Source organism: Candidatus Pelagibacter sp., from assembly GCF_052049935.1.
Taxonomy (GTDB): domain Bacteria; phylum Pseudomonadota; class Alphaproteobacteria; order Pelagibacterales; family Pelagibacteraceae; genus Pelagibacter.
Map to the genome: position 1 here is coordinate 1 of NZ_JBNGZA010000020.1, position 56,993 is coordinate 56,993.

At 28.4% G+C, this 56,993-nt stretch carries 54 protein-coding genes, 4 pseudogenes and 1 riboswitch; of the genes and pseudogenes, 42 read left to right on the plus strand and 16 right to left on the minus strand.

The window, feature by feature from the left end; genetic code table 11:
* From ACTT90_RS06980 to ligA, 4 genes and pseudogenes are all read left to right on the plus strand, one after another.
* Nucleotides 1-306: hypothetical protein (locus ACTT90_RS06980; protein ID WP_440937509.1), on the plus strand; the 306-nt coding region annotated here is incomplete at its 5' end.
* Nucleotides 307-370: 64 nt separating this feature from the next.
* On the plus strand, nucleotides 371-1,291 hold the full coding sequence (lpxC, locus tag ACTT90_RS06985; RefSeq protein WP_440937510.1) for a UDP-3-O-acyl-N-acetylglucosamine deacetylase: 921 nt from the start codon (nucleotides 371-373) through the stop codon (nucleotides 1,289-1,291).
* A 27-nt stretch (nucleotides 1,292-1,318) separates the two neighbouring features.
* Nucleotides 1,319-2,158 (plus strand): outer membrane protein assembly factor BamD, encoded by an 840-nt coding sequence (locus ACTT90_RS06990; RefSeq protein ID WP_440937511.1) that lies wholly within the window; start codon nucleotides 1,319-1,321, stop codon nucleotides 2,156-2,158.
* Nucleotide 2,159: 1 nt separating this feature from the next.
* Nucleotides 2,160-4,181 (plus strand): annotated as a pseudogene (ligA, locus tag ACTT90_RS06995) (NAD-dependent DNA ligase LigA).
* Here ligA and ACTT90_RS07000 read toward each other — a convergent pair.
* Together ACTT90_RS07000 and ACTT90_RS07005 are read right to left on the minus strand one after the other, a co-directional pair.
* Nucleotides 4,173-5,867 (minus strand): M24 family metallopeptidase, encoded by a 1,695-nt coding sequence (locus ACTT90_RS07000; RefSeq protein WP_440937513.1) that lies wholly within the window; start codon nucleotides 5,865-5,867, stop codon nucleotides 4,173-4,175. The pseudogene ligA and the gene ACTT90_RS07000 sit on opposite strands and share 9 nt — an antisense overlap.
* Entirely contained in the window at nucleotides 5,864-7,900 is a 2,037-nt protein-coding gene (locus tag ACTT90_RS07005) for an ATP-dependent helicase (protein WP_440938065.1), read from the minus strand. Before ACTT90_RS07005 ends, ACTT90_RS07000 begins: the two co-directional genes overlap by 4 nt.
* A gap of 33 nt (nucleotides 7,901-7,933) precedes the next feature.
* Here ACTT90_RS07005 and ACTT90_RS07010 point away from each other — a divergent pair, with 33 nt between their 5' ends.
* Nucleotides 7,934-9,430, plus strand: coding sequence for a hypothetical protein (locus ACTT90_RS07010; protein WP_440938051.1), 1,497 nt, complete (start codon nucleotides 7,934-7,936; stop codon nucleotides 9,428-9,430).
* Here ACTT90_RS07010 and fumC read toward each other — a convergent pair.
* Nucleotides 9,425-10,813 carry a class II fumarate hydratase gene (gene fumC, locus ACTT90_RS07015; protein WP_440937515.1) on the minus strand — a complete coding sequence of 463 codons (1,389 nt, stop codon included), beginning with the start codon at nucleotides 10,811-10,813 and terminating at the stop codon, nucleotides 9,425-9,427. The two genes, ACTT90_RS07010 and fumC, sit on opposite strands and share 6 nt — an antisense overlap.
* 56 nt (nucleotides 10,814-10,869) lie before the next feature.
* Between fumC and ACTT90_RS07020 the strand changes: the two genes are divergently transcribed.
* Nucleotides 10,870-11,244: a phosphoribosyl-ATP diphosphatase gene (locus ACTT90_RS07020; protein ID WP_440937516.1), complete on the plus strand. Its 375-nt coding sequence runs from the start codon at nucleotides 10,870-10,872 to the stop codon at nucleotides 11,242-11,244.
* Here ACTT90_RS07020 and ygfZ read toward each other — a convergent pair.
* Complete coding sequence (ygfZ, locus tag ACTT90_RS07025) at nucleotides 11,234-12,121, minus strand: CAF17-like 4Fe-4S cluster assembly/insertion protein YgfZ (protein WP_440937517.1); 888 nt, start codon at nucleotides 12,119-12,121, stop codon at nucleotides 11,234-11,236. The two genes, ACTT90_RS07020 and ygfZ, sit on opposite strands and share 11 nt — an antisense overlap.
* A 43-nt stretch (nucleotides 12,122-12,164) precedes the next feature.
* On the opposite strand from ygfZ, the gene ACTT90_RS07030 reads away from it, so the two are divergent.
* Complete coding sequence (locus ACTT90_RS07030; RefSeq protein WP_440938052.1) at nucleotides 12,165-13,472, plus strand: dihydroorotase; 1,308 nt, start codon at nucleotides 12,165-12,167, stop codon at nucleotides 13,470-13,472.
* Here ACTT90_RS07030 and ACTT90_RS07035 read toward each other — a convergent pair.
* Both ACTT90_RS07035 and ACTT90_RS07040 read right to left on the minus strand, forming a co-directional pair.
* A complete protein-coding gene (locus ACTT90_RS07035) occupies nucleotides 13,465-13,797 on the minus strand; it encodes a DMT family transporter (protein WP_440937519.1) in 333 nt (110 codons plus the stop codon). The genes ACTT90_RS07030 and ACTT90_RS07035 overlap by 8 nt on opposite strands.
* The gene (locus ACTT90_RS07040; RefSeq protein WP_440937520.1) at nucleotides 13,790-15,691 is read right to left on the minus strand and encodes a propionyl-CoA synthetase; all 1,902 of its coding nucleotides are present in this window, start codon (nucleotides 15,689-15,691) and stop codon (nucleotides 13,790-13,792) included. The genes ACTT90_RS07035 and ACTT90_RS07040 overlap by 8 nt, the downstream gene beginning before the upstream one ends.
* A gap of 213 nt (nucleotides 15,692-15,904) precedes the next feature.
* Between ACTT90_RS07040 and ACTT90_RS07045 the strand changes: the two genes are divergently transcribed.
* From ACTT90_RS07045 to ACTT90_RS07060, 4 genes are all read left to right on the plus strand, one after another.
* Nucleotides 15,905-16,672, plus strand: a complete 768-nt coding sequence (locus ACTT90_RS07045; RefSeq protein ID WP_014952819.1) for a bacteriorhodopsin-like — start codon at nucleotides 15,905-15,907, stop codon at nucleotides 16,670-16,672.
* A gap of 86 nt (nucleotides 16,673-16,758) precedes the next feature.
* A complete protein-coding gene (locus ACTT90_RS07050) occupies nucleotides 16,759-17,079 on the plus strand; it encodes a 2Fe-2S iron-sulfur cluster-binding protein (RefSeq protein WP_440937521.1) in 321 nt (106 codons plus the stop codon).
* Nucleotides 17,079-18,095, plus strand: coding sequence for an NAD(P)/FAD-dependent oxidoreductase (locus ACTT90_RS07055; protein WP_440937522.1), 1,017 nt, complete (start codon nucleotides 17,079-17,081; stop codon nucleotides 18,093-18,095). The genes ACTT90_RS07050 and ACTT90_RS07055 overlap by 1 nt, the downstream gene beginning before the upstream one ends.
* Entirely contained in the window at nucleotides 18,092-18,718 is a 627-nt protein-coding gene (locus tag ACTT90_RS07060; protein WP_440937523.1) for a glutathione S-transferase family protein, read from the plus strand. The genes ACTT90_RS07055 and ACTT90_RS07060 overlap by 4 nt, the downstream gene beginning before the upstream one ends.
* A 2-nt stretch (nucleotides 18,719-18,720) precedes the next feature.
* Here the strand turns inward: ACTT90_RS07060 and ACTT90_RS07065 are convergent, their stop codons facing one another.
* On the minus strand, nucleotides 18,721-19,272 hold the full coding sequence (locus ACTT90_RS07065) for a TraR/DksA family transcriptional regulator (RefSeq protein ID WP_440937524.1): 552 nt from the start codon (nucleotides 19,270-19,272) through the stop codon (nucleotides 18,721-18,723).
* 82 nt (nucleotides 19,273-19,354) lie between these two features.
* Here ACTT90_RS07065 and ACTT90_RS07070 point away from each other — a divergent pair, with 82 nt between their 5' ends.
* The 3 genes from ACTT90_RS07070 to ACTT90_RS07080 are packed head-to-tail and all read left to right on the plus strand — an operon-like array spanning nucleotide 19,355 to nucleotide 22,447.
* Nucleotides 19,355-20,743, plus strand: coding sequence for a glycosyltransferase family 39 protein (locus tag ACTT90_RS07070; RefSeq protein WP_440937525.1), 1,389 nt, complete (start codon nucleotides 19,355-19,357; stop codon nucleotides 20,741-20,743).
* Entirely contained in the window at nucleotides 20,744-21,613 is an 870-nt protein-coding gene (locus ACTT90_RS07075; RefSeq protein ID WP_440938053.1) for a glycosyltransferase, read from the plus strand. It abuts the gene before it with no gap.
* A 6-nt stretch (nucleotides 21,614-21,619) separates the two neighbouring features.
* Nucleotides 21,620-22,447: a heparin lyase I family protein gene (locus tag ACTT90_RS07080; RefSeq protein WP_440937527.1), complete on the plus strand. Its 828-nt coding sequence runs from the start codon at nucleotides 21,620-21,622 to the stop codon at nucleotides 22,445-22,447.
* A gap of 4 nt (nucleotides 22,448-22,451) precedes the next feature.
* On the opposite strand, the gene ACTT90_RS07085 is transcribed toward ACTT90_RS07080, so the two are convergent.
* On the minus strand, nucleotides 22,452-23,729 hold the full coding sequence (locus ACTT90_RS07085) for a Y-family DNA polymerase (protein WP_440937528.1): 1,278 nt from the start codon (nucleotides 23,727-23,729) through the stop codon (nucleotides 22,452-22,454).
* Nucleotides 23,707-24,102, minus strand: coding sequence for a LexA family protein (locus tag ACTT90_RS07090; protein WP_014952829.1), 396 nt, complete (start codon nucleotides 24,100-24,102; stop codon nucleotides 23,707-23,709). The genes ACTT90_RS07085 and ACTT90_RS07090 overlap by 23 nt, the downstream gene beginning before the upstream one ends.
* Before the next feature lie 172 nt (nucleotides 24,103-24,274).
* Between ACTT90_RS07090 and ACTT90_RS07095 the strand changes: the two genes are divergently transcribed.
* From ACTT90_RS07095 to alaS, 6 genes and pseudogenes are all read left to right on the plus strand, one after another.
* Nucleotides 24,275-24,472, plus strand: a complete 198-nt coding sequence (locus ACTT90_RS07095; protein ID WP_440937529.1) for a hypothetical protein — start codon at nucleotides 24,275-24,277, stop codon at nucleotides 24,470-24,472.
* A gap of 10 nt (nucleotides 24,473-24,482) precedes the next feature.
* A complete protein-coding gene (locus ACTT90_RS07100) occupies nucleotides 24,483-24,848 on the plus strand; it encodes a GFA family protein (RefSeq protein ID WP_440937530.1) in 366 nt (121 codons plus the stop codon).
* Nucleotides 24,849-24,851: 3 nt separating this feature from the next.
* Nucleotides 24,852-25,781 carry a uridine kinase gene (locus tag ACTT90_RS07105; RefSeq protein WP_440937531.1) on the plus strand — a complete coding sequence of 310 codons (930 nt, stop codon included), beginning with the start codon at nucleotides 24,852-24,854 and terminating at the stop codon, nucleotides 25,779-25,781.
* A pseudogene (locus tag ACTT90_RS07110) lies at nucleotides 25,778-27,073 on the plus strand (TolC family protein). The gene ACTT90_RS07105 and the pseudogene ACTT90_RS07110 overlap by 4 nt, the downstream one beginning before the upstream one ends.
* Nucleotides 27,074-27,180: 107 nt before the next feature.
* Nucleotides 27,181-28,338: a recombinase RecA gene (gene recA / locus ACTT90_RS07115; protein ID WP_440937533.1), complete on the plus strand. Its 1,158-nt coding sequence runs from the start codon at nucleotides 27,181-27,183 to the stop codon at nucleotides 28,336-28,338.
* Between the two features lie 101 nt (nucleotides 28,339-28,439).
* Entirely contained in the window at nucleotides 28,440-31,106 is a 2,667-nt protein-coding gene (gene alaS / locus ACTT90_RS07120; RefSeq protein ID WP_440937534.1) for an alanine--tRNA ligase, read from the plus strand.
* On the opposite strand, the gene ACTT90_RS07125 is transcribed toward alaS, so the two are convergent.
* Nucleotides 31,098-32,312 (minus strand): NADP-dependent isocitrate dehydrogenase, encoded by a 1,215-nt coding sequence (locus ACTT90_RS07125; RefSeq protein WP_440937535.1) that lies wholly within the window; start codon nucleotides 32,310-32,312, stop codon nucleotides 31,098-31,100. The two genes, alaS and ACTT90_RS07125, sit on opposite strands and share 9 nt — an antisense overlap.
* 73 nt (nucleotides 32,313-32,385) lie before the next feature.
* On the opposite strand from ACTT90_RS07125, the gene ACTT90_RS07130 reads away from it, so the two are divergent.
* The 10 genes from ACTT90_RS07130 to panB are packed head-to-tail and all read left to right on the plus strand — an operon-like array spanning nucleotide 32,386 to nucleotide 40,106.
* Nucleotides 32,386-33,033 carry a phosphatidylserine decarboxylase gene (locus ACTT90_RS07130; protein ID WP_440937536.1) on the plus strand — a complete coding sequence of 216 codons (648 nt, stop codon included), beginning with the start codon at nucleotides 32,386-32,388 and terminating at the stop codon, nucleotides 33,031-33,033.
* 3 nt (nucleotides 33,034-33,036) lie between these two features.
* The gene (pssA, locus tag ACTT90_RS07135) at nucleotides 33,037-33,846 is read left to right on the plus strand and encodes a CDP-diacylglycerol--serine O-phosphatidyltransferase (protein ID WP_440938054.1); all 810 of its coding nucleotides are present in this window, start codon (nucleotides 33,037-33,039) and stop codon (nucleotides 33,844-33,846) included.
* Nucleotides 33,847-34,758, plus strand: coding sequence for a glycosyltransferase (locus ACTT90_RS07140; RefSeq protein ID WP_440937538.1), 912 nt, complete (start codon nucleotides 33,847-33,849; stop codon nucleotides 34,756-34,758).
* Entirely contained in the window at nucleotides 34,759-35,370 is a 612-nt protein-coding gene (locus tag ACTT90_RS07145) for an RlmE family RNA methyltransferase (protein WP_440937539.1), read from the plus strand.
* A gap of 37 nt (nucleotides 35,371-35,407) precedes the next feature.
* Nucleotides 35,408-36,481: an IMP dehydrogenase gene (gene guaB / locus ACTT90_RS07150; RefSeq protein ID WP_440938055.1), complete on the plus strand. Its 1,074-nt coding sequence runs from the start codon at nucleotides 35,408-35,410 to the stop codon at nucleotides 36,479-36,481.
* A complete protein-coding gene (locus ACTT90_RS07155; RefSeq protein ID WP_440937541.1) occupies nucleotides 36,481-36,918 on the plus strand; it encodes a tetratricopeptide repeat protein in 438 nt (145 codons plus the stop codon). The genes guaB and ACTT90_RS07155 overlap by 1 nt, the downstream gene beginning before the upstream one ends.
* The gene (guaA, locus tag ACTT90_RS07160; protein WP_440937542.1) at nucleotides 36,908-38,470 is read left to right on the plus strand and encodes a glutamine-hydrolyzing GMP synthase; all 1,563 of its coding nucleotides are present in this window, start codon (nucleotides 36,908-36,910) and stop codon (nucleotides 38,468-38,470) included. The genes ACTT90_RS07155 and guaA overlap by 11 nt, the downstream gene beginning before the upstream one ends.
* Before the next feature lie 22 nt (nucleotides 38,471-38,492).
* Nucleotides 38,493-38,912, plus strand: a complete 420-nt coding sequence (locus tag ACTT90_RS07165) for a VOC family protein (protein WP_440937543.1) — start codon at nucleotides 38,493-38,495, stop codon at nucleotides 38,910-38,912.
* 26 nt (nucleotides 38,913-38,938) lie between these two features.
* Nucleotides 38,939-39,343, plus strand: a complete 405-nt coding sequence (locus ACTT90_RS07170) for a hypothetical protein (RefSeq protein ID WP_440937544.1) — start codon at nucleotides 38,939-38,941, stop codon at nucleotides 39,341-39,343.
* Nucleotides 39,330-40,106, plus strand: a complete 777-nt coding sequence (panB, locus tag ACTT90_RS07175) for a 3-methyl-2-oxobutanoate hydroxymethyltransferase (protein WP_440938056.1) — start codon at nucleotides 39,330-39,332, stop codon at nucleotides 40,104-40,106. The genes ACTT90_RS07170 and panB overlap by 14 nt, the downstream gene beginning before the upstream one ends.
* Here the strand turns inward: panB and ACTT90_RS07180 are convergent.
* The 3 genes from ACTT90_RS07180 to ACTT90_RS07190 form a co-directional block, all read right to left on the minus strand.
* Nucleotides 40,103-40,684 carry a YjbE family putative metal transport protein gene (locus ACTT90_RS07180; RefSeq protein WP_440937546.1) on the minus strand — a complete coding sequence of 194 codons (582 nt, stop codon included), beginning with the start codon at nucleotides 40,682-40,684 and terminating at the stop codon, nucleotides 40,103-40,105. The genes panB and ACTT90_RS07180 overlap by 4 nt on opposite strands.
* Nucleotides 40,685-40,753: 69 nt before the next feature.
* The gene (locus ACTT90_RS07185; RefSeq protein WP_440937547.1) at nucleotides 40,754-41,239 is read right to left on the minus strand and encodes a tetratricopeptide repeat protein; all 486 of its coding nucleotides are present in this window, start codon (nucleotides 41,237-41,239) and stop codon (nucleotides 40,754-40,756) included.
* Entirely contained in the window at nucleotides 41,239-42,012 is a 774-nt protein-coding gene (locus tag ACTT90_RS07190; protein WP_440937548.1) for a 5-oxoprolinase subunit PxpA, read from the minus strand. Before ACTT90_RS07190 ends, ACTT90_RS07185 begins: the two co-directional genes overlap by 1 nt.
* A gap of 24 nt (nucleotides 42,013-42,036) precedes the next feature.
* Here ACTT90_RS07190 and ACTT90_RS07195 point away from each other — a divergent pair, with 24 nt between their 5' ends.
* The 12 genes and pseudogenes from ACTT90_RS07195 to ACTT90_RS07250 all read left to right on the plus strand — a co-directional run bounded on the left by ACTT90_RS07195 (nucleotide 42,037) and on the right by ACTT90_RS07250 (nucleotide 55,075).
* The gene (locus ACTT90_RS07195; protein ID WP_440937549.1) at nucleotides 42,037-42,708 is read left to right on the plus strand and encodes a 5-oxoprolinase subunit B family protein; all 672 of its coding nucleotides are present in this window, start codon (nucleotides 42,037-42,039) and stop codon (nucleotides 42,706-42,708) included.
* Entirely contained in the window at nucleotides 42,705-43,655 is a 951-nt protein-coding gene (locus tag ACTT90_RS07200; protein ID WP_440937550.1) for a biotin-dependent carboxyltransferase family protein, read from the plus strand. Before ACTT90_RS07195 ends, ACTT90_RS07200 begins: the two co-directional genes overlap by 4 nt.
* Nucleotides 43,642-44,523, plus strand: a complete 882-nt coding sequence (locus tag ACTT90_RS07205; protein WP_440937551.1) for a DMT family transporter — start codon at nucleotides 43,642-43,644, stop codon at nucleotides 44,521-44,523. The genes ACTT90_RS07200 and ACTT90_RS07205 overlap by 14 nt, the downstream gene beginning before the upstream one ends.
* Nucleotides 44,524-44,545: 22 nt before the next feature.
* Nucleotides 44,546-44,634: riboswitch (glycine riboswitch) on the plus strand.
* A 76-nt stretch (nucleotides 44,635-44,710) separates the two neighbouring features.
* On the plus strand, nucleotides 44,711-45,814 hold the full coding sequence (gene gcvT, locus ACTT90_RS07210) for a glycine cleavage system aminomethyltransferase GcvT (protein WP_440937552.1): 1,104 nt from the start codon (nucleotides 44,711-44,713) through the stop codon (nucleotides 45,812-45,814).
* Nucleotides 45,814-46,191 carry a glycine cleavage system protein GcvH gene (gcvH, locus tag ACTT90_RS07215; protein ID WP_440937553.1) on the plus strand — a complete coding sequence of 126 codons (378 nt, stop codon included), beginning with the start codon at nucleotides 45,814-45,816 and terminating at the stop codon, nucleotides 46,189-46,191. Before gcvT ends, gcvH begins: the two co-directional genes overlap by 1 nt.
* 2 nt (nucleotides 46,192-46,193) lie before the next feature.
* Nucleotides 46,194-48,818 (plus strand): annotated as a pseudogene (gcvP, locus tag ACTT90_RS07220) (aminomethyl-transferring glycine dehydrogenase); the annotation flags it as partial.
* Between the two features lie 132 nt (nucleotides 48,819-48,950).
* A complete protein-coding gene (gene rfbG / locus ACTT90_RS07225) occupies nucleotides 48,951-49,994 on the plus strand; it encodes a CDP-glucose 4,6-dehydratase (RefSeq protein ID WP_440938057.1) in 1,044 nt (347 codons plus the stop codon).
* On the plus strand, nucleotides 49,994-50,755 hold the full coding sequence (locus ACTT90_RS07230) for a phytanoyl-CoA dioxygenase family protein (protein WP_440938058.1): 762 nt from the start codon (nucleotides 49,994-49,996) through the stop codon (nucleotides 50,753-50,755). The genes rfbG and ACTT90_RS07230 overlap by 1 nt, the downstream gene beginning before the upstream one ends.
* A 48-nt stretch (nucleotides 50,756-50,803) precedes the next feature.
* On the plus strand, nucleotides 50,804-52,105 hold the full coding sequence (aepX, locus tag ACTT90_RS07235) for a phosphoenolpyruvate mutase (RefSeq protein ID WP_440938059.1): 1,302 nt from the start codon (nucleotides 50,804-50,806) through the stop codon (nucleotides 52,103-52,105).
* Nucleotides 52,098-53,195: a phosphonopyruvate decarboxylase gene (gene aepY / locus ACTT90_RS07240; RefSeq protein WP_440938060.1), complete on the plus strand. Its 1,098-nt coding sequence runs from the start codon at nucleotides 52,098-52,100 to the stop codon at nucleotides 53,193-53,195. Before aepX ends, aepY begins: the two co-directional genes overlap by 8 nt.
* Nucleotides 53,188-54,291: an iron-containing alcohol dehydrogenase gene (locus ACTT90_RS07245; RefSeq protein WP_440938061.1), complete on the plus strand. Its 1,104-nt coding sequence runs from the start codon at nucleotides 53,188-53,190 to the stop codon at nucleotides 54,289-54,291. Before aepY ends, ACTT90_RS07245 begins: the two co-directional genes overlap by 8 nt.
* Before the next feature lie 7 nt (nucleotides 54,292-54,298).
* Complete coding sequence (locus ACTT90_RS07250; RefSeq protein WP_440938062.1) at nucleotides 54,299-55,075, plus strand: sugar phosphate nucleotidyltransferase; 777 nt, start codon at nucleotides 54,299-54,301, stop codon at nucleotides 55,073-55,075.
* Here ACTT90_RS07250 and ACTT90_RS07255 read toward each other — a convergent pair whose 3' ends face one another.
* From ACTT90_RS07255 to ACTT90_RS07265, 3 genes and pseudogenes are all read right to left on the minus strand, one after another.
* Nucleotides 55,076-55,726: a CDP-alcohol phosphatidyltransferase family protein gene (locus ACTT90_RS07255; protein ID WP_440938063.1), complete on the minus strand. Its 651-nt coding sequence runs from the start codon at nucleotides 55,724-55,726 to the stop codon at nucleotides 55,076-55,078.
* Between the two features lie 23 nt (nucleotides 55,727-55,749).
* Nucleotides 55,750-56,682: a glycosyltransferase family 2 protein gene (locus ACTT90_RS07260; protein ID WP_440938064.1), complete on the minus strand. Its 933-nt coding sequence runs from the start codon at nucleotides 56,680-56,682 to the stop codon at nucleotides 55,750-55,752.
* A gap of 13 nt (nucleotides 56,683-56,695) precedes the next feature.
* A pseudogene (locus tag ACTT90_RS07265) lies at nucleotides 56,696-56,993 on the minus strand (hypothetical protein); the annotation flags it as partial.

Consider the following 56,993-nt stretch of genomic DNA (forward strand, 5'->3'; position numbering starts at 1 on the left):
ATCTATGATAATCTGGAAACTGTACCAAATATCAGCGATTATGCTATTAATGTAAAATTTATATTCTTATCAAATCAAATAAAAGATAAATTAAGATCTAAATTCTTAGAACTTGAAGTTGAAATTGATAAATTTTATTCTACGGATACTTTAAGTGTAAGTTCTGTAGAGAATGCATATGATGTATGTGTCGCAGCAGCCAATCATTTTTTTTTTGATGATAATTTAGAGGTATCCTTGATTAAAAAAATACCAAAAAAAATGGCATTTTTTGAGAGATTTTTTCATTTTTTGAGTAGAGGTTAAATCGTATTTATTTGTAATATTTGTTGAGTTTAGAAAATAAGAAGAGGATTATACTTTGAGTTTAATGGAATTTCATAAACAAAAAACAATTAAAAAAACTATTTCTATAGCAGGCGTTGGTTTGCACTCTGGAAAACCAGTAAACCTTAAAATAAAACCTTCAAATCCAAATTCTGGAATAGTGTTTGTAAGAACTGATTTAAAGCAAGATAATATAGTCATACCTCACGTTAACAATGTTTGTAGCGCTGTGTTATGCACTACCATATCAAATAGTCATGGTGTTAAAGTATCGACTTTAGAACATTTAATGGGAGCATTTTTTGGTCTTGGTATTGATAATGCCATAGTTGAATTGGATAATGAAGAAGTTCCAATTATGGATGGTTCAGCAAAAGTATTTGTGAACGAAATATTAAAATCTGGAATAGAAACAACACAGTCTCCAATCAAAGTTATAAGATTAAATAAAAAAGTAGAGTTTCACGATGGCAAAAAATCCATATCAATAGAACCTAGTAAAATAAATTTAGAAATAGATTTTGAATTAAAATATGAGAATAAACTAATTGGAAATCAAAGAAATAGACTTTTAGTTTATGAGGATGACTTAACTGATACATTTAATTCAAGAACATTTTGTTTATTTGAGGATATTGAGAAGCTAAGAGCCAATGGTCTAGCTAGAGGAGGATCTCTAGAAAATGCAATTGTAGTGAAAGATGAAAAAATTTTAAATAATGGTGGCTTGAGAAATGAGAATGAATTTGTAAATCACAAAATTTTAGATTGTATGGGTGATATATATTTATCTGGTTATAAAATAATTGGAAAAATAGTTTGTTCACAAGGTGGTCATAAATTGACAAATGATTTACTTCGAAAAGTATTTGAAAACAAAGAAAACTACTCAATCACAGAAATAAACGAGAAAAATTTACCTCATACGTTTTTCAATAAGTATCTCTATAAATCTATAGCATAAAAATTTTAATCAATTATTAATGTTGGTATGAAATTTTTAATTATTTTTTTCTCAATAGGTCTTTTTTTATCAACAAGTTCTTGCGGAGGAAAAAAAGAGAAAAAAATAGTACTACAAGAAAAAAATCTTGAAGAACAAATGGTCGAGGCATATCAAGCTGGTGTTACAGCCTTGGAAGAAGGAGATGTTTTGTTTGCAGCTAAAAATTTTAATATAGTTGAAAATATTTATCCCCAATCTATTTGGGCACCAAGATCTGTTCTGATGGCAGCTTATTCATACTATATTCAAGATTATTATGGAGATGCAATTTTTGAGTTAGATAGATTTATAAAAAAATATCCTAATAGTAAAAACATTTCTTATGCATATTTTTTGCTCGCAACTTGTTATTATGAGCTTATTATAGATGAGACTAAAGATTTATCTCCTTTATTAAAATCTAAAAAAAATTTTATTCATATTATTGAAAATTATCCTGATACAGATTTTGCCTTGGATGCAAAATTTAAATTATTGTTAATTGATAATATTCTAGCATCAAAAGAAGTCTATATAGCAAGATACTATTTACAGAGAGAAAAATGGATACCTGCATTAAATAGATTTAAAAATGTGATAAATAATTATGGCCAGACAGAGTATGTGGAAGAATCATTGCATAGACTTGTAGAAATTTACTTCAAACTCGGATTGATTGATGAGTCTAAAAAATACGCTAGTCTTTTGGGTTATAATTATCAATCAAGCGATTGGTATAAAAAAACCTATAAAGTTTTTAATAGAGATTATGATAATCCAATAAAGAAAATTAAGAAAGACAAAGGAAGTAAACTGTTAAAAAAATTTAAATCATTATTTGATTAAGATGAGTCAAAATAAGATTAAAGAAAATTATAAAAAAAAAATTTTAGAATTAAAAAAACATAATAAGTCCTATTATAACGACAATTCTCCAAAAGTTTCAGACGCTGAATATGATGCTATAAAAAAAGAAATATTAGATTTAGAGAAAAAATTCGATTTTTTAGATGATCCTAATTCTCCATCTAAAACTGTTGGTTTTAAACCATCAAAAAATTTTAAGAAAGTTAAGCATAAAGTGCCAATGCTTTCTCTTGCCAATGCTTTTGATGAAGAGGATTTAGTTAATTTTGAAAAAAAAATCAAAAACTATTTAGATTTAGATTATAATCACGAAATTGAGTATTCAATTGAGCCTAAAATAGATGGTATTTCAGCATCTTTAACTTATGTAAACGGTAATTTAATTCAGGGTTTATCACGAGGTGATGGAAGTGAAGGAGAAGACATCACTAAAAACTTACTTACAATTAAAGATATACCAAAACACATAAATTCCAAAGATTTTCCATTAGAGATTGATATTAGAGGTGAAGTTTTTATTAAGAACAATGACTTTAGAAAATTGAGCTCAAAGTTTGCCAATCCAAGAAATGCTGCGTCTGGTTCTTTAAGACATTAAGATCCAAAAGCAACATCAACGATACCTTTAAAATTTATCGCTTACACATATGGTTATGAAAAAGGATTGAAATCTGAAAAACAAACTGATTTTATCAAACTTTTAAAAAAATGTGGATTTAAAACCAATCCTTATAATAAAAAAATTTCAGGTATAAAAAAATTAGTTTCAAATCATAAATTATTTGAAAAAGAAAGATCAGAGATAGAATTTGATATTGATGGACTTGTTTATAAAATAAATGACTTTAAATTACAAAAAAGATTAGGTTTTGTAGCAAATGCTCCTAGATGGGCAATTGCTCATAAGTTTGCAGCAAATAACGCTGTCTCAAAGATTACTAATATAGAAATTCAAATTGGAAGAACAGGAGCATTAACTCCTGTTGCTAAGATAAATCCTGTAAATATTGGGGGTGTTGTTGTTTCAAATGCAACTCTCCATAATGAAGATGAAATTAATCGTAAAGACATAAGGATAAATGATACAGTAGTAATTGAAAGAGCTGGAGATGTAATACCTCATGTTTTGTCTGTTGATTTGAGCAAAAGACCTAATAATTCCAAGCAGTTTAGTTTTCCAGAAAAATGTCCCTCATGTGGATCTAGTACTATTAAAGAGTTTAATATTACCACAAAAAAAAAAGATGCAGTTAGAAGATGTACTAGTCAAGGATTTGAATGTGAAAAAATGTCGATAGAAAAGTTAAAACATTTTGTTTCAAAAGAAGCATTTAATATAGAAGGATTAGGAAAAAAAATCATAGAGGATTTTTGGAATAAAAAAATAATTAGATATCCTCAGGACATTTTTAATTTAAATTTCAATTTGATTAAAAAATTAGAAGGATGGGGGAATTTATCAGTATCTAATTTAAAATATTCAATTGATTTAAAAAGAACAATTGATTTTGACAGATTCATATTTTCACTTGGTATAAGACATATAGGTTTAGAAAATTCAAAATTAATTGCATCATATTTAAAAATTCCACAAAAATTTTTTGATTTGTTTAAGGAAAATAAAATTATGGAACTTATAAATTTAGATGGTATAGGACAAACACAAATTAACTCATTAGAATTATTTTTTAAAAACTCAACTAATATAAAAATTTTAGATGAGTTAAAAAAAATACTTAACATTAACTCAATTAAATTAAAGAAAATTGATGGTAAACTAAGTAATAAAAGTTTTTTAATTACTGGTAAGTTAATTGGCATAAGTAGATCAGAAGTAAAATCTTTAATTGAAAATAATTCAGGTAAAATTTTAAGTAATGTAAATAAAAAATTAGATTTTCTAATAATTGGTGAAAAACCAACTCCTAAAAAAGTTAATTTAGCACAGGATTTAGATATTAAAATAATAACTCAAGATGAATTTAAAAAAATGCTAGATTAAACTTGCTAACCAACTTTTCTCTTTTTTACTTAGATATTTCGAATATTTTGAATAAATATCTAGATGATATTTGAATAAATAATTTTTCTCATTTTTGTTTAATAATTTGAAGTTAATAAGATCAATATCTATTGGTGCAAATGTTAAATTTTCAAATCTTAAATTTTTTTTGTCTTTTTTGATATATATTAAATTTTCAATTCTAATTCCAAATTCATTCTCTTTATAGTAACCAGGCTCATTACTTATTATCATTCCTTCTTTTAGTTTGATTTTGTTATATTTAGAAATAGATTGTGGCCCTTCATGTACATTTAAGAAAAATCCTACTCCATGTCCAGTTCCATGAGCATAATCTAATCCTACTTCTGTAAGATATTTTCTTGCTCTTCCATCAATTTTTTTTCCATTGTCATATTTTTTTAAATCACTTTGATACACAGCAATATGACCTTTTAAAACTCTTGTAAAAATATTTTTAATTTTTGGGTGAGGTGAATTAAAACAGATTGTTCTGGTAACATCTGTTGTTCCATATTTATATTGTCCACCAGAATCAAAAAGAAAAATTTCTTTTCGATTTAACCATCTACAATTTTTTGGTTCTGCTCTGTAGTGAACTATAGCTCCATTTTTACCAGATCCTGCTATTGTATTAAAGCTAGGATAAAGATATTTCTTACTTTTTTTTCTAAAGCTTTCTAATTTTTTTTCCGCATCAATTTCATTAATTTTTTTTTTGTTATGTTTTATCCAATATATAAATTTTGTTAACGCTAATCCATCTTCATTATGAGTTTGAATCATATGATTAATTTCTGAATGATTTTTAATTGCCTTAAATTCATAAATCGGGTCATCTTTTTTTAATACCCTAAATTTTTTGTTTATTAAATTTTCATAAAATAAAGAGCAAGAACTTGAGTCTATTACAAAAGTTCCTTTCTTAAGCTTATTTATACATGACTCAATTTCATGTAATTTAGCAAATTGATTATTATTTATTGTTTTATCATTTATAATTTTGCTAATTTTATATTTGTCAGAAAAAAACAAAATTTTTTTTTCTTTTGTAACTATTACTTGACTATTAGGAATTGGAGAATTTGGATTATCATTTCCTCTTATATTGAGGAGCCAAGCGACATTTTCAGGTGCAGTTACAAAAAGATAGTCAGCACTTATATTTTTTAGAAATTTTGCAACCCTACTAATTTTTGAACTTTTAGTCTCACCAGTGATAATTCCAGGAATTGAAAAAAAATTTTTACTTTTTTTTGTTTTAATCGAAATAACTTTATCAGTTAAGTTATCATCTAATTCTTTAATCTTTATTTTTTTTGAAAACAATCTTTTTATTGTTTTTTTTGTAAAAATTTTTGGATCCAATCCTAGTCTTATATTTTTTAATACTCTGTTTGGTGGATTGTTTGTTATGTCTAAAATCTTAAAAAACTTACCTGACTGATTTTTTGCTTGAATTGTATATCTTCCATCCACAAATAAAAAATTTTGATTTTTTGTGATGATTGCCAGACCTGCAGAACCACTAAAGTTTGAAATTTTCTTTAATCTATCAAATTGATCAAATTCAGAAAAAAACTCATCATTTTTTGGAATTACATAACCATCGATTTTATATTTTTCAAAATAGTTTTTTAATTTTAAAATTTTACTTCTAATCATTTAATTCTTTTTTGATATCTTATCCAGCCAGGACTTCTATAATCATCATCGTTATCAAAATCTTGATTAAATTCAAAATCATCTTCTTGGATAAAATCTTGATTGTTAAAATTATTTTTTTCAACAAAATCTTCTGGTAACTCATCAATAAATCTAGATGCTAAACTATCCATCCAATCTCCTTGGTAAAATCTATTCATTGAAAATGAAATGTTGGCAATTTTTTTTGCTCTAGTAATCCCTACATAAGCTAAACGTCCATCTTCCTCTAATCCGTTTTGCCCCTTTTCTTCAATTGACTTTTGATGAGGAAATAATCCTTCTTCCCAACCAGGAAGAAAAATAACATCAAATTCTAATCCTTTTGCAGCATGCATGGTCATCATATTAACTTTTTCACCTTCCCAATCTTGATCAATTGAGGTTGCCAATGATACATGTTCCAAAAAGCTTTCAAGATTATCAAACTCCTTCATTGCGTTTAAAAGTTCTTTGATATTCTCTAATCTATTTTCATTTTCTAAATCTTTTTTGTTTTTAAGCATTGAGGAGTAGCCTGACTCATCCAATATAATTTGCAAAAGTTTAACATGACTAATTTTTTTGACTAATAATTCATATCGCCATTTTTCTAACAAGGTTAAAAATGAGCTCAGCCCAATTTTAGTTTTTGGTTTAATCAAGTTTAATTCAATTAATTGCTTTGATGATTTTTCTAAACAAATTATATTTTTTTTTGAATGTTCGTGAATTTGTTTAATTGTATTATCTCCAATAGCTCTTTTTGGATTATTTACAATTCTTTCAAAGGCTAGATCATCCTTATCTTGAAAAACAATTCTTAAATATGCAATACAATCTTTAATTTCAGCTCTTTCATAGAATTTAGTTCCCCCAATAATTCTATACGGTAATCCAATTTTTAAAAATCTTTCTTCAAATTCTCTAGTTTGAAATATTGCTCTAACTAAAATAGCAATATTGTTATACGAATATTTTTTTTTTATATTTTGTTCTATTTCATCTGAAATTCCAATAGCTTCTTCTTTTCCATTTTTATAACAGTTTAGCTTAATAAGTTCTCCTTCATCTTTTGTTGATTTTAGTGTTTTTCCAACTCTATTTTGATTATTAGATATCAAAGAAGATGCAACATTAAGTATATTTTGTGTAGATCTATAATTTTCCTCTAATCTTATTACTTTTGTATTTTTGTAGATTTTATCAAATTCTAAAAAGTTTTTTATTTCTGCACCTCGCCAACTATAAATTGACTGATCATCATCACCTACACAACAAATATTTTGATCTTTATTTACTAAAAGATTAAGCCATTTACTTTGTATAAAATTTGTGTCTTGATATTCATCTACTAAAATATATTTAAAATTTTTATTATAAATTTCTTTAATATCCGTATTATTTTCTAAAATTTTTACTGTATGAAGAATTAGATCACCAAAATCACAAGAATTTAGTTCAACTAATTTTTGTTGATAAATTTTATATATTGGAAGAGTAGTTTTTTCATAAATATCTTTTTTATTAAATTCCACATCCTGTGGATACAAACCTTTATTTTTCCATTTATCAATGATGCCAAGTATAAATTTTGGAGAAAGTTGTTTTGTATCAATATTTTCAGCTTTACAAATATTTTTGATTAATCTGATTTGATCATCAGTATCAACAATTGTAAAATTGTAGTTTAAATTTGCAGCCGCAGCATGTTTTCTCAAAAGTTTTGCACATATTGAATGGAAGGTTCCCAACCAAGGTAAACTAGTTGCTTCGGTTTTGAGAATTTGACTAATTCTATATTGCATTTCCTTAGCAGCCTTATTAGTAAAAGTGACAGCTAATATTTGATTGGGAAAAGCTTTATTTTGTTTAATTAAGTTAGCTATTCTTGAGGTTAAAACTTTTGTTTTTCCTGATCCAGCGCCCGCAACAATTAATAAAGGCCCATCTAAATGAGAAACAGCATTTTTTTGCGCATTATTGAGATTTTTTAGAAATTCAGAGTTTATCATTTGTAATAATTTAATATAAACCATTTATAACTAATGATTAAATTTTCAACACCCTCAAAGAAAGAAATATTCAACTTATTAAAAAAATTTAATGATTTTTTAGCTAATAATCTAAGTACTTTAAATTTAAAAAATTTCAGACAATGGTTCAAATCTTTAATTTATGATCGAAGATTTCACATAACAATTGCTATAATTATACTCTCAGTTTTTGCTCATTTATCAGCCCCAGCTTTTTATCAGAATAAATGGGTTTTAAGTAAAATTAAAAAACAGCTTGAAACTGAGTTTGATTTTAATTTTGTACTTCCAGAAAAAGTAAATTACTCAATGTTCCCAGTTCCAAGTTTTCATTTAAAAAATGTTGAACTTATTCATGACAATAAAAGAATTAGTAAAATTAAATTAATGAAATTACATTTATCGTATAATAAATTTTTTGATAAAGAAAAAGTTAACATCCAAAATATATATGTAGAAGACTCGCAAATTGAAATTTATAATAACGATATTAAAGAATTTTTTAACTTTTTTGATAAAGAGATTAATAACAAAAAACTATTTTTAAAAAATAATAAATTTTTTTTTAAATCAAAATCAGACGAAATTTATGCAATTTTAACCTCAAAGGAAAGCAAATCATACTTTGATCAAATCAATTTTAAAAATACTTTAAATTTTAAAGGTGAGATTTTTAATAATCCTTTAAAAGTTAATCTCTTAAATGATTATTTAAAAAAAAAGACTGATTTAAATGTAGAATTAAAAAAAATTGGAAAAAAATTCAATTTAAAATTAGATTATTTGAACAAACCTAATATCGCCATTTTTGAATTGCAAGATGGTTCGAATTCTTATGTTTCAAATATAAAGTTAGGTAAAAATAATCTAGTCTTTGATTCAAATCGGAAAATTAATGATAAAAGTTTTTATAAAGGATTTGTAAATTTTAAACCATTTTATTCAGATATTGAAATTAATTTAAGAAATTTTGATTTATCTAATTTGATTGACTTAAATGGAATTTTTTTACAAATTTTAAATTCAGAAATAATAAGTAATCCTAATTTAAATTATAAAATAGAATTAAATTCTGAAAAAATAAAAAATCATAGACTTTTAAGAAATCTAGATTTGTGTCTTAATTACGATCAAAAAAATTTTAACTTTGATAAATCTAAAATCATTTTTGATGATAATGTTGAAATGAACATTATCGAAAGCAAATATACCTCCGATGAAAATGGAAATTTTCTTTCTGGTAAAATCAATCTTTTAATTAAAAATGACAAAAATTTGTATAAGTTTTTTCAATCAAAAAAACAATTTAGAAAACCACTAAAAAAAATAAGTTTATCTTTTGAATTTAACTTTAATAGTTCTAATTTAACGATAAATAAAATTGAACTTAATGATAAAAGTAATGAAAAAATTGAAGATATAATTAAGAATTATAAAAACAAAGAATTAAAAAATTTAAGAAGACTAGAAATAAAAAATTTATTTAATGAAGTTATAGCAACATTATGATGGTTTTATCATTTTAGTTGGGTCGACAATTTTTTCATATTCTTTTTCACTAATTAAATTTAATTTGAGGGTTTCTTCTTTTAGAGTTGTATCGTTTTTTAATGCTGTCTTAGCTATTTTTGCCGCATTATCGTAACCAATGTAAGGTGCTAGTGCAGTTACTAACATTAGTGAATTATCTAAATGAGCTTTTATTTTTTTACGATTGGCTTTAATTCCTTTGACACAATAAATTGAAAAGTTTTTTGAACTATCAGCCAAAAGATCAATCGACTGTAAAATATTATGAGCCATCATTGGTTTAAAAACATTGAGCTCGAAGTGTCCGTGAGTACCAGCTAGTGTTATTCCTGTATGATTTCCAATTACTTTTACACATACCATTGTAACTGCCTCACATTGAGTTGGGTTTACCTTGCCAGGCATTATAGAAGATCCAGGCTCATTTTCGGGTAAAATTAGTTCTCCATATCCAGCTCTTGGACCTGATCCCAAAAACCTTATATCGTTAGAAATTTTCATTAATGCTACCGCACAAGTATTCAATGCTCCTGAAAAATTGACTATCGCATCATGAGCTGCAAGTTCTGCAAATTTATTTGGAGCTGGTTTAAAAGGCAATTTTGTAAATTTTGATATTTCTTTTATAATTTTTTTATCAAAGTTTTTTTTTGAATTTATTCCAGTACCAACCGCAGTACCACCCTGAGCTAGAAAATAAATTTCCTTTAAAGCAATTTCTATTCTTTCAATACTTTTTTTTAGTTGAGTATGGTATCCAGAAAATTCCTGACCTAACGACAAAGGTGTTGCATCTTGTAAATGAGTTCTACCAATTTTGACAATATTTTTAAATTCTTTTACTTTTTTTTTAAGATCTTTTTCTAAAATTTTTAAGCTTGGTAATAGTTTTTTTGTTGTTTCTTCAGCAACTGATATGTGTATAGCAGTTGGAAAAACATCATTTGTTGATTGAGATTTATTTACATGGTCATTAGGATGAACTGGTTTTTTTGTTCCTTTTTTTCCACCCAAAATTTCTATCGCCCTGTTTGCAATCACTTCATTTACATTCATATTTGTCTGAGTTCCTGAACCAGTTTGCCAAACTTTTAGAGGAAAATGTTCATTAAGCTTGCCTTTAATTACTTCATCAGCTGCTTTAACTATTGTATTAGATATTTTTTTATCTATTAGTCTATCTTTGGCATGAACCAAAGCAGCACATCTTTTGATTATTGCAATCGATTTTATAATTGAAGGGTTAACTAAAATTTTTCCAATATTAAAAAACTTATTTGAACGTTCTGTAGAAGCTCCCCAATATTTTTCTGCAGGAACTTGAATACTACCAATGCTGTCAAATTCTTTTCTAGTTTTCATTTTTGAATATTATTACTTAGGTATATATTAAATATATCAATTCTAATAGGAGTAAAATGACAAATTTTAAAAAAGTAAAAATATTTATGGAAACTTTTGGACAAGAGGTAAAAAATAAACCATCTTTGAGTTCTGAAAAAATTAATAGTTTGAGACTTTCTTTAATACAAGAAGAATTAGATGAGCTTAAAAAAGCAATACAAGATAAAGATATTGTTGAGGTTGCAGATGCGTTAACAGATATATTGTATGTTACGTATGGAGCTGGTCATGCGTTTGGTATTGATTTGGATCAATGTTTTAATGAAGTTCAAAATTCTAACATGAGTAAATTAGGAGATGATGGAAAACCTATTTATAATGAAAATGGAAAAGTTATGAAAGGTCCAAATTATTTTAAGCCTGATTTATCAAAATATATTAAAAGTTAATCCAATATGGTTTATTTATTTTTAATGAACCACTTTCAGTAATTAAATTTGTTGTATCTAGATTTAATTCTTTAAATTTAATTAGTCCAAATGGATAACTGCCATCTATTAAAACTTTTCCAATTTCTTTACCTTCAAAATTAATAATATCATTCTCTTTAATTGAGCCATTAATTAGCTCTAAAGAAAATAATCTTTTTGATAGTTTATCTTTGTGCTTAATTCTCGCAGTGTTTTCTTGTCCTACAAAACATCCTTTTTTATAATCTATTCCATTAAGTTCTTCATAATTACATTCGGCACCAAAAAGTTTGTTTTGTAATTTATTTAAGCCCAAGGGTACAATTCCTAATTTATGAGATAATGTATAATATTCAGATGTATCTGAGCTTTTTAGTTTAAGTTTTTTTAAAGATAAATAGAGCTTCTCCAAATTGATAATAAGCCTCGCTCCCAGATCCTGGTTTCTTGGATCTAGTAAAATTGGATCCTCTCTGTATTTGATAGTATGACCTAAAATTTGTTTTGCATCATTAAATTCTAAAAATTTTTTTAAGCTGAAAGCTGCTACTACAAATTCATTACTCAAATTCATTAAATCTACTTTTGATCTTAATTTATATAGGTTTAACTGTTTAAATAACTCTTCTGATTGAGATTTTTCACAATCAATAAAATAACCAGATTTGTGTTTAATTATAATAAACTCAAATAGAAATTTTCCTTGAGGAGTTAGTAAAGATGCGAAACAACTATTGTCATCTTTTACTTTTGACAAGTCATTACTTACTAGATTTTGTAAAAATTCATTACAGTCATCTCCTGAGACATATAAAATTGATCTATCTTCTAGTATGTAAACTTTTTCATTATTCATGATTGAACGAATAGTAATTATAATATAGGAACTAAATCACAAAATGTTAGATTTAATAATTAAAAATGGTGAGTGTTACATTGATAAAAATCTACAGAAAGTGGATATTGCAATAAAAGGTGGCTCAATCCATAAAATTGGAAAAATAGATGAAGAAGCAAATGAAATTTATGATGCTCAAAATCAAACAGTTTTACCAGGTTGTATAGATACACAAACTCATTTTAGAGAACCAGGATCAACAGATACTGAGGATCTACATTCAGGAAGCAGAGCTGCAATAGTAGGGGGTATTACAGCAGTTTTTGAAATGCCAAACACAAATCCACCTACATCAAACAAAAAAGAATTTCAAAGAAAGTTAGATCTTGCAAAAAATAGAATGTATTGCAATTACGCTTTTTATTTTGGTGCTACAGCAGATAACGCAAACGAATTAGCTGATTTAAAAAACTTAGAGGGTTGTTGTGGAATTAAATTATTTGCTGGTTCATCCACAGGAAACCTATTGGTTGCTAATGAAAAAGATATAGAAACAGTTTTTCAAAATGCCTCAAAGGTAGTTTCAGTTCATTCTGAAGATGAAGAAATTCTCATAAGAAATAAAAAATTAATTGAGAATGGTAATGTTCATTCACACCCAGTATGGAGAAGTGAAGAGTGTGCAATCTCATCAACTAGAAGAATAGTGAGAATAGCAGAAAGATTTAAAAAAAGAGCACACATACTTCATGTTACAACTAAACAAGAAGTTGATTTTTTATCACAACACAAAGGAGATATAACTTTTGAAATTACTCCACAGCATTTAACAATTTTCGCACCTGATTGTTATGACAAACTTGGAACTTATGCTCAGATGAATCCTCCAATAAGAGATAAATCACATTATGATCGATTATGGTATGCAGTTAAAAATAATATGAATGATACAATTGGATCAGACCATGCTCCTCATTTAAAAATAAACAAAAATAAAGAGTATCCAAACTCTCCATCTGGAATGCCAGGAGTTCAAACATTAATGCCAGCAATGTTAAATCATATTAATGAAGGCAGATTATCTCTTGCTCAATTAATTAATTTAGTATGCGAAAACCCTATAAAAATTTTTGGTATTCAAAAAAAAGGTTTTATCAAAGAAGGCTATGAGCCAGATTTCACAATTGTTGACATGAATAAAACTATTAAAATTGAAAATAAAAAAATCGAAAGCAAGTGTGCTTGGTCACCTTTTGATGGTTTTGAGTTCAAAGGAACTCCAGTAGCAACAATTATAGCAGGCAATATTAAAATGAAAGATGGAGAAATTATTGGAGAACCAGATGGTACTCCGTTAAAGTTTAATTAAGTTTTACAGCAAAACTGTTGACCAAAATAACTCCTAGAACTATTAAAAATAATCCAACAACAGCTTGCCAAGCTAAAGTTTGCTTAAAGAAAAAATATCCGAGAATTGCAATTGTAAATACTCCTAGTCCACTCCATGTAGCATAGACAATAGCAATAGGTATTTTATCCATTACAAATGTCATTAAGTAAAAAGAAGTTAAATAAAATAATGCAAGACAAACAGTAGGTAGAACTCTTGTAAAGTTATTTGATACTGGCAGTAACATTGTACCAGCTACTTCACAAAAGATAGCAACTAATAAAATTGCGTATGTTTTAACCATTATTTAAAATTTTATTATCAATAAGATCTTGTTTTATCTCATCAAGAATTACTGGATCATCAATAGTTGGTGGCATTTTATATTCAACATTGTCTGCGATCTTTCTTATTGTGCCTCGTAAAATTTTACCTGATCTTGTTTTAGGTAATCTCTTAATCACAATTGCAACTTTAAATGCTGCAACGGGACCAATTTTTTCTCTTACCATTTGAATACATTCTTTAGATATAGTGTCATTATCTTTTTCAACACCTGCTTTTAAAACTAATAAACCAATTGGCAATTGACCTTTTAACTTATCTGAAATACCAAGAACTGCGCATTCAGCTACAGACTGATGTTCTGACAAAACTTCTTCAATTGCTCCTGTCGATAATCTATGGCCCGCAACATTAATAATATCATCTGTTCTAGACATGATCCAAATGTAACCTTCATCATCAATATGACCTGCATCATAAGTTTGATAATAGCCTGGATAATTGCTCATATAATTTTCTTCATATCTCTTATCTGCATTCCAAAGAGTAGGGAATGTTCCAGGAGGCAATGGAAGTTTTACAACAATATCTCCCATTTCATTTGCTTTTGCTAAAGTTTGATCTGACTTTATTATTTGAACATCATAACCTGGAACAGCTTTACATGCTGAACCATATTTTGTTTTCATCATTTCAATTCCTGTACAATTTGAACTAATTGCCCAGCTAGTTTCTGTTTGCCACCAATGGTCTATGACCGGAATCTTAAGTAAATTTTCTGCCCATTTAATTGTATCTGGATCTGCTCTTTCTCCAGCTAAAAATAAACTTTCAAAACAATCTAAATTATATTTTGAAAAGAATTTTCCTTCTGGATCCTCTTTTTTAATTGCTCTAAATGCTGTAGGTGCTGTAAATAAAGATTTTACATTATACTCTGATATTATTCTCCAAAATGTACCTGCATCAGGTGTTCCTACTGGCTTACCTTCAAAAAGTACTGTAGTGCATCCTTTGAAGAGAGGTGCATATACTATGTAAGAGTGACCAACGATCCAACCAATATCACTTGCAGACCACCAGACATCATCTTCATTAATGTTATAAATATTTTTCATAGTCCATTTGAGAGCAACAATATGACCACCAATATCCCTTACAATACCTTTGGGAGTTCCTGTGGTTCCAGATGTGTAAAGTATGTATGCATAGTCATTTGCATTTATCTCAACACAATCTTGATCGTATGCATTTGAAAGTGACTCCTCCCAGCTAATTTCTAATGGAGCATTGAGTTTTACTTCATGACCTGGTCTTTGAAACAAAATCATCTTACTTATTTTATGTTTTGCTTGTTTGATTGCTTCATCTACCAGAGGTTTATATTCTACAGTTTTTCCTGGCTCGAAACCACACGATGCTGTAACTAAAAGCTTAGCTTTACTATCATCAATTCTACTTGCTAGCTCATTAGACGCAAAACCACCAAAGACTACAGAGTGAATTGCTCCTATTCTTGCACACGCAAGCATCGCAACAACTGCCTCCGGGATCATTGGCATATAAATTATTACCCTGTCTCCTTTTTTAACTCCTTGATTTGATAAAGCCCCAGCAAATTTTGAAACTTTTGACCTTAATTCTTCGTAAGTGAACTTACTTTTGTTACCTGTAATTGGACTATCGTAGATTAAAGCAGTTTTTTTTCCTTTACCCTGATCAATGTGAATATCTAGTGCGTTATAACAAGTATTAGTTACTCCATCTTCGTACCATTTATAAAACGGAGGGTTAGATTTATTTAAAATTTTAGTGGGTTTTTTAAACCAAAAGACATCATTTGCTGCTTCTTTCCAAAAATTTTCAGGTTCTTTGATGGATTTTTCATAAACTTTACTGAATTTTTCTGACATAATTAATTTGATTCGATTTTGCTTATTTTTAAGATTTTTAACTTTAAAATTGTATTTAAATTTAAAAAACAAGTAAAATCAACGAAAAATAATCAAATTAATTCTTCAATAAACTAAATTTATTTGCTATTTAACCCCAACTTTGGCTTAGGGAAGCCTAAGCTTAGTTTATATAAACTAATAAATAAAAACTAACGAAAGAGGGAGTTTTTTATGAAAAAACTTAAATTGTTTGCTCTTACAGCTGTTGCTCTTATGGGTGTTACAGGTGTAGCAAACGCTGAAACTGTCATGTTAGCACAGGATGATTTCGTAGGAATTTCATTTTGGCTAGTTTCAATGGCATGTTTAGCTTCTACTGTATTTTTCTTCTTAGAAAGAAGTTCAGTACCAGCTGGATGGAGAGTTTCAATGACAGTTGCTGGTCTAGTAACTGGTATTGCATTCGTACACTACATGTACATGAGAGATGTATGGATCATGACTGGTGACTCACCAACTGTATACAGATACATTGACTGGTTAATTACAGTACCTTTACTAATGCTTGAGTTCTACTTTGTATTAGCAGCAGTAAACAAATCAGATTCAGGAATTTTCTGGAGACTGATGATTGGTACATTAGTAATGCTTGTAGGTGGATACTTAGGAGAAGCTGGATACATCAACGCTACACTTGGTTTCATAATCGGTATGGCTGGTTGGGTATACATCCTATATGAAGTATTCTCTGGTGAAGCAGGTAAAAGAGCTGCTAAGAGTGGAAACAAAGCACTTGTTACTGCTTTTGGTGCGATGAGAATGATCGTTACTGTAGGTTGGGCGATCTACCCATTAGGTTACATTTTTGGTTACCTAACAGGTGGTGTAGATGCTAACTCACTAAACGTGATTTACAACGCAGCTGACTTCTTGAACAAGATCGCTTTCGGTCTAATCATTTGGGCAGCAGCTATGCAACAACCTGGTAGAGCTAAGTAATAAGTTTTACTAAGTTTAAATTTTAAGATAGGGCAGGTATTTAACCACATACTTGCCCTATTTTTTTTACATACTATATATAACTCATGACTAAGATAAATTACATCACACACGATAATCAAACTCATTCAATAGATATTCAAAATGGACTCACAGTGATGGAAGGCGCTGTTCAAAATGATATTCCAGGAATTGATGCTGACTGTGGTGGTGGCATGGCATGTGCAACTTGTCATGTTTATGTAAATGAGGAATGGTTAGAAAAACTTCCTGCAAAAGAGGATGGTGAGGAAGACATGCTTGATATGGCTTTTGAACCAAAACAAAACAGTAGATTAAGTTGCCAGTTAATTGTGTCAGATGAGCTAGAAGGTTTAACTGTTAGCATACCTTCAAAACAGGGATAATGATCAAAACAGATGTACTAATTATTGGAGCTGGACCAACAGGTTTATTTTGTGCTCATCAATTGGGTTTAATTGGATTGAAATGTGAAATAGTTGATAACCTTGATAAAGTTGGTGGCCAATGCATAGAACTTTATCCAGATAAACCAATTTACGATATTCCTGCAGTTCCTGAATGCACCGGCGAAGAGTTAACAAATAATTTAATTAAACAGATTAAACCTTTTAAAGTTCAATTCCATTTAAACGATAGAGTTGAAGAAGTTAAAAAAAATGGAAACATATGGAATGTAAAAACAAATAATCAAAAAGAATTTGAGGTATCTTCAATTGTGATTGCTGGTGGTGTTGGTTCGTTTGAACCAAGAAAGTTTCCTACAAAAGATATAGAGAAATTTGAGGGTAATAATTTATTTTATTCAGTAAAAGATAAATCAAAGTTTAAAGGAAAAAATGTTTCAATATTTGGTGGCGGGGACTCAGCTTTAGATTGGGCAATGGAACTTTCAAAAGAATGTAATATTAATTTAATTCATAGAAGAGATGGTTTTAGTGGCGCTGAAGCAAGTGTTCAAAAAGTAAAGGATCTTGCAGGCATTGGAAAAATAAACCTTTTTACTAAATATCAATTAGATTCAATACAAGGTAATGGATCAATAGATAGTATAAAAATAAAACATGATGATGGTGAAATAAAAGAATTAAAATCTGACTATGTGCTTGGTTTTTTTGGATTAATAATGCAATTAGGTCCAATTCTAGAATGGGAATTAAATATTAATAAAAAAACAATAGAAGTTAACACTGAAAATTTTGAAACCAATAAAGAAGGTATCTTTGCTATTGGAGATATATGTTCTTATCCAGGTAAACTAAAACTTATTCTATCAGGTTTTCATGAAGGTGCTCTTGCTGCAAGGGGATGTTTTAAATATGCAAGACCAGATGAAAAATTAAGGTTTGAATTCACAACCACATCTAAAACTGCTCAAGAAAGACTTGGTGTTAAAAAGTGATTGAGCTTCTAACAGCCAACACTCCTAACGGAAAAAAAATAAGTATTATGTTAGAAGAGATTGGTTATGACTACAAAGTCACCTTTATAGATATAAGCAGTGATGATCAATTTAAACCTAAATTTAAAAAGATAAGTCCATTTAGCAAAATACCTGTAATTAAAGATGTCAAAAATAATCAAACTATTTTTGAGTCTGGTGCAATATTGATTTATTTAGGTGAACAAAGTGGAAAGTTTTATAACGAAAAAGATAAAACAGAAATTAATCAGTGGTTAATGGCTCAAATGGGTTATGTTGGTCCCATGTTAGGGCAGCATCATCAATTCCATCATTATAATCCAGGGAAGAGTGAGTTTGGTGAACAGCGTTATTTCAAAATATCCAAAAGAATTTATGAAGAGCTTGATTCAAGATTGAAACTATCAAAGTTTTTAGCTGGTGAAGATTATACTATTGCGGATATTGCAACCTTTCCATGGATTGCTAGACATGAGTGGCATGATATTGGTCTTAAAAATTATAAGAACTTATCGAGATGGTACTCTGAGATAGCTTCAAGACCAGCGGTAATTAAAGGTTTTGATTTAATGAAAAGTGGTGAAGAAGTTCCTAAAGTTTAGACTTAGTCGTCTGCGTGAACTTTTTCTTCTTTTTCGTGTTTCTCTTGAGCAGCAATCGTGTATTTTGCTACAGGTCTGGCCATAAGTCTTTTAAGGCCAATTGGATCAGCTGTATCTAGACAGAAACCATAAGTTCCATCTTTAATTCTCATTAAAGCTTTATCAATTTCTGAAATTAATTTGATTTGTCTATTAATTGCTTTCATTTCCACATTTTTATCTAGATATGAATTTGCTTGATCCACAATATCAGCAGATATGCTGTTATCATCCATGCTTCCATTATAAAGAGCTTGATTATTTGCTTTAACTAATTCTTTTCTCCATTCTGTTAATCTCATTCTAAAAAATACCAAATGCTTTTCACACATATATTTTTCAGTATCTTTTGGCTCATAAGTTTTTGAGATTTTTACTGGTCCTTTTGGTGCAACTATTTTTTTAGCTGCAGCCTTAGGTTTTGTAGAAACTTTTGGTTTAGCAGAAACTTTAGTTTTTGGTTTTGCTTTAGTTTTTGTAACTTTTTTCTTTTTTGTTTTAGTTGCTTTAGGCATTCTGTAAATTTTGAATTGTGGGAGTATATTCAGCAGATTATTAGTGTCAAGAAAGACTAATTATTGTAAAAAATATAGATTAATGAATAGATATTACAAAAATATAGATAAATTATTTTACATTTTTTTATTATTCCATTTGGCTGTATGGACATTAGTACCATCTCTTACTAATCAAAATTTACCTCTAGATACAATTGAAGCTTTGGCTTGGAGTAGTAATTTAGATTGGGGCTTTAACAAACACCCACCAATGAGCGCTTTTTTTCCTGAGATATTTTATAGAATATTTGGACCTAATGATTGGGCTTTTTATTTTTTAAGTCAATTATTTGTAATAATTGCATTTTATTTTGTTTATAAATTTTCAATAGAAATCTTTAAGAATAAACCTTTAAGTTTTTTGTCAGTTATAGTTTTAGAGTCAATTTACTTTTATAATTTTACAACCCCAGAATTTAATGTAAATGTTTGCCAATTACCTTTCTGGTCACTTGTAGTTTATTATTCTTGGAAGATTTATAATGATAAAATAATTACTTTTAGAGATTGTGTATTAATCGGCTTATTCGCTGCTTTAGGTTTTTTATCTAAATATTTGTTTGTATATTTACTATTATCAATAAGTTTATTTTTCATATTTATTATTTTTTCAAAAAAAGAAAAAAAATTTGATTTTAAATATATTATTGTTTTAGAAGTTTTCTTAATTTTATTAGTGCCTCATTTTATATGGTTGAGCGAAAACAATTATATTACTCTTACATATGGATTGGCCAGAACTGGTTTTGAAGAAAAAGAATTAATTGATCATATCAAATATCCATTGTCTTTTATTGGAAAACAAATTGGAATATTAATTCCGTTTTTTTTATTAATTTTTACTTTAACTTCAAAAGTAAAATTTAAGATTGATAAAAAGAATAAGAAGTTAATCTTTTTAATTTTTATATCTGTATTACCGATATTTTTTATGTTTTTAACCTCACTTATTTCAGGTTCAAAGATAAGAACAATGTGGATGACTCCTTTTTATTTATTTTTTGGAGTTCTATTTATTGAGATCTATAAAAGACATATCAATTTAAAAAAATTAAATAAATTTTTTATAATATTTTTTATACTCTTGTTTTTATCTCCATCTTTGTATGGATATATTTCAATAACTAAAGATAACAAAAGAACAGATTATCCTGGGAAAGAAATTGCTGAATTAGTTGAGAGAAGATGGTCTAAAAATTTTTCAAATGAAATTAAATATGTGATAGGTGATGAATGGATTGCAGGTAATTTATCATATCACATGAGTTCAAGACCAATTTGGTTTCAGGACATAAAAGGAAAAGCGGACCAGCTAGACCCATCTGGTGGAATTGTTTATACTGGTAATGCGGATATCTTAAAGCAAGTTTGTCCAGGTGATTTTGGCAAAATTAAAAAACAAGGTTTTTGTATGATTGGTTCAAAATAAATGAAAATTAAGATTTTAATTCCTGTTTATAATGATTGGCAATCTGTGAGTAAGCTAATTAGTGAAATTGATGATTTAGCTAAAAATATAAATCATGAAATTTCAATCATAGTAGTAAATGATGCATCTACACACGATCGTGACCCCAACAATAATGAGCTTAATAATTTAATTTCAGTAAAAATCTTAAATATGAAAACTAACCAAGGTCATGCAAGGTGTATTGCAACAGGATTAAAATATATTTTAGAGAAAGATGAATTTGATTATATAATACCAATGGATGGTGATGGTGAAGATAGACCAGAAGAAATTAATGATTTTCTAAATAAAATTGAAAATAAAGATACAATTCCAATAATTGGTGAAAGAACTAAAAGATCTGAAAGTTTGTTGTTTAAGACTTGTTATCAAATACATAAATTAATTACATTAGTTTTCACTGGACAATCAATTAAATTTGGTAATTTCACTTGTTTACCAAAAACAATGGTTGAAAAAATGGTTAATGAAAAAGCTACATGGAATAGCTTTTCAGGATCTTTAAGAAAATTAGAAAAAAATTTGATTTCAATTCCATCAATTAGAGGTACTAGATATTTTGGACCTTCTAAGATGAACTTTTCTAGTTTAGTAAAGCACTCTCTTTCAATTATTAGTGTATTTAGAAAAGCAGTTTTGATACGTTCAGCTTTGTTTATAATTATTTATATTTTACTCATCAAAAATCATGCCTCTATAATTACTTTGATACCATTCTTATTCTTATTGTATTTAGTCTATTCAGTTTCAAATTTAGCTTTGAGCTGTCTTATGGATGAATTCAATAATTCTTTAAAAAATATAAAAGATATTACAAATCTAAAATAACTTACAATGAATAAAAAAATTATTTTTAAAATTTTAAGTTTTCTAATTATTTTTATCACATCTTTTTCTCAACAGTTGATTGCTAAAGAAATCACAAATATTCAATGGAAGAAAAGTGTGGCTAAAGGAAAAAACCTTTCTAACTTTAGAGAAACTGTCACTTCCCCAGCCTTGGGCAAAAAAGCATGGAAAATAACTTTATTACCGAAAGATTGTGGAAGAGATAATGATGGAAACTATTCTGACTGTAAAAATAATGGAAAAGATGCTGTTGTGGGGCATGGAGGAGGAGATAGAGCTAGAAGCGAATATTCTTCACCTAAAAAATTTACTGGCGAGAAATGGATTTCAGTAAGTATTTATTTACCCAAAGATTTTAAATCAGTTGAACCCGTAAGCACTTCTCTCTTTCAAATATATGAGTGGGGAAACACTAATCAGCAAAGACATCCAAGAATGATGTTAAGAGTAAAAAATGGAAATTTAGAACCAAGATATTTTGCTGTAAATGGAATGGACTCACCTGGATGGGTAAAGAAGGATCTTAAAATTGATGATATGAGGGAAAAATGGACTACAATTATATTTCACGCAAATATGACTAAGGACCCACTTAAAGGTTTTGTTAAAATGTATGTGAATGGTGAACTCTATAACGATTATGAGGGAAGAACTGGTTTTGGAGGAAAATTTTTTAATAAATTTGGCATTTATCACAGTTGGATTAGTAGATGGACAGAAGTTTATGGAGAGTATCCAACCCAAGTTGTTTATTATGACAACCTGTTTAGGACTCATAGTAAAAAAAAATTACTTAAATTAATTCAAAATTAATTATCTAAGCCCTGATTGTTGGTAAACAATAAAAATCAGCAGTATCTATTTTAGAAGAATAATTTCTTCTCATATTCCATTTTTTATGAACTCCTGCACTTGCAAGGCTTAGTGTAGATCTTCCATATCTATGATTAGTACTATCAATAGATCTCATTAGACTATTTATCTTTTCATCTTTTTCTGAAGAGAATAAATTTTTTCTTCCATCATCTTCTCTAAGTCCTGTTAACATTACACCTGCCTTTTGATATCGATAACCATTCCTGAATATACTTTCAAGTATTGCAACTGCTGTTTTAACAGTTTCAATACTGTTGTTAGTTGCAATCGGAAAATCAATTGTTTTTGAGTTTGAGTAATAACCATAATCTCTTTGAAACGGACTTGTTCTAACAAATACTGTAATTGCTTTTGCAACTAAAGACTCTGATCTTATTTTTTCAGATGCATTTAAACAGTAATTAGAAACAGCTTCTTTTAATTCTTGAAAAGTTTCTATTCTTTTCCCGAATGATCTTGATACAACACAACTTTTTCTTTTTGTTTGTGTTGTTTCTAAATTAACACAAGGAATGCCCCTAAGTTCCATTGCAGTCCTTGAACTTAAAACATTAGAGCATTTTTTAATCCAAGTGTTAGATTTATTTTTAAGTTGCTTAGCATTATAAATTCCATTTTTTTGATAAAATTTTGTAAGCTGTCTACCAACACCCCAAACATCATTAATTTCTATTTTTTCTAATATTGGATCCAAGTTTTCAATACCAATTAAACTTGTAACTCCAGATTGTTTTTTCTTTGCAATATGATTTGCAATTTTGCTTAAAGTTTTTGTCTTAGCAATTCCAATACTAGTTGGTATGCCTGTCCATTGTAGAACAGTTTCTCTAATTTCTTTTCCAACTCTTTCTACATCTTCATCAGAAAAATTTGATAAATCCATAAAAGCTTCATCAATTGAATAAACTTCTATTTGTGAATTAAATCTTTTTAGAGTTCTCATCACTCTTCTAGATAAATCACCATACAAAGAATAATTTGATGAAAAAACTTGAACATCATTTTTAATGATAATATTTTTTGCTTTAAAATAAGGCTCACCCATTTTAATACCTAAAGCTTTTGCTTCATTTGATCTTGAAATAATACAGCCATCATTATTTGATAAAACAACAACTGGTTTTTTTCTTATCTTAGGGTTGAATAATCTTTCACAAGAAACATAAAAAGAATTACAATCAACTAATGCTATCTTTTTAGTATGTTGAATGGATGACATAAGTTACAACCCCCCAAATAAAAATATCTTGTTCTTCATTAATTAAAATTCTGTCAGAAAACTCTTTTGATCCTGAAGTTAAAAATTTTTTATCTTTTTCTTGAACTAAAGTTTTAACAACTAGCTCATCATGAACATTTGCAATAACAGTTGAAAAATTTTTTGGTTTTAAACTTTTATCTACAACTAATAGATCGCCATCGTTGATACCAACATCCACCATTGATTTTCCTTGAACCCTGATAATAAAAGTGGCGGGAACGTTTTTTATTAGATGCATATTAAGATCAATATCTTCTTCGATGTAATCAGTTGCAGGAGAGGGAAATCCAGCGCCTGCTTTATGTAAGTAATATGGAATAGTTAATTTCATGTTCTTGTTTTGTTCTCTTTTATAGACTATTTATTCAATACACTCAATAGGTTGTATTTTGAGTCCGTAATTGAATCAAAAGTGAATCAAAACGTGAACATCCAAAACAACATTTAGTGGACATGTGGATAACTTTTACAATAAGTAGTCAGTTAGAAACCAAAGGAAAACTATGATTTGTATAAAAGCAGATATTCCAAGAGAGCTAAATGAAATAGATGATGAATTAAAAGCAATTTATCATAGCAAAGATACTGTTTGTTTTTTTATATTAAAAACAAGAGAGTTAAGAAATAAATTTATAGAAGAAACAAAAAGAATGAATAAAAGTGAGAGAGAAAAAATTTACGAACAATACAATAACCAATAGGAATTAATTTATGAAAAAATTAACATGTCACTGTGGAGCAGTTGAAGCAGAAATAAATATAACTGGAGATTTAGAGAAAGTTGTTAAGTGTAACTGTTCTATTTGCAAAAGAAAAGGTGCAGTGATGTCTATGGTTAAAAATGAAGATTTTAAAATTACAAAGGGTGAAGACAAATTAAAACTTTATCAATTCCACAGTAAAATCGCTAAACATTACTTTTGTTCTGTTTGTGGAATTTATACACATCATAATCCTAGAAGTAATCCAGCAATGACTGGTTTTAATGTTGGTTGCGTAGATGAAATAGACACTTTTAAGATGAATGATATAGCAGTTTTAGATGGAAATAATCATCCGCTAGATCAAAAAAAATAATCTATGAAAATTACTGATGAGTGTTTTGGTAAGGTAAAAAAAGATTGTTTTAAATTTATTAAAGCACAAGAAACATCAACTGAAAAATTTAAGGGTAAAGAAAAGATGTTAAAGTCTTTTTTAATACCTTTATGTGATTGGATTGCAAAAAAAGCAGATAAAAAAAAACCATATTTTGTGGGATTAGCAGGAGGTCAAGGAACAGGCAAAACAACAATCAGTTCTCTAATTTCAATTATATTAAAGAAATATTTTAAAAAAAATGTATTTAGAGTTTCAATTGATGACTTCTATAAAACAAGAAAAGATAGATCAAAACTATCAAAATCTATTCATTCAATGTTAATGACAAGAGGTGTGCCTGGCACACATGATTTAAAACTTATGCAAACCTTTTTTAAAAACGTAAAACAAAAGAGTTTTAAGTCTATTAAAGTTCCAAAATTTGATAAATCTATTGATGATCGTTTTCCAAAAAAAAATTGGTATAATTTAAATAAAAAACCTGACATTATAATTTTTGAAGGTTGGTGTGTTGGAGCTAGATCAGAGACAAATAAAACTTTAAAAAAATCAATCAATTCTCTTGAAAAGACTAAAGATGCAAACTTAATTTGGAGAAAATATGTTAATCAGCAACTTAAAACTAAATATAGAAAATTATATTCCCAATTAAATTGTTTAGTTTATTTAAAAGCAAAAGATTTTTTATTATTACAAAAATGGAGATTAAAACAAGAACACAAGTTATGGTTAACAACAAAAAATAAATCTAATAATAAAATAATGAGCAAAGGTGATGTAATAAATTTTATGCAAACTTATCAAAGGATAACTGAAAACATGTTTAAGAACGCTCCAAAATATGCTTCAATTATAATGAATTTAAATAGTAACCATATTATCAATACTGCAGTATATAAAGACAAATGAAAAAAATTTTAACATTTACTATTGCGTTATTATTCTTTTGCGGAAATGTTTATGCAGAAAGCTTTACATCTGCACTAAAAAAAGCATATAAAAATAATTCTGAATTAAATGCAGAAAGAGAAAATACAAATGTCTCTGAGGAAGAGTTAAAAGTATCAAGAAGTGATTACCTACCATCTGTAACGCTAAGTGGAAGTAAAAGTCAGCAAGAAACAAATAAACTTACAAACCAATCTGGTGGAAATGCAACAATTAATGATGTGGATCCAACTACTAAATCATTAACAGTAACACAAACTCTAATTGATTTTGGTAGAGGTGCTGAATATGAAAAGAAAACCATTGGTATAGATCTTGCAAAAGCAAAACTTTTGAAAAAAGAGCAAGATATTCTCTTTAAATCTGTTGAAGCATATACTGGATTGATTGTAGCAAATGAAAAACTAAACATTAATAGAGACAATGTTAATTTATTAGAAAGACAAGTTGAGTCAGATCAAATTAAACTTGAAAGGGGACAATCTACACTTTCAGATGTTGCTCAATCTGAATCTTCATTAGCAGGCGCTCAAGCTAAGTTAATACAAGCTGAAAATGATTTATTAACTAGTAAGTTAAATTATGAGAATGTAATTGGCCCATTATCTGACTCAAAATCATTAGAAAAAAAATCGATTTTTGATGTAAATCTTCCAATTGATCTAAATTCAGCAATCAATAAATCTTTAATTAATAATCCGGATCTAATTATAGCTCAGTTAGAATACGAGCAGTCAAAAAAAGATACTTTTTCAGCAAAATCAGACTTAGCACCTTCAGCAACCTTATCTTTGGACAGAACTTATATTGAAGATTTAAGCTCTACTTATGATGAAAGAGAGAGAGACACTGTTACAGCTACAGTCACATGGCCATTTTTTTCAGGAGGAAAAAATCTTGCTTCAATTAGAAAAAATCAAAGTTTATAGTTTAGAAAAAAATTATTATTAGATGATATGATAAAAAAAAATGAAACTTCAGTTTCAAGTGCATGGTCCTCATATCAGTCTAACAAAAGTTTATTAAATTCTGTTCAATCACAAGTACGAGCTGCTGAAATAGCTAATGAGGGAATTGTTGCAGAATATAACAGTGGTTCTGGAAGAACGACTTTAGATGTTATTCAATCCAACGCTCTTCTCTTAAATGCCCAAATTTCTTTAGCTGATTCTGAAAGAAATTATATCCTTTCCCAATTCAATTTACTTAAGAGTATTGGTTTATTGAATAGTGATTACTTAAAAATCAAATAATTTGGGCTTTTTTGGATAATAGAACATTCTCTATTGCTAATGAGAACAAAATGTGTACATTTAAATCATGATTCGACTGTTAAAAAACGTAAAAAAAGAGGCAAAAAATGACTAAAAGTAATTTAAAGGTAGTGAAATCTACTAAAGATCAAGAAATGGATTTAAAAGAAAAAAATAAGGCGTTAGACGCTGCTATCAGTCAAATAACTGATAATTTTGGTAAAGGCTCAGTAATGAAGCTTGGAGAGAAAAGAGCTATGGATGTTGAGTCTGTATCTACAGGTTCTCTAAGTTTAGACTTAGCTCTAGGAATAGGTGGTTTACCAAAGGGAAGAATTATTGAAGTATATGGACCTGAATCATCAGGAAAAACAACTTTAGCATTACAAGTTGTTGCTGAAGCTCAAAAATCAGGTGGAATTTGTGCATTCGTTGATGCAGAACATGCTTTAGACCCAGTTTACGCTAAAAAATTAGGTGTAAATACTGAAGAATTATTAATTTCTCAGCCAGATACTGGTGAGCAAGCTTTAGAAATCGCTGATACACTAGTAAAATCAGGCTCAATTTCAGTTATAGTTATTGACTCTGTTGCAGCTTTAACTCCTAAAGCTGAGATCGAAGGTGAGATGGGAGATCACCATGTTGGTCTTCAATCAAGATTAATGAGTCAGGCTTTAAGAAAATTAACTGGTTCAATTTCAAACACAAATACAATGATGATTTTCATTAACCAAATCAGAATGAAAATTGGAGTTATGTTTGGAAGCCCAGAAACTACATCAGGTGGTAACGCTCTTAAGTTTTATTCATCTGTAAGAATGGATATTAGAAGAATTGGTGCTATCAAAGACAAAGATGAAATTATTGGCAATACAACAAGAGTAAAAGTTGTTAAAAACAAAGTTGCACCACCATTCAAAGTTGTTGAATTTGATCTTATGTACGGAAGAGGAATTAGCAAAATGGGTGAGCTAGTAGACTTAGGTGCTAAGGCAGATATTATTGAAAAATCAGGTGCTTGGTATGCATATAAAGGTGAGAAAATTGGACAAGGAAGAGAAAATGCTAAAACTTTCTTAGCACAAAATCCTAAAATTGCTGCTGAGGTAGAACTGGCTATTAGAGAAAAAGCTGGTGTGATTTCTAAAAAAATTGAAGGAAATCCATTAGATCCTGAAAAAGTAGAAAAAGAGAAAAAAGGTACTACTGCTAAAGAGACAAAAGAAATAGCAGCAGAACCAGCATCTACTAAAAAAAATTAATTTATAGGTCATCTTTTAATTATAAAGGCGCTTAGAAATAAGCGCCTTTTTCCCATTTTAACCAATCTAGACATAAAATAAAAAAGCTGTATTTTAAAAATATGGCTAATAAAACACTAAATCAGATTAGAACAACATTCTTGGAATATTTCGAGAAGAATGATCATAGAATAGTTGAGTCTAGTAATTTAGTACCCAATAATGATCCAACACTGATGTTTGCAAACTCAGGAATGGTTCAATTCAAGAATGTTTTTACTGGCTTAGAGAAAAGAGATTATAAAAGAGCAACAACCTCACAAAAATGTGTAAGAGCGGGTGGTAAACATAACGATTTAGAAAATGTTGGTTACACACCTAGGCACCACACATTTTTTGAAATGTTAGGCAACTTTTCATTTGGAGATTATTTTAAAGAACAAGCTATTCATTATGCATGGAATTTAATTACTAAAGATTTTGGAATTGATAAGAATAGACTTTATGTAACTGTTTTTCATGAAGATAATGAAGCATTTAATTTTTGGAAAAAAATTGCAGGCTTTAGTGATGATAGAATAATCAGAATTACAACATCAGATAATTTTTGGTCGATGGGTGATACTGGTCCATGTGGTCCTTGTTCTGAAATATTTTATGATCATGGTGATCATTTAAATGGTGGTCTACCAGGAACACCAGATGAAGATGGAGATAGGTTTATAGAAATTTGGAACTTGGTTTTCATGCAATACGAACAGATTTCAAAAGATAAAAGAATTAATTTACCAAAGCCTTCAGTTGATACTGGAATGGGACTTGAAAGAATTGCAGCCCTTCTTCAAGGAACGCATGACAATTATGAAACGGATCACTTTAAAAAATTGATAGCAGCAACAGAAAATGAAGTTAACAAAAAATCTAGTAAAGAAAATCTTTCTAGTTTTAGGGTTATAGCTGATCATTTAAGAGCAAGTTCATTTTTAGTAGCTGAAGGAGTACTACCTTCAAATGAAGGAAGAGGATATGTTCTTAGAAGAATAATGAGAAGAGGAATGAGACACTCTCATATGCTGGGATCTAAACAAGCTGTTTTCTCAAAATTGTTTGAAACTTTATTACAAGAAATGTCTGGAAATTATCCCGAATTGAAAAGAGCAGAGTCTTTAATAAAAGAAACACTTAAAATGGAAGAAGAGAAGTTTTTAGTTTTACTCGACAGAGGTATCAAGATACTTAATGAGGAAATTTCAAAAATTGACAAGGTCTTACCAGGTGATGTGGCTTTTAAATTATATGAAACCTATGGTTTTCCAATTGACTTAACTGAAGATATTTTAAAATCCAAATCACTTAAATTTGACAAAGAGAGATTTGGTGAACTGATGCGAGAAAGTATTGCTCTTGCAAGAAAAAATTGGAAAGGATCTGGTGATAGTGCTGTTGAACAAGTTTGGTATGGAATTAAGGAAAAACATGGTGCAACTGAATTTATAGGATATGAAAATGATCAAGCACAAGGTGTTGTTAAAAGTTTATTAAAGAGTTCAAAAGAAGTTACTGTTTTAAGTGAAGGCGATGAAGGTATGATTATTGTTAATCAAACACCTTTTTATGGAGAGTCAGGTGGACAAGTTGGTGACACTGGTATGATTTCTAACGAGAACTTTAGATTTGAAGTAACTGATGTTCAAAAAAAACTAGGAGACTTATTTGTACATTATGGCAAAGTTTTATCTGGTTCTGTTAAAGTAGATGAGAATATTGAGATGAATATTGATATTGAGAGAAGAAATAATACTAGAGCTTATCACTCTGCAACACACTTATTACATGAATCTCTTAGAAGAGTTTTAGGCGAGCATGTAACTCAAAAAGGTTCTTTAGTAGAACCCGATAGATTAAGGTTTGATTTTAGTCACATGAAACCAATAAGCTCTGAGGAAATTACAAAAATAGAAACATTTGTTAATGAAATGGTTCAAAATAAATCAGAAGTGAAGACAAGAATTATGTCACCGAAAGAAGCAGTAGACGAAGGAGCTTTAGCACTCTTTGGTGAAAAATATGGTGATGAAGTTAGAGTTTTATCAATGGGAGATGAAAAGAATAAATATTTTTCTACAGAATTGTGTGGAGGAACACATGTTCGTAATACAGGAGATATTGGTAAATTCAAGATTATTAGCCAATCATCAATAGCAGCAGGCGTAAGAAGAGTTGAGGCTTTAAGAGATAAACAATTAGAAAATTATTTAAAAAACCAAGAAAAATTATCTAATGAATCATCTGAAAAAAATGAAAAGATAATTAAAGAACTCTCAGAACAGATTATAAAACTTGGTGGCAAGCCAAATATTGATCAAGATGATCAAAAAATTTTAATTAAGAATTTAAACAAACAATTAGAAACACTCTCTAATAAATCAATTTTAACTGATACAAGTAAAAATGTAATTAAAGATGAAACAATTAATGGAGTGAAGGTTAGGTTTCAAAAGATTGAAGATTTACCTCCAAAAGAATTAAGAAAGTTAGCTGACGATGGTAAAAAAGATCTTAAAGATGGAATTGTGTTAGTATTTGCAGTTAAAGATGGAAAGGTTGGTGTTGCAGTTGGTGTAACAGAGTCGTTAACTTCAAAATATGATGCAGTTGCTTTTGTAAAAGCATGCTCAGAGATTATTGATGGAAAAGGTGGTGGTGGTAGAAAAGATTTTGCTCAAGCTGGTGGACAAGATCCAAATAAAATAGATGAAGCTTTTGAGAAAATTAAAAATTTAATTTAGTTTTTTCTTTAAACCAGAATCAATTGCATCTAAGAACTGATTAGTTGTAAGATATTTGCTTGAAGGACCAATTAATATTGCAAGGTCTTTAGTCATTTCTCCATTTTCAACACACTCAACACAAACCTCTTCCAAACTATTGGCAAATTTTATTAACTCATCATTATTATCTAATTTTCCTCTATGAGCCAAACCTCTAGTCCAGGCAAAAATTGATGCTATAGGATTTGTAGAAGTTTCTTTACCTTGTTGATGCATTCTGTAATGTCTTGTTACTGTTCCATGAGCTGCTTCAGCTTCCATAACTTTACCATCTGGTGTTAATAAAGTACTAGTCATTAATCCTAAAGATCCATAACCTTGTGCCATAGTATCTGATTGCACGTCACCATCATAGTTTTTACATGCCCAAATATATTTTCCACTCCACTTCATTGCACAAGCAACCATGTCATCAATTAATCTATGTTCATAGGTTAATTTGTATTTTTCAAACTCTGATTTAAACTCATTATCAAATACTTCTTGGAATATGTCTTTAAATCTTCCGTCATATCTTTTTAAAATCGTGTTTTTAGTAGACATGTAAACTGGCCACTTTTTAATTAGTCCATAGCTAAAACATGATCTCGCAAAGTCTTCGATTGATTTATCTAAATTATACATTGAAAGGGCAACACCTGGACCTGTAAAGTTGAATACCTCATACTTTAATTCTTGTGACCCATCCTCAGATGTCCATTTAACTTCCATTTTGCCTTTACCTGGAACTTTAAAATCAGTGGCACGATATTGATCTCCGAATGCATGTCTTCCGATAATTACTGGATCAGTCCAAGAGGGAACAAGTTTTGGAATATTTTTACAAATTATTGGTTCTCTAAATACTGTTCCACCAATTATATTTCTTATAGTTCCATTTGGAGATCTCCACATTTTTTTTAAGGCAAATTCTTCAACTCTAGCTTCATCAGGAGTAATTGTTGCACATTTAATTCCTACTCCAATTTTTTTAATTGCATTAGCTGAGTCTATTGTAATTTGATCATCCGTATGATCTCTACTTTTCATACCTAAATCATAGTATTCAATCCCTAAATCTAGATATGGAAGTATCAGCTTGTTTTTAATAAATTCCCAGATAATTCTGGTCATTTCATCGCCGTCTAGCTCTACAACTGGATTTTTTACTTTGATTTTGCTCATTAATTTTTAATCTTATCAATTGAATTTCACGGTTTTATATACATATTAATCAAAAATTATCAATTAGAAGAAAATGTTTAGTAAAATATTTCCAAAAATTCATACAGAAGGATATAGATTTTTAATCATATCAGGTGTTGCGACACTTGTATTCTATGCCTTAAGTACTTTTTTAGGATTACTAGGATTAGTAATTACAATTTGGGTTTATTATTTTTTTAGAGATCCAGATAGAACTTCAATTAATGATGATAATTATCTGGTAAGCCCCGCAGATGGTGAAATTATAAAAGTAGAAGAAGTTGATGGACCTAAAGAGTTAGGTCTAGAAGATAGAAAATTTAAAAAGATAAGCATATTCATGAATGTTTTTGATTGTCATGTAAACAGAACTCCATGTAGCGGTAAAATAGATGAAATTTTATATAAGCCTGGAAAATTCTTAAATGCATCACTCGATAAGGCTAGCGAAGATAATGAGAGAAACTATTATAAAATTAAAAATGTAGATGGCGAGGATATTGTTGTTGTTCAGATAGCCGGATTAATAGCTAGAAGAATTGTTTGTGAGTCTTCAAAAGATCAAGAATTGAAACAAGGTGAAAGAATTGGAATGATTAGATTTGGAAGTAGAGCAGATGTTTACTATGAAAATTACGAGCCACTTGTAAAAATTGGACAAACAGCTGTTGCAGGTGAAACTTTACTTGCAAAAAAATAGTTTATGGAAAAGCCAAAAAATAATTTAAAAATTGTTGCAGATCACAGAACAAGAGTAATTTTGCCTAACATGCTAACACTAATAGGTGTATGTATTGGCCTTACTTCAATAAGGTTTGCTTTAGATGGAAAATTTGAGTTTGCAATTATTGCAATTTTGTTTGCCGCATTAATTGATGGCTTAGATGGAAGAATTGCTAGATTGATTAAGGGCACTTCAAAAGTTGGTAAAGAACTAGATTCTTTAACTGATATGATTAGCTTTGGAGTAGCGCCTGCATTTATTATGTATTTTTGGGTAATGAATAATCTTGGAAGATTAGGGTGGTTATTATGTTTAATTTATGTTGTATGTGTAGCTCTCAGACTCGCAAGGTTTAATGTTAATTCAAACCAAGAGCCATCATGGAAAGATAATTTTTTTGAAGGAGTACCTTCACCTGCCGGAGGCATATTGGTTATGACACCATTAATATTTAGTTTAAGTGGATTAGATAAATTTTATATTTTCTCTTTAAATTATAATATACTTTCAGTTGTTTTTTTCATTACAACTTCTATTTTATTAATTAGTAAATTTCCAACTTACTCATTTAAAAAAATTGTCATCAGGAGAAGAACAACAATATTTCTCTTATTTGGTATAATTTTATTTTTTGGATTATTATTGATTTATACTTTTGAAATTATAACAATTAGTTCAATTATATATCTAATGCTTCTACCTATAAGTTTCTTTCATTTTCAAAAACTCAAAAAACATCAAAAAGAAATTGAGAAAGATGAAAATGAAGACCTTGAAGATGTTCTTTAAATGAAGAAAAATGTCATTGTTTCGTTAGCTGATTCAAATTATTTTGAATTAATAGAAGAATTAGTTGACTCGATAAAGAGATTCAAAGAAAGCAGTGAAGTTGCAATTTGTATTTTAGATGCAGGATTAACAGATATTCAGATAGAAAAGTTATCAAAAAAAGTTGACGAAATAAAACCAGCAGCATGGGATATAGAAGTACCCGAATTTAAAGTTAAAGGAAAAGAATGGTTAAAAAGCCAAGTATCAAGAGCTTTTTTACCAAATTATTTTCCTAATTATAAAAAATATCTTTGGATTGATGGCGATGCATGGGTAAACGATTGGAATACTGTAGAGTTATTAATTAAAGCTTGTGATAATGGAAAGCTTGGCATTACTCAAACAGTAGGACCTGGTTACAAGATAACATCAAGAGTAGATTGGTTATTTGGAAAATTAGCAATAATTAAATCACAAAATTTTAAACACGCAATTAAATCAAAAATAGGAATGGAAAAAGCTAGAAAATTAGCATTTGCACCACATATTAATATCGGTGTTTTTTCTTTAGAAAAAAATTCACCAGGTTGGAAAATTTGGCAGAAAAATTTAGAAACAACACTTAAAGCTGGAAATATTTTTGGATCTGAACAGTTAGCAATAAATATGTCAGTTTATATTGATGATTTAGAAACTGAATTTTTGCCACTCAAATGTAATTGGCTAACTAGTAATTTACTTCCAAAATTTGATGAAAAAAACCAAACATTTGTAGAACCTTATTTGCCCAACTATAAAATAGGAATTATGCATTTAGCAGCCGGAATTTGGCAAGATGGAAAAGATATGAGAAATAATAAAGATATCAAAATAGAGATTGATACTTTAGAAAACAAAAAAATTATTAAAAGCCTTAGATACACAAGTTAATTGAAAAAAAATAAGATTTCAAAAAATTGGGTAAACAAACAACGAAGAGATATTTACGTTAGACAATCAAAAATTGATGGTTATAGAGCACGATCTGCTTACAAGTTAATGGAGATTGATGAAAAGTTTTCTATTTTTAAAGGTGGCCTCTCAGTTGTTGATATTGGAGCAGCACCAGGGAGTTGGTCTCAATATGCAGAAAAAAAGATTAAAAACGGAAAATTAATTTCTATAGATTTAAAAGAAATGGAACCTTTGGGAAAGAGCTTACAAATACAGGGAGATTTCACTGAAGATAAAATAAAAGATGAAATTTTAAAATCTGCAGAAGATAAAGTTAATATTGTTATGTCTGATATGGCTGTGAATACAACTGGAATTAAGAATATAGACGCAATTCAAACTGGTGAATTATGTATGGAAGCTATGATTTTTTCTAAAGATGTTTTGCTACAAGAAGGGAGTTTTATTTCAAAAATATTTATGGGCGGTTCTTTTAATGAAATAGTTGCAAAAGGTAAGGAGATTTTTAAAGAGGTTAAGGTTTTTAAACCAAAATCTAGTAGAAAAGATTCTAAAGAGAGTTTTATTATTTGTAAAAAATTGAGATAGAGACTTTAAAAATAAAAGGAATCATATATAAATCGTTATGGATCCTATTAAAGAAGCTATTACCTTTGATGATGTAACTTTAGCACCAAATTATTCTGAGGTGCTTCCATCAGAGGTTGATACAAGCATTAAACTTTCAAAAAATTTAAGCTTAAAGATACCCATCCTTACCTCAGCAATGGACACTGTTACCGAAAGTAAAATGGCGATTGCTATAGCAAGAGTAGGTGGAATTGGAGTAATCCATAGAAATTTAGATATAAAAAAACAAATTAGTGAAATTCAAAAGGTAAAAAAACAAAAATTATTGGTAGGAGCTGCGGTAGGAGCAGGACCTAATGAACATAAAAGAGCTGAACAAATATTAAAAGAGGGTGTTGACTTAATTGTTGTTGATACTGCCCATGGACATACAAAGAAAGTGGGTGAGATAATTAAATTTATTAAAAAGAAAAAAACAAAAGTAACTTTATGTGCTGGAAATATTGCTACACCTGAAGCTGCAAAGTATTTATTAAACTTAGGAGTTGATATTATTAAAGTTGGAATTGGTCCAGGGTCTATTTGTACTACAAGATTAGTGGCTGGAATTGGTGTGCCTCAATTAAGCGCAATATTGGCTGTAAGAAATGGATTAAAAAATAAGAAAGCAATTATAATTTCAGATGGTGGAATTAAATATTCAGGCGATTTAGCTAAAGCTTTTGCAGCAGGAGCTGATGCAGTAATGATAGGTTCATTGTTTGCTGGAACTGATGAAACACCAGGGAAATTGATTATCAAGAATGGTAAAAAATTTAAGAGCTTTAGAGGAATGGGCTCAGTAGGTGCAATGAATAAAGGATCTGCAGATAGATATTTTCAAAAAAAACAAAAGGATGCTTCAAAATATGTTCCAGAAGGTGTTGAAGGATTTGTTAAATATAAAGGCAAAGTTGTAGATGTATTATATAAACTTGTTGGTGGACTTAAATCATCAATGGGTTATTTAGGAGCTAAACAAATAAAGAATTTAAGAGATAAACCTAGATTTGTTAAGATTACAAAAGCAGGATTTTATGAAAGTATGGTTCATAACGTTGATCAAATTAAAGATGATAGGAAATATTAATGTCAAAAATTATTAAAACTTTATCAGCAGTATTTACTTTATTAGCACTAGTTAGTTTTTCTTATGCAGATGAAAACTACTATGATCAAGCTATAAAAGAGTTTGATAAAAAAGAATATGATGAAGCAAGATTTTTGTTAGAGAGAAATATTGTATTCAACCCTAAGGATGCAAAATCTTATTTGTATTTAGCAAAAATTTTTAAAGAAAAAGAAAATAAGAAAGAAGAAGAAAAAAATCTTAATACCACATTATTATTAGATCCAAGTAACGAAGATGCTACACTTAGATTAATGGATATTGCTGTAGAAAATTCAAACTATTCAGAAGTAAAAGAGCTTTCAGAAAAATTTGTAAAAATTTGTAAAAGTTTATGTAAAGAAAATGAAAGAATTTTAGAGTCTCTAAAAGACTTAGAGCCGAAAAATGACTCTTAATCAAAACTTAGACAAAATTATCATCATAGATTTTGGCTCCCAATTTACTCAACTAATTGCAAGACGTATAAGAGAAGCCAACGTTTTTTGTGAAATCATAAGTCATAAAAAAATTTCAATAAATCAAGTAAACAAAAATGTAAGAGGGCTAATATTATCTGGTGGTCCATTAAATGTTTATCAAAATGACAAATTTTCATTTGATAAAAATTTATTAAAAAAAAATTTACCAGTGCTTGGAATTTGTTTTGGACATCAAATTTTATCAAAAAGCTTAGGAGGAAGAGTTAAACAATCAAAACATAGAGAGTTTGGCTTAGCAAATCTAATCAAAAACTCTAATAGTAAACTTTTAGATGGTTTTTTTGATAAGCAAAATAGATCTAGAGTTTGGATGAGCCATGCAGACCAAGTAACAAAAATTCCAAAATCATTTAAAATTATTGCTAAAAGCCAAAATTCAAAATTTGCAGCTGTTGAAGATAGTAAAAATAACTTTTATGGTGTTCAGTTTCATCCTGAGGTTACTCATACTCAAAATGGGAAAAAACTTATAAACAATTTCTTATTTAAAATTTGTAAAATTAAAAGAAACTGGAGTTCAAAAGATCAAAAATTAAGATTAATTAAAGAAATTAGAGATCAAGTTGGTAACGAAAAAGTTATTTGTGCATTATCAGGAGGTGTAGATAGTAGTGTGGTTGCACAGTTATTAAATAAAGCCATTGGAAAAAAGTTACATTGTATATTTGTGAATACTGGCCTTTTAAGAAAAAATGAAGAAACTCAAGTTGTCAAAACATTTAAAAGTAAACTTAAAATGAATTTAACATATGTTAATGCAGAAAAAGAATTTTTAGGAAAATTGAAAAATGTGACAGACCCTGAAAAAAAAAGAAAAATCATAGGAAATTTATTTATAAATATATTTGAAAGATATTCTAAAAAGATAAAAAATGTAAAATTTTTAGCTCAAGGAACTTTATATCCTGACTTAATAGAGAGCAAATCAGTTACAGGCAGTCAAACTTCAAAAATAAAATCACATCATAATGTTGGTGGACTTCCAAAAAAGATGAAACTTAAATTAGTAGAGCCCTTAAAATTTTTGTTTAAAGACGAAGTGAGAAAATTAGGTTTAGAGTTAAAACTAAGTAAAGAAATAATATCTAGACATCCATTTCCAGGACCAGGTTTAGCAATAAGAATGCCAGGAAACATTACACCGGAGAAAATAAAAATTCTAAAAGAAGCAGATGAAATTTTTATTGATGGTTTAAGAAGACACAATCTTTATGATAAAATTTGGCAAGCTTACGCAGCATTATTGCCAGTAAAGACTGTTGGAGTTATGGGTGATAATAGAACTTATGAATATTTGTGTTTATTAAGAGCAATTACTTCTCAAGATGGTATGACAGCTGATTATTATGATTTTAAAAAATCATTTATTCAAAAAATATCAAATAAAATAGTAAATAGTATTAGAGGAATAAATAGAGTTGTTTATGACGTAACATCTAAACCACCAAGCACTATTGAACTAGAGTAAAAAAATATTATAAAATCTTATTATGAAATATTTGCACACAATGATTAGGGTCTCTAACGTAGAGGAAACTTTAAAATTTTTTTGTGATGGTTTGGGATTAAAAGAAATTAATAGAATGGAAAACGAAAAAGGAAGATTTACTTTAGTTTTTTTGGCAGCTCCTAATGATGAAAATGCACAAATAGAATTGACTTACAATTGGGATGGCGATAATTTAGGAAATGGGTCAAGAAACTTTGGTCATTTAGCATATAGAGTAAAAAATATCTACGAAACCTGTCAAAAATTAATGGATATGGGATACACAATCAACAGACCCCCCAGGGATGGTCATATGGCTTTCGTACGTTCTCCCGACAATATATCAGTAGAACTTCTTCAAGAAGGAAATCTTGAACCTAAAGAACCATGGGTTTCAATGCAAAACATCGGTACGTGGTAGATGAAATTATTTTCTAATTTTTATTTATGTGGTTAGAAAAATTTAACAACGATAAGAAAGAAAAAATAAAAAAACTAACATTTAATTTTGCTGATATAAAAAAAGGTCAGAAGATGTTAATTTCTTCTCCTAAGTCAATTTCAAACTACATAAAAAAAATCCCCATAGGTAAAAAAAGAACGTTAATTCAAATGCGAGATGCACTAGCTAAAAGAGCAAAAGCGGATAAAACTTGTCCAGTTTCTACAGGTATTTTTCTTAGAATTGCCGTTGAGGCCTCTATTGAAGAACAAAAAAATCAAAAATTAAAAAAACCTAAACTTCCATTTTGGAGAATTATAGACGAAAATATGCCAATTTTTAAAAAGCTATCTATTTCAAAATCAATGTTAAATAAATATAAACGAAGTGAATTTAATGAAAAAAATTAAAAATTTACTAATAAAAAAAAATAAAACCAAGATAAGAAGTTTAACGGCTTATTCAAAAAATATTGCTCAAGAAATTGATAACTTTGTAGATATAATTTTAGTTGGAGACTCTCTTGGTTCAGTACTTTACGATTTTAATACGACAAGATCAGTAACTTTGGAAATGATGATAAATCATTCGAAAAGTGTAAGAAAAGGTATCACTAAAAGTTTAATGGTAGTTGATATGCCTTACAATACTTACAGAAATAAATCCGAAGCATTAAAAAACTGCAAAAAAGTAACGAAAGAAACAAAATGTGATGCAGTTAAACTAGAAGGTGGGAATAAAAAGATAGTTGAAATAATTAAACATCTAATCAAAAATAAGATACCTGTTATGGGTCATATTGGTCTATTACCGCAAAATGAAAAAGGTAAATTCACATTTAAAGGTAAATCTTCTAAAGAAAAATTAAGATTACTTAATGAAGCAAAAGTTTTAGAGAGAGCAGGTGTTTTTGCAATTGTTTTAGAATGTGTTGAAAAAAAATTATCAAAAGAAATTACAGATCAAATTAAAATTATAACAATTGGCATAGGTGCTTCTCAACATTGTGATGGGCAAATTTTAGTGACTGATGATCTAATTGGTTTAACGAATTCAAAAATTAAATTTGTAAAGGAATTTGGAAATGTAAGAAAGACAATTAGAGATGCTGTTAAAAAATATAAAACAGAAGTTAAATCCCTTAAATATCCATCTAAGAAATATTTATATTAAAAAAATCTCTCAAAATTTTCATTAACTGAAAGAATTTCAAGGTCAATCATACCACTTATTAATAATTGTATAGCTACTAGTAAAATTACAAAAAGACCCAAATAACCTATCCATTTGTATTTTTTAATTTTTTCAGCAAAAAATCTCGCAAGTGTTCCAACGAAAACAACAGATAAAAATAATCCAAAAATTAATAGATTAATATTATCTTTAGCAACACCAACAATTCCGATTACATTATCGAAACTTAAAGTGATATCTGCAAATAGAACTTTGTATACACTTTGAACATAAGATGGTTCTTTAGAAGCTTTAGTGGGTGATTTTATTCTTTTTGTACTAAATAAATCTGTTCTTAGATCATTTACAATCCAAATTAGAAGCAAGCCTCCAAAAATTTTTACAAACGCAAATCCAAATAGATAGGATGCAAAAAAAGCAAAAATAATCCTAAACAGTAGAGCACCGAATAGTCCCCACATTATTATTTGGTAACGATGTTTAGGAGCAAAGCTTGCTGCAATTATACCTATTATAATTGCATTGTCTGCGGCCATCACCAAATTGATGATAACCATTTGGCTTACGATGATAATTTGTTCTAACAATATAAAATTATTTTATAATATTTTTATAAATATTCAAATTTAGTATTTTGATTTTTTTGTGCCTTCAATTATTTCTTTTAGCTCTGAATATTCTTCACAGCTACATCCTTTTAAAATTTGAAGCCTTTCTTTAGCAAGATCCATTCTATTAGTTACAACATACAGTTCGCCAAGATATTCATTTATACCTATATGGTTAGGTTCAATAGCTAGACCTTGTAAATAGTATTTCTCTCCATTTTCAAAGTCACCTAACTTTCTTGTTGTGAAACCAAGATAATTTAATGTATCTGCATTGTTTGGTTTTTTATCATTTGATTTTAAAAGTAATTTTTGCGCTTGTTTATATTTTTTTTCAGCTTTGTCATTTTTGCCATCACTCTCATACTTTTTGGCAGATTTAATTAATTTTACTGCTTTTTTATAATCAGAAACTTTAGGCTGAGAGTCACTTGATGAACCTGCCGCAAATACAGTAGATGATGTTAATGTTAGAATAGTTAAGATTGAAAGTAACTTTTTCATTAAATAAATTTCTCCATTTTGTTTAAAGGTTTTAAATTGAGTTTATTTTCTAGCAAATTATCTCTTATTGATTTTGCAGTTGCTAATGAACTCTCATTATCTCCATGTATGCACACCGAGTCTATTTCACAAGGTATCTGCTTTCCACTGTGACAATTAATTGCCTGATTTTGAACCATACTTAACACGTGTTTTTTTGCTTTTTCTGGATCTGTTATTAAAGCATGAGGTTTTTTTCTAGAAACTAAATTGCCGTCATCTTCATAATTTCTGTCAGCAAATATTTCACAAGCAATTTTCATATTAAGGCTTTTTGCAGCCTTTTCCATTTTTGATCCTGTTGGAACCAAATAAATCAAATCTTTATCTATTTCATATATTACTTTAGCCAATATTGTTGCGAGCTCTATATCTTCACATGCCATGTTATTTAAAGCACCATGAGGCTTCATATGAGTTACATTTTCATTATTTTCTTGAGCAATTTTTTGCAGGATTTCATATTGATCTATAATCAATTTTCTAATTTCATTTTCTGATAAGTTCATCCGTTCTCTACCAAAATTATCTGGATCATTAAATGAAGGATGAGCGCCAATACTGACGCCTCTATTCTTAGATATTTTGATAACTTCTCTCATAGTTTCCTCATCACCAGCGTGATATCCACAAGCAACATTTGCTGAGTTTACTATTTTTAACAAAGCTGGATCATTTTTATTAGAATGAAGTTTAGACTTTTCTCCTAAATCACAATTTATATTAATTTCCATAACTGGTATAATTTATAACATCAAATGATTAAAAATATATTAAATCTTGGAGACTCAGCCGTCTATTGCGATTTTGGTCCTGAAGTAAATAAAGAGACCAACCGAAAAGTAATTAATTATTTTAAATTTTTAAAAGAAAAAAATATTGATGGAGTTTTAAACTTAACACCATCTTATAATAAATTAATAATTACTTTTGACCTAAACATAATTAGTTTTCAGAAACTTAAAGATTTTCTAATAACAATTAAAATTGATCAATCAAAGAATTCTGACGGCAAAAAATTAGAAGTTCCAATATGTTGTGATGAAGAATTTTCGTTAGATATCCAAAGATTGGAAAAGAAATTAAACTTAGATAGTCAAAAAATTCTACAACGAATATTTGAAAAAAAATATTTCTGTTACATGACTGGATTTATAGCTGGTATGCCTTTTTTTGGAGATTTAGATAGTGACATGAGATGTAATAGGTTGGAGACGCCAAGATTAAAGGTTCCAAAAGGATCAATTGGCATTACCGAACAGTTTGCAAATATTTATACGGAGGAAAGCCCAGGTGGGTGGAATATTATAGGGAAAACACCATTAGAAGTTTTCGATCGAAATAATCAAGAAAATCCAGTTTTAATTAATCCAGGTGATGTGATTCAATTTAAATTAATAACTAAAAAAGATTTTGATAACTATAGATGACTTTTAAAATTTTAAGACCAGGAACTCACACTACTATTCAAGATGACGGTAGAAATGGATTTTATCACCTAGGTATCACTGTTAGTGGCGCTATAGATAAAAAAAACTTTAAATTAGCTAATATAATTTTAAATAATAACGTTAACGAGCCATCTTTGGAGTTCGCTTTGCAAGGTCCATTATTAGAATTTGATGGATCAAAATTGTCCATTTGTATTACGGGAGAAGTAAATTTTGATATTATAAGACACAATGAAGAGATTGAAGAAGGCTATTGTTATAAGATTTATAATCTTAATAAAGGAGACAAAGTTGATATAAAATCTACAATCAATTCGCTTTATGGTTATCTTGCTATAAAAGATGGTTTTGATTTTAATAATATTTGGAAAAGTTGTTCAATCAATACTAAAGCCAAAATTGGACCTAATGAAGGAATGAAGTTTGACACAAATCAAATAATTCCCACAAAAAATAATTCTGCTGAAGTTAAGATAAAACAATTAAGATATAAAAATGAACGATCTACAGAAATAAGAGTTATTAAAGGAACAAATTTTAATTACTTTTCTAAAGGAGCTCAAAGTAATTTTTTTAATAAAAAATTTAAAATAACAAATATGGTTGATCGTATGGGTATTAGACTTGAGGGCAATAAGTTAGAAAATATTGTTAGTTCAAATATTAAATCAGAAGGACTTATAAAAGGTGTGATTCAAGTTCCTGGTGATGGAAACCCTATAATCATGTTAGCTGATCATGGTACAATTGGCGGATACCCTAAGATTGCAACAGTTATATCTGCAGATTTAGATAATTTATCACAACTGAAGCCAAATACTGAAATTAGATTTAAAGAAGTAAGTCTTGAAGAAGCTGAAAATTTATTTATGAGTTACACAAAAGAAATCAATAAATACTCAAAAATACTCAATGAATATAATTAAAAAACTTCCTGGTCCTTTATTAGTTTTTATGGGAGCCTGCAGTTTAAGTTTTGGAGGTTTAATTGTTAAATCATTTGAGGGAGCTACTTTGTGGCAAATATTATTTTGGAGAACTGTATTTTTTTTACTTATTATAAGTGTTTATCTTTTTATTACTTACAGATCTAAATTTTTAAAATCTTTTTACGATTCTGGAATACCAGGTTTTTTTGGTGGGTTTATTTTATCTTTTGGTTTTTGCGGATATGTATTTGCCATGTACAACACTACAGTAGCTAATGCTAATTTCATAATTCAAACACAAACAATTTTCCTTGCAATTTTCGGATATTTTTTTCTCAAAGAAAAAATTTCAGCAATAACACTAGCATCAATTATTTTGGCAATTTCAGGAATTTTATTAATGGTTGGAGGATCGTTGTCACCTGGTCAAATGACTGGCAATCTCGCAGCTTTTTTAATGCCAATATCTTTTGCTGTTTTGATATTAGTTGTAAGAAAGTATCCTAACGTAGACATGGTTCCTTCACAGTTTATTGCTGGCGTGTTTGCTTTAATCATTGGATATCTAATGTCAGGGAAAATATTAATATCTGGTCATGATATATTTTTAGGTTTTTTAGCTGGTTCTCTTCAATTAGGTTTAGGATTTATTTTTATTACAATCGGTGCACAACGAACACCATCAGCGATGGTAGGAATCATTATGTTAACTGAGGCAGTTTTAGGACCATTATGGGCTTGGATATTTATTGATGAACAACCACCAATGATTGTTTTATTTGGTGGATCAATTGTAATCTTTGCAGTTCTATTACAATTTTATTATTTATTTTCAGTTGAAAAAAAACAACTTAATACCAATTGACTTTTATTTCATAATAAGTGATTATTGTTCAACGGGAGAGACTACTTAATTTGTAGCGCCGAAGGAGCAACTGCCCAGGAATCTCTCAGGCAAAAGGACCGTTACGTATTAACTCTGGAAAGAGATTAAATTCTCGCCGAAGGAGCAAAACTCTCAGGCAAATATACAGATGGGTAAAAGAGTTAATATGACAAAAAATAAAACTTCATTATTTAATCTTCACCAAACAAACAAGGCAAAATTTGTTGAATTTGCAGGTTATGAAATGCCTATTCAATATGAAAAAGGAATAGTTGAAGAACATAAAATCACCAGGTCTGCTGCTGGAATATTTGACGTTTCACACATGGGTCAACTATTTATTTATGGTGATAATAAATTAACAGAAGATTTAGAAAAAATTTTTCCATTAAACTTGAAAAAATTAAAAGTTTTCAAGTCAAAGTATAGTTTCCTTATGAATGATCAGGCAGGAATACACGATGATTTGATAATTACAAAATTAGAAGATGGTTATTTAATGATTTTAAATGCAGCATGTAAAGATAATGACTTCAAAATAATTAAAGAATTATTAGGAGAAAATTATAAATATGAATTAAAAGATGATAGATCGCTAATTGCTATACAAGGGCCTAACGCCGTTCAAATTCTCAACGATATAACTCCAGAAGTAAACAAATTAAATTTTATGTCTGGGGGTTGGTTTAATTATTTAGAAAATAAAATATTTGTCACTAGATCTGGATATACCGGAGAGGATGGTTTTGAGATTTCCGTTCCAAATAGTTTGGCAGAAGAGTTTACAAAAAAATTAATGGGCAAAGGTGCTGAATTAATTGGTTTAGGAGCGAGAGATACTTTGAGACTAGAAGCTGGTTTGTGTTTGTATGGACATGAATTAAATACAAACCTTACACCTATAGAAGCTAATCTTAACTGGGCTATCTCAAAATCAAGATTAGATGATATGAATTTTATTGGTTCAGTAATGATAAAAGAACAGTTATCCCAGGGAACAAAACAACTGAGAGTTGGAATACAGCCTGAAGGGAGAATTATAGCTAGAGAAAAAACAAAGATTTTTAATGATAAAAATCAAATTATTGGTGAAATTACGAGTGGAACATTTGGACCCAGTGTTAATGGACCAATAGCTATGGGATATATAGATAGTGAATATTCAAATAAAAATTCTAAAATTTTTCTTGAGATTAGAGGAAAAAAACACTCAGCAAATATCAGTGGATTACCATTTTATAAAAAAAGCTATGTGAAAGGAGCAGTCTAATGAGTGAAGTAAAATTTTCAAAAGAACATGAGTGGATTAAAGTAGAAGGGGATACAGCTACGATTGGAATTACAAAGCATGCTACTGAAATGTTAGGGGATATTGTATTTGCTGAGTTACCAGACAAAGGTTCAAATGTTGAAAAAGATGGAACTGCTGGTGTGGTCGAGTCAACTAAAGCTGCTAGTGATGTTTATACTCCAGTAAGTGGAGAAGTGGTTGATACTAATCAAACCATTGTAGATGATCCTGCAAAAATTAACGAGGACCCAGAAGGTTCAGCTTGGTTTTTTAAGTTGAAATTAAAAGACCCTTCAGAAATGGACTCTTTAATGAGTAGAGATGAGTATGAAAAATTTGCAAAGGAGAATTCATAATTATGTTACATAACTCTCAAAAAGATTTCTTAAAAAGACATATTGGACCTTCTAAAGAAGAACAAGCTAAGATGCTTGGGGAACTAAATTACAAATCTCTAGAGGATTTAATCAAAGATACGGTTCCAGCAAAAATACAATTGAAAGATGGTTTAAATATTGGAGAGTCAAATTCAGAGTATGAAGCTTTAAGAAAATTAAAGGCAATCTCTAAAAAAAATCAAATATATTCAAATTTTATTGGTATGGGTTATTACGGAACTTATACCCCATATGTTATTTTAAGAAATATTCTTGAGAACCCAGGATGGTATACTTCTTATACTCCTTATCAGCCAGAAGTAGCTCAAGGAAGATTAGAAATGTTATTAAACTTTCAGCAAATGATTGTTGATTTCACTGGCATGGACATTGCGAACGCATCTTTACTTGATGAAGGAACAGCTGCTGCTGAAGCAATGGGATTAAGTCATAGATTAAATAAAAAAGATAGTAATTTGGTTTTTGTCTCAGAAAATTGTCATCCACAAACAATTGATGTAATTCAGACAAGAGCAGAACCAATGGGATTAAAAGTTCTTGTTGGTGATGAAGATAAAGTTTTGGGTCAATTAAAGGAGGATTTAGTTTGTGGAATTCTTCAATACCCTGGAACTTTAGGAGACATCAAAGATCCAAGTGAAGCTATTAGCAAAATTCATAAAAAAAATGGTAAAGCCGTACTTGTTTCAGATCTGTTAGCTTTAGCATTACTTAAAAATCCAAGAGAATTAGGCGCCGATATTGCTGTTGGGAGTTCACAGAGGTTTGGAATTCCAATGGGTTATGGTGGACCACACGCAGCTTTCTTTGCAACCAAAGATGAATTTAAGAGATCTATGCCAGGAAGAATTATTGGTGTTTCAGTAGATAGACATGGTAACAAAGCTTACAGGTTATCTTTGCAAACTAGAGAGCAGCACATTAGAAGGGATAAAGCGACAAGTAATATTTGTACAGCTCAAGCCTTGTTAGCAATTGTTTCGGCAGCATATGCCATTTATCATGGTCCCGAAGGTATCAAAACGATAGCAGAAAGAGTTTCTCAATTAGCTAAAAATTTTGCTGATAAACTAAAACAATCTGGATATGAAATTTACTCAGATCATTTCTTTGATACAGTTACAATTATTACTAATGACAAAACTGAGCAGATTTATAAAAACGCACTAGATCAAAAGGTAAATATAAGAAAAGTAAATTCTGAAATGCTAGCAGTTTCTTTTGATGAAAAGAAAAATGTTTACAGAGTAAATCAGCTGTTAAAAATATTTAATGCAGCTGAATCTATCAAAAAAGAAGACCCAACAGTAAGTTTACCTAATTTACCAAAAAATTTATTGAGAACTTCAAAATATCTAGAACACCCTGTTTTCAATTCATATCACTCAGAAACTGAGATGCTTAGGTATTTAAAAAAATTAGAAGACAAAGATATAGCACTTAATAGAACTATGATTGCACTTGGTTCCTGTACTATGAAATTAAATGCTACTGCAGAAATGATACCTATTTCATGGAGAGAATTAGCAGAACCTCATCCCTTTGTTCCGATCGAACAAATGGAAGGATACAGAGCATTATTCACTGATCTTAAAAATTGGCTAAGATCAATTACTGGTTTTTCTGGAGTATCACTTCAACCAAATGCAGGTGCCCAAGGAGAATATGCAGGACTAATGGTAATTAGAAAATATCATTTAGATAGAGATGAAGGAAACAGAAATATATGTCTAATACCAAGCTCAGCACATGGAACAAACCCAGCTAGTGCCCAAATGGTTGGAATGAAAGTTGTAGTTGTTGATTGTGACAAAGAAGGAAATGTTGATTTTGAAGATCTTAAGAAAAAAGCAGAAGCACATTCTGAAAACCTTGGAGCATTAATGGTTACATACCCTTCTACTCATGGTGTATTTGAGGAAAAAATTACAGATATATGTGAGTTAATCCACAAACACGGAGGTCAAGTATACATGGATGGTGCAAACTTAAATGCTCTTGTTGGAATAGCAAGACCAGGAAACTTTGGACCAGATGTTTGTCATATAAACTTACATAAAACATTTTGTATTCCACATGGTGGAGGAGGACCAGGAATGGGACCAATTGCTTGTAAAAGACATTTGCAAGTTTATTTACCTAATCATCCAGTTGTAAAAGATTGTGGACCAGCAACAGGTATAGGTGCTGTTTCTGCAGCCCCATGGGGAAGCTCAAGTATCTTATCAATATCTTGGATGTATATAAAGATGATGGGTTCTGAAGGTTTAAAATATGCTACAGAGGTAGCAATCCTTAACGCAAACTATATTGCAAACAGATTGAAAGATCATTATCCAATTTTATATAAAGGAGCTAATGGCAATGTAGCTCACGAATGTATTATTGATATTAGAAACATTAAATCAGATACCGGTATAACAGAGGAAGACATCGCAAAAAGATTAATTGATTACGGATTTCATGCTCCAACAATGTCATGGCCTGTTGCTGGAACAATGATGATTGAACCAACAGAAAGTGAAAGCCTCTCTGAGCTAGATAGATTTTGTGATGGTACCAACCTTATTAAAAAAGAAATAGACATCGAAATTGTGAATAATGCTGTCAAATAACCAGTTAAAGATCTATTGGTAAGATTGTATCCAAAACAAAAAATTAAAAGTTGCGCAACGAAATATTGTAAGTATACATAATTATGCATTAATCAAATCCTTATGATGTTAAATTTTAATTTTTGGAAAAATAAGAAAGTTTTGATAACAGGTTGTACAGGCTTTAGTGGATCCTGGTTGGTAATTTTTTTAAATTTTTTGCAATCAAAAGTAATAGGATATTCTTTGAAACCACCCTCTAAACCTAGTTTATTTAATATTATGGGTTTAAAGAATAAAATTCGTTTATACAATGGTGACATTAATAATTACAATAGCTTAAAAAAAATTATCAATAAAGAAAAACCTGATGTGGTTTTTCATCTAGCTGCAAATGCAATAGTTTTAGATTGTCATAGAGATCCAATAAATACGTATAAAACAAATTCATTTGGAGTTTTGAATCTTTTGGAAATATTAAGATCTTACAAAAAAAAAATCACAGTAAATATTGTTACATCAGACAAATGTTATGTTAATAGCTCAAAAAAATTGTTATTCAATGAGGAAAGCCCATTAGGTGGAGATGATGTTTATAGCGCATCAAAAGCAGTAGCAGAAATAATGGTTAAATCGTATCAAAAATACTTTTCAAGTAATATTAAAATTACAACTATTAGAAGTGGTAATATAATTGGGGGAGGTGATTGGGGTAAATATAGATTAATCACTGACCTTGTATTATCAAAATTTAGAAAAAAAAAAATAAATATAAGAAATATGAATTCCATAAGACCTTGGCAGCACATTTATGATGTAATTCATGGATATTTGTTAATTTCTCAATTCACAAGTTCATCAAAACAGTTTCATAGTTGGAATGTTGCACCACATGACTCAAGGTTATCTGTAAAAAAAATTTATTATTTTTTTTTCAAAAAAAAAATTGAAAAAAAACTTTTAAAAAAAAATATAGATATTGAAAAAAAAACTTTAACTTTAGATAGCAAAAAAATTTTTAGAAAACTCAAGTGGAAACCAATTTATACATATAAAATTATGATGGCAGATATATTTAAGTGGTACGAGGTTTATTATTCTAAAAAAGATATTAAAAAATATTCTTATAATAGTTTAAATAGATATTTCGATAGATTAAAAAAATAATGACATTATTGAATGAGAACAAATATGTTAAAACATATCAAAAAAAAGGCTATTTTGTAATTAGAAATGTTTTAAATAGCAGTTTTACCCAATCGATAATTAAAGAAGTTTACTCTGCAAAAAATACTGATCAGTATTTTGATACTCATGGAAATTTAAGAAGAATTGAAAAATTGTATGACAAAGGTGTTGAATTAAAAAGATTAAATAAAAAAATTTCATTAATCTTAAAGAGAATATTTAAAAAGGATTTTTTAATTTTTAAAGATAAATTCAATGCAAAACCCCCAGGAGGCGATGGTTTTTTTGCTCATTTTGATGGAGTTTTCAAATTTAAGATAAACGATAAAACTGAAAAAAAGGGTTGGTATGAATATTCTGATTTTTTTATAAATGCTTTAATTGCATTAGACAACTGTAATAAAAAAAATGGTACAATAGAACTTTCCAAGGCACATAATGGAGATTTTGAAGATTTGCTGAAGAAAACAAGAAATGACGGAACCCCTGCACTCAACCATAAAACTTTGAGTGAAATCAAGTTTGAAAGAATAAATTTAAAAAGAGGTGATGTTGTTTTCTTTTCAAATACTTGTCCACACCAGTCAAAAAAAAATTTTTCGAAAAATGATAGAAGAATTCTTTACTATACATATACTGATTCGAAATATAAATCTAAATATTTACAATATTATAAAGACAAAAAAAAAAGTAAAAATAAATTTAAAGCTCTTGAAGAAAATAAAGATAAAACTAAATAATTAATTATCTAGTATAATTATTTTTATTAATATATAAAAAATCACTACATGAAAAAAAAACTAGTTTATGTTGGCATGGCTGCAGATTTTCTACACAGAGGTCATATCAATATTTTAAAAACAGCTTCATCATATGGAGATGTGATAGTCGGTTTACTGACGGATCAAGCTATTGCAAGTTATAAAAAACTTCCTTATTTGAGTTATGAAAAAAGAAAAATTGTGATTGAGAACTTAAGATATGTCAAAAAAGTTATACCTCAGACAACATTAGATTATGTAGAAAATCTAAATTTAATTAAGCCACAATTTGTTGTACATGGCAATGACTGGAAAACAGGGATTCAAAAAAAAACTAGGCAAAGAGTAATTACTGCATTAAATAAATGGTCAGGTCAGTTGATTGAACCTAAGTATACAGAAAATATTTCTTCTTCATTAATAAAAAAAGAACTGTCGAATATAATGTCTGAAACAGATAATAGAGTTTCTAGATTAAAGAGACTAATGAATTCAAAAAAAATTGTAAGAGTTTTAGAATCACATAATTCCCTAACAGGTTTGATAATCGAAAAATTAAACATTAACAAAAAAAATAAAATTCATGAATTCGATGCTATGTGGTCTTCAAGTTTGACAGACTCAGCTACAAAAGGAAAACCTGATAACTCATCAGTAGATTTTTCATCAAGAATTTTATCCCTAAACGATATGATGGATGTTACATCTAAACCTTTAATTTTTGATGCCGATAATGGTGGTCAAATAGAGCATTTATCTTTTCTAGTGCGATCATTGGAAAGATCAGGTGTATCCGCAATAATTATGGAAGACAAAATAGGATTGAAAAAAAATTCATTGTTTAAGAATCAAAAAGGCACAAAACAAGATAATCCAAAATTATTTGCAAAGAAAATATCTAAAATTTGCCAATCTAGACTTTCAAAAGATTTTTTAGCTATAGCAAGAATTGAAAGCTTTATTTTAGGTAAAGGCCTCAAAGATGCTTTAAAGAGAGCCGAAATTTATTCAAAAGCTGGAGCTGACGCTATATTAATTCATAGCAAAGAAAAAAAACCTAATGAAATTTTTTCATTTGCTAAAGAATTTATCAAAAGCAAAAGCTTTAAACCATTAGTTGCTGTACCATCAACTTATTCAAGCGTTTATGAAAGAGATTTAATTAAAAACGGTTTTAAAATAGTTATATATGCAAATCAACTCTTGAGAGCAGCTTATCCATCCATGATGAGTGTTGCAAAAATTATATTGGAAAAAGAGAGAGCCTTTGAAGCTGATAAAAAAATTATTCCCATTAATGAAATTATAAATTTAATTAAGAATGATTAATGTAAATTCATTAGTTAAAATTCTTAAGCAAAATAGTTGTGATTTTTACACAGGTGTACCTGATAGTGTTTTAAAAGAATTATCATACTATTTACAAAAAAATAAAAACCATGTTATCGCTACTAATGAAGGATCAGCAGTTTCTATAGGTATAGGTCATTATCTTTCAACAAAAAAAATACCTTGTGTTTATATGCAAAACTCTGGTTTATCAAATGCTCTAAATCCCCTAATTTCAATAGCTCATAAAAAAGTCTACAATATACCTTTGATATTATTGATTGGGTGGAGGGGTTCACCAAATATTAAAGATGAACCTCAACATAATGTTAAAGGTAAAATTACAAGAGAAATTCTAAAATTATTAAATATTAAATACGTAATTCTTAAAACAAAAAAAGATTTAGAGACTTTTAATCAGAAGATTAAAATCAGTAAAAAAAATAATACAATTTTAGCAGGACTAATTGAAATGGGTACTTTAGAAAAAAGTAAAACCAAAAAACAAAAAGGTATTTTCAATCTTGATAAAGAACTATTTTTTAAAACGCTCTTAGAAAATTTAGATAAAAAAATGAAAGTTATTTCTAGTACCGGATATAACTCAAGAGAACTTATGTATGTAAGAAAAAAATATAATTTAAATAAAGGTAAAGACTTTTACATGGTAGGTGGAATGGGTCACACCTCTTCTGTTGCTTTAGGTTACTCATTAAAAAATAAAAAAAAAATTATTTGTATTGATGGAGATGGTTCATTTTTAATGCACTTAGGTTCAATTAAAACTATAGGCTCTTTTGCAAAAAAAAATTTAAAATATATTTTATTAAACAATAATACTCATGATTCGGTTGGAGGTCAGGAAACATTTGTAAAGAATATTGAATTGAAAAAGTTTTCAAAAAGCCTAGGTTTTAAAAATTTCTATGAGATAAATAAGAAAGATCAATTAAAAAAAATAATTAAAAAATTTATAAAAAATAATTCACTAGATTTTTTAGAAGTAAAAGTTTCAAATTCTAAAATAAGCAAATTGCCAAGGCCCTCTGATTTAATAAAAATTAAAAAAGAATTTATGAATAATGACTAATAATTTAAAAGATTTAAAAGTTTTTCTTAATGATAAAAAATTTAAAAAAATTTTAATTTTTTGTGGAAAAAAATCATTTGAAATTTCAGGTGCAAAAAAATTTATAGAAAATTTTATTAAAGATAAAGAAACTGAAATTCTTTTCAAAAATTCTGACATACCTATTTTTGAAGAATTGATAAATATTGTTAAAAAAATTAAACATTTTAAACCAGATTTAATATTAGCTATAGGTGGTGGTTCAGTTATTGACTATGCTAAAATTGCAAATGTGATTGATGTTGTTCCAAATTTAAAAGATTTAATCGTTAATTACTCATATCCATACAAAAAAAAATTTACTAATTTAGCCGTAATACCTACAACAGCAGGTTCAGGGGCTGAGGTAACATCTAATGCAGTAATTTATGTAGATGGAATAAAACATTCTTTTGAAAGTGATTTATTAATACCTGATTATTTCTTCTTAATCCCAGACTTTTTAGTTTCTTCACCAAAAAGTGTAAAGTCATCTGCAGGCTTTGATGCTATTGCGCAAGCATTAGAGTCACTTGTTTCAAAGAAATCTAATGACATGAGCGTAGATTATGCCACAAAAGCATTAAAGATTTTGTCAAAAAATTATTTATCATTCCTAGAGGAACCAAGTTTAAGAAATGCCTCCGAAATGAGTATAGCTGCAAATTTAGCTGGCAAAGCTATTAGTATTTCAAAAACTACAGCTCCTCATGCAGTTTCTTATCCATTTACGTCTATTTATAATATAAGTCATGGCCATTCAGTTAGCTTGTTTTTTGAAAACTTTTTTAAATTTACTTTTGATAATATTAATAAATCACAAACTTCATTTGATATTACAAAAAGATTTGAAATAATTTTTAAAATTTTTGAAGTAAAAAATATAAATGAATTTAATTCAAAAATATCTTTTATTAAAAAAACAGCTAAGCTTGAAGATGATTTAAAATCTTTAAATATTGATATAATTAAAAACTCTGAAAAAATATTTGATGGTATAAATTTACTGAGATTGGGAAATAACCCTGTAAAATTAGATAAAAACGATATATTTAATATAATTACTTATAATAATTAAATTTTTTATGAAATGTGTAATATTAGCTGGTGGATTAGGAACTAGACTATCTGAAGAAACTCAAACAAAGCCAAAAGCCCTAGTTGAAGTTGGTGGCAAGAGTTTAATTCTTCATATCATAGAATTATTTTCAAAATATGGAATTAATGAATTTATTATATGTCTTGGCTATAAAGGTGATTTAATAAGAAAATATTTTCTTGATTATTATAATAACAATTTAGATTTTTCTTTAGATTTTTCAAAAAATGAGATTTTTTTTGAAAAAAAATTAAATAAAAATTGGAAAATTACATTTGTAGATACAGGAAGTGAAGTTGGCACTGCTGGCAGACTTAAACTAATTAAAAATTATTTAAAAAAAGATAAATTTTTTTTTATGACATATAGTGATGGTATATCTAATATTAATTTAAAAAATTTAGTTAATTTTCACTTAAAAAATAAGTCTAAAATCACAATGAGTGTAACAAGACCAAAAAATCGATATGGAATAGCAAATATTAAATCAAACAAATTAGTTTCATTTAATGAGACAAAAACTAATGATAACAATAATTGGATTAATGCTGGATATTTTGTAATCGATAAATCTGTAATAGATACAATCAGCTCTACAAAAGAATATTTTGAAAAAGAAACACTATCGAAACATATAAAAAAAAATGAAGTTGCTGTGTATAAACATTATAATTTTTGGAGATCAGTAGATACTCTTAAGGATAAAATGCAGTTAGAAGAAATCTGGAAAAAAAACAAAACGTGGAATATAAAAAATATCTAATTATTTTTTATAAGATTTTAAATACGTAAAAAACAAAATTGTAAAATAATATAAAAAAACATAAACACTCATCAAAACTAAATACATTTGATGCAAATTAAACAATATAAAAATAGATCCCCAAAAAAGCATATTTGTTCTAGTAAATATAAAATATTCCGAAATTTTAAATAAAAAGCTTTCACTTATGTTTTTTTCTTTAAAATTTGGCAAAAAAATTATCATTGAAAAATAAACGTTATCTATACAAAATCTAAATCCTAAAAATATTAAACCACAAAATAAATAAATTATCTGGTTATCATTTTGAAAGACTGAAAAAATTATTGCTAATATAAAGAGATTGTCTGTAAGTCTATCCAAAGTACAGTCAAGATGTCCACCAAATGCAGTTTTAAGATTTTTTTCGGTTGCAAGATCTCCATCCGCACAATCAAAAATAAGAGAGATATTTATAAGAAGAAAACTAATAAAATTTATATATCCATTATTTGCTAAAACTATAAAAGGAATAGAAATAACAAATACTAAAAAAGACAACCATGAAATTATATTTGGTGTTATTTTGGTGTTGATAATTTTTTTTACAAAGGACCTTGAAAAAAATCTATAAATTTTTTCTATTCCTACGTCAGATCTAACAACACTCATAATTTTTTTTCAGAGATATAGATTTAGTCAATTTTTTTAATAATGACTGTCTTATCAAATTTTTTAAGTTGATTGTATATTTTTCCAACATACTCACCAATTATACCAATAAAAATACTGTTTAGGGCTAAAATTAATAACATTAAAAAGACTAAAGTAGTAAAGCCTTGTGGACTGCTTGTTGGATCAAAAATTTTCTGAATAAAGTAATAGACAAATCCTATGAATGAAAAAAAAGAAATAATTAAACCAAATAAAGTTGCAATTCTGAGTGGAGCTATAGTATGATTTGTTATATGTTTAAAAGACTCTGAAACGTATTTAAAAAAATTAAACTTGGTATTACCTGCTATTCTATCATTCCTAGTGTGCTCAATTCCAAAACTTTTAAAACCTAGAGAATAAATAAATCCTCTTAAGTAAGTATCTCTCTCATCAATAGATTTTAAAATCTCAATTATTTTTTTATCCACTAATGAAAAATCACCTACATCATTTTTTAATTCAGCATGACTTAAAAAATTAATCAATCTATAAAATATTTTTCTTAAATTTTTAATTAAAAAATTTTCTTTTCTATTTTTTCTAATTGCATAAACATACTCATATCCCTCTTCCCATTTTTTTATAAAATTATCAATTAATTCAGGAGGATCTTGAAAATCACAATCTAGTTGTATAGCTGCATCACCACTTGAAAATTTATAAGCATTTATCAAAGATCTTTCCTTTCCCATGTTGTTTGAGAATGAGTAACATTTAACATTTTTATCAATAGAATTTATTTCTTGAATTATTTTATAACTGTTATCGGTACTTTTATTGTCTGTAAAAATAATTTCATATGAGTATACATTTTTATATTTTTCTAAAATCTTGATTAATTCTTCATATAAAGGTCTAATATTTTCTTCCTCATTAAGTATTGGGATACAAAAAGATATAATTTTTTTCATTAAATATTTACTTTCATTTTCTTATTGAGTTTTCAACAAATAGTAAAGCTCCTATTATAGCTGAAGGTACGGTTCTACTCAAAAAAAATATACCAATTAAAATAATTTGTTCTACTGTAAATACTTGACTAAATACAATTAATATAAAATATTCCCTAAATCCTAAACCATTATATGTCACAGGAATAAACCCTACTATACTTATTAAACTTACAAAGGCTATGAGATTTAGAAGAGTTAAGCTATCTATTCCTAAAAAGAATAAAAAAAATTTAAAATGAATAAAAGTTAAAAATAAATGAAAAATATTA

Bases quoted from the DNA above. Each gene is read 5' to 3' on its own strand.
- lpxC (WP_440937510.1), top strand. From the start codon at position 371: ATGGAATTTCATAAACAAAAAACAATTAAAAAAACTATTTCTATAGCA.
- ACTT90_RS06990 (WP_440937511.1), top strand. From the start codon at position 1,319: ATGAAATTTTTAATTATTTTTTTCTCAATAGGTCTTTTTTTATCAACA.
- ACTT90_RS07000 (WP_440937513.1), bottom strand. From the start codon at position 5,867: ATGATTAGAAGTAAAATTTTAAAATTAAAAAACTATTTTGAAAAATAT.
- ACTT90_RS07005 (WP_440938065.1), bottom strand. From the start codon at position 7,900: ATGATAAACTCTGAATTTCTAAAAAATCTCAATAATGCGCAAAAAAAT.
- ACTT90_RS07010 (WP_440938051.1), top strand. From the start codon at position 7,934: ATGATTAAATTTTCAACACCCTCAAAGAAAGAAATATTCAACTTATTA.
- fumC (WP_440937515.1), bottom strand. From the start codon at position 10,813: ATGAAAACTAGAAAAGAATTTGACAGCATTGGTAGTATTCAAGTTCCT.
- ACTT90_RS07020 (WP_440937516.1), top strand. From the start codon at position 10,870: ATGACAAATTTTAAAAAAGTAAAAATATTTATGGAAACTTTTGGACAA.
- ygfZ (WP_440937517.1), bottom strand. From the start codon at position 12,121: ATGAATAATGAAAAAGTTTACATACTAGAAGATAGATCAATTTTATAT.
- ACTT90_RS07030 (WP_440938052.1), top strand. From the start codon at position 12,165: ATGTTAGATTTAATAATTAAAAATGGTGAGTGTTACATTGATAAAAAT.
- ACTT90_RS07035 (WP_440937519.1), bottom strand. From the start codon at position 13,797: ATGGTTAAAACATACGCAATTTTATTAGTTGCTATCTTTTGTGAAGTA.
- ACTT90_RS07040 (WP_440937520.1), bottom strand. From the start codon at position 15,691: ATGTCAGAAAAATTCAGTAAAGTTTATGAAAAATCCATCAAAGAACCT.
- ACTT90_RS07045 (WP_014952819.1), top strand. From the start codon at position 15,905: ATGAAAAAACTTAAATTGTTTGCTCTTACAGCTGTTGCTCTTATGGGT.
- ACTT90_RS07050 (WP_440937521.1), top strand. From the start codon at position 16,759: ATGACTAAGATAAATTACATCACACACGATAATCAAACTCATTCAATA.
- ACTT90_RS07055 (WP_440937522.1), top strand. From the start codon at position 17,079: ATGATCAAAACAGATGTACTAATTATTGGAGCTGGACCAACAGGTTTA.
- ACTT90_RS07065 (WP_440937524.1), bottom strand. From the start codon at position 19,272: ATGCCTAAAGCAACTAAAACAAAAAAGAAAAAAGTTACAAAAACTAAA.
- ACTT90_RS07070 (WP_440937525.1), top strand. From the start codon at position 19,355: ATGAATAGATATTACAAAAATATAGATAAATTATTTTACATTTTTTTA.
- ACTT90_RS07075 (WP_440938053.1), top strand. From the start codon at position 20,744: ATGAAAATTAAGATTTTAATTCCTGTTTATAATGATTGGCAATCTGTG.
- ACTT90_RS07080 (WP_440937527.1), top strand. From the start codon at position 21,620: ATGAATAAAAAAATTATTTTTAAAATTTTAAGTTTTCTAATTATTTTT.
- ACTT90_RS07085 (WP_440937528.1), bottom strand. From the start codon at position 23,729: ATGTCATCCATTCAACATACTAAAAAGATAGCATTAGTTGATTGTAAT.
- ACTT90_RS07090 (WP_014952829.1), bottom strand. From the start codon at position 24,102: ATGAAATTAACTATTCCATATTACTTACATAAAGCAGGCGCTGGATTT.
- ACTT90_RS07095 (WP_440937529.1), top strand. From the start codon at position 24,275: ATGATTTGTATAAAAGCAGATATTCCAAGAGAGCTAAATGAAATAGAT.
- ACTT90_RS07100 (WP_440937530.1), top strand. From the start codon at position 24,483: ATGAAAAAATTAACATGTCACTGTGGAGCAGTTGAAGCAGAAATAAAT.
- ACTT90_RS07105 (WP_440937531.1), top strand. From the start codon at position 24,852: ATGAAAATTACTGATGAGTGTTTTGGTAAGGTAAAAAAAGATTGTTTT.
- recA (WP_440937533.1), top strand. From the start codon at position 27,181: ATGACTAAAAGTAATTTAAAGGTAGTGAAATCTACTAAAGATCAAGAA.
- alaS (WP_440937534.1), top strand. From the start codon at position 28,440: ATGGCTAATAAAACACTAAATCAGATTAGAACAACATTCTTGGAATAT.
- ACTT90_RS07125 (WP_440937535.1), bottom strand. From the start codon at position 32,312: ATGAGCAAAATCAAAGTAAAAAATCCAGTTGTAGAGCTAGACGGCGAT.
- ACTT90_RS07130 (WP_440937536.1), top strand. From the start codon at position 32,386: ATGTTTAGTAAAATATTTCCAAAAATTCATACAGAAGGATATAGATTT.
- pssA (WP_440938054.1), top strand. From the start codon at position 33,037: ATGGAAAAGCCAAAAAATAATTTAAAAATTGTTGCAGATCACAGAACA.
- ACTT90_RS07140 (WP_440937538.1), top strand. From the start codon at position 33,847: ATGAAGAAAAATGTCATTGTTTCGTTAGCTGATTCAAATTATTTTGAA.
- guaB (WP_440938055.1), top strand. From the start codon at position 35,408: ATGGATCCTATTAAAGAAGCTATTACCTTTGATGATGTAACTTTAGCA.
- ACTT90_RS07155 (WP_440937541.1), top strand. From the start codon at position 36,481: ATGTCAAAAATTATTAAAACTTTATCAGCAGTATTTACTTTATTAGCA.
- guaA (WP_440937542.1), top strand. From the start codon at position 36,908: ATGACTCTTAATCAAAACTTAGACAAAATTATCATCATAGATTTTGGC.
- ACTT90_RS07165 (WP_440937543.1), top strand. From the start codon at position 38,493: ATGAAATATTTGCACACAATGATTAGGGTCTCTAACGTAGAGGAAACT.
- ACTT90_RS07170 (WP_440937544.1), top strand. From the start codon at position 38,939: ATGTGGTTAGAAAAATTTAACAACGATAAGAAAGAAAAAATAAAAAAA.
- panB (WP_440938056.1), top strand. From the start codon at position 39,330: ATGAAAAAAATTAAAAATTTACTAATAAAAAAAAATAAAACCAAGATA.
- ACTT90_RS07180 (WP_440937546.1), bottom strand. From the start codon at position 40,684: ATGGTTATCATCAATTTGGTGATGGCCGCAGACAATGCAATTATAATA.
- ACTT90_RS07185 (WP_440937547.1), bottom strand. From the start codon at position 41,239: ATGAAAAAGTTACTTTCAATCTTAACTATTCTAACATTAACATCATCT.
- ACTT90_RS07190 (WP_440937548.1), bottom strand. From the start codon at position 42,012: ATGGAAATTAATATAAATTGTGATTTAGGAGAAAAGTCTAAACTTCAT.
- ACTT90_RS07195 (WP_440937549.1), top strand. From the start codon at position 42,037: ATGATTAAAAATATATTAAATCTTGGAGACTCAGCCGTCTATTGCGAT.
- ACTT90_RS07200 (WP_440937550.1), top strand. From the start codon at position 42,705: ATGACTTTTAAAATTTTAAGACCAGGAACTCACACTACTATTCAAGAT.
- ACTT90_RS07205 (WP_440937551.1), top strand. From the start codon at position 43,642: ATGAATATAATTAAAAAACTTCCTGGTCCTTTATTAGTTTTTATGGGA.
- gcvT (WP_440937552.1), top strand. From the start codon at position 44,711: ATGACAAAAAATAAAACTTCATTATTTAATCTTCACCAAACAAACAAG.
- gcvH (WP_440937553.1), top strand. From the start codon at position 45,814: ATGAGTGAAGTAAAATTTTCAAAAGAACATGAGTGGATTAAAGTAGAA.
- rfbG (WP_440938057.1), top strand. From the start codon at position 48,951: ATGATGTTAAATTTTAATTTTTGGAAAAATAAGAAAGTTTTGATAACA.
- ACTT90_RS07230 (WP_440938058.1), top strand. From the start codon at position 49,994: ATGACATTATTGAATGAGAACAAATATGTTAAAACATATCAAAAAAAA.
- aepX (WP_440938059.1), top strand. From the start codon at position 50,804: ATGAAAAAAAAACTAGTTTATGTTGGCATGGCTGCAGATTTTCTACAC.
- aepY (WP_440938060.1), top strand. From the start codon at position 52,098: ATGATTAATGTAAATTCATTAGTTAAAATTCTTAAGCAAAATAGTTGT.
- ACTT90_RS07245 (WP_440938061.1), top strand. From the start codon at position 53,188: ATGACTAATAATTTAAAAGATTTAAAAGTTTTTCTTAATGATAAAAAA.
- ACTT90_RS07250 (WP_440938062.1), top strand. From the start codon at position 54,299: ATGAAATGTGTAATATTAGCTGGTGGATTAGGAACTAGACTATCTGAA.
- ACTT90_RS07255 (WP_440938063.1), bottom strand. From the start codon at position 55,726: ATGAGTGTTGTTAGATCTGACGTAGGAATAGAAAAAATTTATAGATTT.
- ACTT90_RS07260 (WP_440938064.1), bottom strand. From the start codon at position 56,682: ATGAAAAAAATTATATCTTTTTGTATCCCAATACTTAATGAGGAAGAA.